Genomic DNA, 55,095 nt, shown 5'->3' on the forward strand with positions numbered 1-55,095 from the left:
CTGCTGGATGGCAACCATACGCATTTCCATGCCCAGCATGCATCGACCGGCAGCGGCGCACCGGCCCCCGACAACATCGACCAGCGTGTCCAGGAATCCATCAAGGACATGACCGGGGGCGCCATCGGGCTCGCCATGGGCGTACTGGCCGTCGCCACCTCGCTCTTCTTCGTCGGCCAGAAGCTGCTCGAAAACTCCGTCGAGGTGAAGGGGCTGGAGTTCCTCGGCAGCTATGGCAGCGCCATCCTGGCCTTCCTGGCCGTCGCCACCTATGTGCCGCTGAACACATGGATCGCCGTCAAGCTCGGCGGCCTGCTCGAGCGCCTCAACGTCAGGATGCAGAAGGCCGAAGGCAGCTATCGCGGCGAACTGACGACGTTCCTGCGCCGCTCCTTCCATGTCGCGGCGTCTCAGGGCGAAGGCGTGCAAAGGACCATGCATGGCCGGCTCTATGTCGATATCGACGGCACCTGGACGCGGCTGAACATCGTCAACACCGTCTATATGTCGTTCGAGCTGATCTACAATTTCATCGGCGCCCGCATTGTCGCCTATGGACCGGGCCTCGTGCCGTTCATCCACAACCGCCTCGATCTGAAGGGCTATATAACCGGCTCCGAGCTGGTCAATTCTCTGATCGGCCAGTGTTCGTGGTTCATCCACGTCATGCCCGCCATCGCCACGCTGCGCGCCAACAGCCAGCGTGTCACCGAGTTGGCCAACGCGATCGAGAATGTCCAGCATCCGCAGGAATTCTACAGCCAGACCGGCCGCTCCGATTTCCACTACACCAGCCAGAACCCGGTTTTCGGCCTGACCATCCAGAAGCTCGAACTGGCGCATCAAGGCGAGGATGCGACGCCCTTCCTCAGCGCCGCCAATTTGCGCTTCCGGCGCGGCGAATGGACTTTCCTGAAGGGCGAGTCCGGCTGCGGCAAGACCTCGCTGATCAAGGCGATCAACGGCCTGTGGCCCTATGGCCGCGGCACCATCGTCTTCCCCGAAGGCGTGAAGAGTTTCTATGCCGCCCAGGAGGTCAAGCTGCAGCCTGTGTCGCTGAAGCAACTGGTCTGCCTGCCGGGCTCCGAGCACGACCATGGCGACGCGCAGGTGGCGTCGGCGCTGCACAAGGCCGGGCTTGGCGACTTCATCGAGCACATGGCCGACGAAAGCCGCGAAGGCAAAAGCTGGGACCAGGTGCTGTCGGGCGGCCAGAAGCAGAAGCTGGTGGTGGCTCGCATCGTGCTGCAGCAGCCGGGGCTGCTGTTCCTTGACGAGGCGACCGGCGCGCTCGACCCCGACGGCAAGGTCGCCTTCCACCAGGCCATCAAGGACAACTGCCCCGATGTCACGGTGATCAGCGTCATGCACGAAGCGGTTGCGCCGAGATCGATCAGCGGCAGCGAATTCTATCACAGCATCGTCGCGATCGCCGACGGCGTCGCCACCAAGAAGCCGCTGGTTCCGACCCTGCCCGCCGAACTCACCACCATTCTGGTGCAGCCCAGGCCGGTCCCAAGGCCGGTCGAAGACAAGTGGCTGCGTTTCTCGCGCCGGCTGAAGCAGAAATAACGGTTATTCCACCCCGGTCTGCCGAGGCGAACGGCGGCCGGCGATCACAGTCTCGCGATCTTGGCCGCTCGTCGGCATTTTCCCTCCTCACCGCGATTGACACGGCAAGGCGCGCTCCTATGTTGCGCCCGCTTGCAGATAGTAAAAACGCGAACCCGCAAGCGGAAAGGTCACCGCGCCATGCCTGGCGACAGTCACAGTCGAACGCAACAGCCGTCCGCCCTGACGTGACCTCACATGGTTCATGTCCTGCCGGACGGCAAGGAGTGAGCCATGAACGAATTTACCACAGTGGCAAGCGACGAAGCCGTCGCGATTGCCCGTATCCTAGCCAACGATCACGTCGCCGACATTGTCGAAGCCCTCAACAGGGAGCCTCGAGAGAACGCGACGGAACTGCTCTGTGAAGTGACGTTCGAACGTCTGGTCGAGATCTTCGACCAGCCGGAACTCGACGGCGCGTCCGAACTCATGGAGGCGCTGCCACGCGCCAAGGCGGGCAAGCTGCTCACCGCCATGTCGGTCGACCGTGCCGCCGACATCCTGCGCGAGCTGGAAGAGCCGGCCCGTTCCGAGCTGCTTGGCGGGCTTGCGCCGCCGCTGCGCGCAACGCTGCTGTCCATCCTCGGCTATCCCGAAGGCAGTGCCGCATCGATCATGACGACGGAGTTCGTCAGCGTGCCCTCGGACTGGACCGTCGGGCAGACGCTCGACTACATCCGCAAGGTCGAGCGGACGCGCGAGACCGTCTACGCGATCTATATCGTCGATCCGACGACGCACCTGCTTGTGCGCTCGACGCGCCTGCGCCGGCTGATCACCGGTGAGCCTGACGATCCGATCATGACGGTGGCGCCGGATCACCTTCCGGTGACGGTCGGCCCGCTGACCGATCGCGAAACCCTGGCGCAGACGATTTCCAAATACGATCTGCTCGCCCTTCCGGTCGTCGACCATGGCAAGATCCTCGGCATCGTCACCATCGACGACATCATCGACACGATGGTCGCGGAGACGACCGAGGACGCGCACCGTTTCGGCGGCATGGAGGCGCTGGACGAGCCGTACATGAAGATGAGCTTCCTCGCCATGATCAGGAAACGCGGCGGCTGGCTGTGCGCGCTGTTCATCTCGGAGATGCTGACGGCCAACGCCATGCAGAGCTATGAGGGCGAGCTGGAGAAGGCGATCGTGCTGACGCTGTTCATCCCGCTGATCATGAGCTCCGGCGGCAATTCCGGCTCGCAGGCGACCTCGCTGGTCATCCGCGCGCTGGCGCTGCGCGAGATCGGTCTTGGCAACTGGTGGCGGGTGGCGCTGCGTGAGCTGCCCACCGGCTTGGTGCTGGGCGCCATGCTCGGCGTGGTCGGCGTCTGCCGCATTGCGCTGTGGCAATATATGGGCTTCTACGATTATGGCCCGCACTGGCCGCTGATTGCCACCACGGTGGGTGCTGCACTGGTCGGCATCGTCACCTTCGGTTCGCTATCGGGGTCGATGCTGCCGTTCGCCTTGAAACGTATCGGCTTCGACCCTGCCAGCGCATCGGCGCCGTTGGTCGCCACGCTGGTCGATGTCACCGGGCTGGTGATCTACTTTTCGGTGGCGCTGGTGATCCTGCGCGGCACGCTGCTGTAGCGACTATCTCCGCCGTGGCATGACCTTGCCGCGGCGGAGTTCCTCAACCCGGATTTGCCGTCAATCGACGCGCGCGCCGTCCTTCACGCGATAGGTCGGCTTGTACATGGTGACCAGTTCTTCCGCCGCTGTCGGATGCACGGCCATCGTACGGTCGAAATCGTCCTTGGTGAGGCCGGCCTTCAGCGGGATGCCGAGCAGCTGCGCCATCTCGCCGGCGTCCGGCCCCAATATGTGGGCGCCAAGCACTTTCTTCGACGCGCCATCGACCACCAGCTTTATCAGCATCTTCTCGTCGCGCCCGGACAGCGTGTGCCGCATCGGCCGGAATGTCGCGCGGTAAATCTCGATGTCGGGGAAGCGCTTGACGGCGTCGTCCTCCGACAATCCGACAGTGCCGATCTCCGGCTGTGAAAAGACAGCGGTCGCGATCGTCTCGTGATCGGGCGCGGTCGGATTTCCCTTGAAGGCGGTTTCGATGAAGCACATCGCCTCATGGATCGCCACCGGCGTCAGCTGCACGCGGTTGGTGACGTCGCCGATCGCCCAGACGTTGTCGATGTTGGTGCGGGAATATTGGTCGACGGCGATGGCGCCGGTCTTGGTCATCTCCAGTCCGATGCCTTCCAGGCCCATATTCTCGGTGTTGGGAATGCGGCCGATGGCCAGCATCACCTGGTCGACGGTCAGCACCTCGCCGCCGCTGACGAGCGCGTCGAGCCGGCCGTCCGGCCGCTTGCGGATCCATTCGGACACGGAATGGCAGAGGATCCTTATCCCCTTTTTTTCCATCGTCTCGTGCAGCATGCGCCGCAGGTCCATGTCGAACCGGCTGAGGATCTCCTTGCCGCGATAGACCAGCGTGGTGTCGACGCCAAGACCGTGAAAGATGTTGGCGAACTCGACGGCGATATAACCGCCGCCCTCGATCATGATCGCCTTGGGCAATTCCTTGAGGTCGAAAGCCTCGTTGGAAAAGATGCAATGTTCATGGCCGGGCAGCGCCGGATGCGCCGCGGGTCGGCCGCCGGTGGCGATCAGGATCTGGTCTGCCGTGACGGTGCGATCCTCGCCCAGAAGATGCACGACATGCGGATCGACGATCATGGCGCGCGAGTGGAAGGTCTCGCCGCCGGCGCCCTCGACGTTCCTGACGTAGATGGCCTCCAGCCGGCTGATCTCGCGATCCTTGTTGGCGACCAGCGTCTGCCAGTCGAAACTGGCTTCCGGCACCGTCCAGCCATAGCCGGCGGCGTCGGCAAAATGCTCGGGAAATTGCGAGGCATAGACATAGAGCTTTTTCGGCACGCAGCCGCGGATGACGCAGGTGCCGCCATAGCGATATTCCTCGGCGATGCCGACACGCTTGCCGAGAGCCGCGGCGACACGCGCCGCCCTCACCCCGCCCGAACCGCCGCCGATGACGAAAAGATCGTAGTCGTAACCAGCCATGACGCGGCTCCCAGGCTTCAGAAATGTGTCAGACAGGTAGGCCGCAAACCGTCAAAAGAAAAGCCCGGACAGGCCGGGCTTTCGCGGGAGGCCGCAAGGCCATTTGAAAATGCGGGGTCAGTTGTTGTCCGCAGGGGCCGCGCCATCGGCGGGCGCTGCGCCATCGGCCGGAGCGGCGGCTCCGGCGGCGGGCGCGGCAGGTGCAGCCTGCGCCTTTGCCTTGGCGGCTGCGGCCAGCGTTTCGCCGACCTGCTGGGCGAGATCGCGGCCGAGGCCGTTCTGCCAGATGTCGGCTGCCTTGACCAGTTCGCGGGTCACCGTCGGGCCGCTATCGAGCAGCTTCTTGCCCGAATCGGAATTGTAGAAGGCGGCGATGTCGGTCAGTTCCTTTTCGGAGAACACTTTTGCGTAGGCGAGTGCGGCTTCCTTCTCGAGATCGGCGCGGCGCGAGGCCAGCGCCAGCGCCTTCTCGCTGATCGTCTTGCCGATCAGTTCCTGCATGTCCGGGTTCTTCTGGATCAGCTGCGATTCGAGCGCCGCGGCCGCCTGCGGCAGGATGTTGTCGAACGGGTCGGTCGCGTGGATCGCAGCGACCGCCGCGCGGGCGGCCTTCAGGTGCGATTCCGTGACATCCTGCGAAAACGCCGGCGAAGAAAAGGCGAAAACGGCCGAGGCCGCCAGAAGGATGGAAAGGCTGCGAACCCGGTTATGCAACATCATGATCGGTAGAACTCCCTGGTTTTCGGGCGGCATGGACGGTTTGGATACCGTCGCCGCCGGCGATGATGGCCGCTGAAGCCAGCCCGATGAAAAGACCATGCTCGACCACGCCCGGAATGGCGTGCAGAGCATTCGAAAGCGCTCTTGTATCCGGAATGCGGCCAAAAGATGCATCGAGGATAAAATGGCCGCCGTCTGTAACAAAAGCCTGGCCGCCCGTCATCCTCAATGTGACCGGCCCGGAAAGACCGAGCTTTTCAGCCGCCGCGGCAACCGCGATTTCAGTGGCGCGCAGGCCGAATGGATTGACCTCGATCGGCAGCGGAAAACGGCCGAGCGTCTCGACCATCTTGGAGCGGTCGGCGATGACGATCATGCGCTGGGACGCCGCGGCGACGATCTTCTCGCGCAGCAGCGCGCCGCCGCCGCCCTTGACCAGGGTCAGTTCCGGGTCGACTTCGTCGGCGCCGTCGACGGTGAGATCGAGCTCTGGCGTTTCCTCCAGCGTCGACAGCGGCACGCCAAGCTCGCGGCACAGCAACGCGGTGCGCTCCGAAGTCGGCACGCCGATGACGGTCATGCCGGTGGCGACCTTTTCGGCAAGCAGCCGCACGAACTCTTCGGCCGTGGTGCCGGTGCCGATGCCGAGCCGCATGCCGTCGCTCACATGGGCAAGTGCGGCCCGCGCGGCTTCGACCTTCAATTGCCTTGCATCCATGTGGGTTCTGCCCCGGAAATTCGCTGCCGGGCTCGTAGCATTTTTGCCGGTCCGGTCAAAGCCCCAGGCGGCGGGTCCCCAGGTGATCCTGCGTAGGAATTATTTCCTTGACCGGTGAGGGCAGCTATGCTACATTTTTGGTTATGGTGCTGATTTGCGCCAACGACCCGCCGCTGTGGCGGGTTTTTCATTTCTGGAAGCTCGCCGCGAAATGTCCGGTCCGAGGGGGCCTGCTTGCCCGGCGCGCTCGCCCAGGACAATCGGTTCAGGTTTTGGAATTCGCCCCGTCACCCTTTTCCTGACGCTGGCGCCGCCCCTCACCTGCCTACCGGCATCCTCTCCCCGTATAGTGACGGGGAGAGGGACACTCTCATCGGTGGTTTCACCAATCACCAGCGTTGCAAGAAGGGCGCCGTCATTGCGGCCAGCCACTTCTCCCCGTCACTATACGGGGAGAAGTGCCCGGCAGGGCGATGAGGGGCAGCGCCGGCTTCCACAATTGGTGGTCCCGCCACACGTTGAAACTGTCACCGGTCTGAAGCGATTGCCAAGCCGGCTTGCCCCCAGTCAGCTTGCCATGACGCGCCGCAGCCGCTATCGCCTGCCCATTGCACACCTGCCCAGGACAGACCATGACCCGACCGATCATCGTGTTCGACCTCGACGGTACGCTGATCGACACAGCGCCGGACCTGCTCGACAGCCTGAACCACAGCTTGGCCGCCAGCGAGATCGCGGCGGTCGACGAAGCCGGCTTCAGGCGTTTCGTCGGCCACGGCGGCCGGGTGATGATCGAGCGGGCGCACGCCGCCCATCAGCGATCGCTTGCCGTCGAGGAGCACGACCGGCTGCTGAAACTTTTCCTCGACCACTACACACTCAACATCCCCGGCAAGTCGCGCCCCTACCCCGGTGTCGTCGAGGCGATCGCGCGCTTCGAGGATGCCGGCTATATCCTGGCCATCTGCACCAACAAATACGAAGCCAACTCGCTGGCGCTGATCGAGGCGCTCGGCCTGACCAAACATTTCGCGGCCATCGCCGGCCAGGACACGTTCGCCTTCCGCAAGCCCGACCCGCGCCATCTGATCGAGACCATCAAGCTGGCCGGCGGCGACCCGCACCGCGCGCTGATGGTCGGCGATTCGCAAACCGACATCGACACGGCAAAAGCCGCCGGCATTCCCGTGGTGGCGGTCGATTTCGGCTACACCGACCGCCATGTCCGCGAATTCGAACCCTCGGCGGTGATTTCGCATTTCGATGCGCTGACGCTCGATCTTGCGCAAAGGCTGATCGCCGCTGCGGGAAACTGACCGGAAGGCGGCCAGCGTCGGTCCGAGACAGGGCGCAAAGCACAGCAAAACCGATCCGTGTCAGAACGCCGGACAGCGCCTTGACTTACCGCACCCGCCTCCCTTATATCGCGGCTCGCTTGGCCTTCGGGCAACGAGCGGGCGATTAGCTCAGCGGGAGAGCACACCCTTCACACGGGTGGGGTCGCAGGTTCAATCCCTGCATCGCCCACCAAAATCCTTACGGAAGTCGGCGATGTCTGGAGATGCACGAGCCGCGATCAGCGCTTCATCGAGTGCAGGATGGCCTGCATGTGCTCTTCCAGGTCGAGTTCACCCCGAGCCTCGGCGGTCAGCAGGTAATCGGCCTTGGCCCGGCGGTCGCCTCGGCTGATCGCCGGGTAGGAGCAGATGGCCAGCAAGGCTTCCTGTTCAATCCGGTCTGCCGTCTTGCGTTCGTGGCTGCTGCTGCCCACTCGATGAACAGCCCTGTGAAGCCCGACATAGCTGGCTTCATGGGCTCCGATCAGCGCCCGCAATTCGGATGAGGCCCCTTCCGCTTCGGCAAATTTCGGTTCAATGACCGAGGCCATGGCGGTGAACGCAAGAAGTGTACGGCGGGTGATTTCGGGCATGCCTCATATCCCTGCTGTTTGGCGAGTGCAGACACACTTTAGCACCGGCGAAGCGGTTCGCAGAGATGCTCGGGGACGCGACCACACTGTCTGCTGACAAAACGGATTCGCTTCCGAGCCCGCCCTCCCAGCGGCAAGTGTGGCCTTAAGTCGCAACGATTGGCTTGCGAAAGCAGGGTTTCGGGGCTTCATTGACACCGCGACCAACACCATATGGTGACCCACAGCTCTCCAAAACGAGAGAAGCTCGCTTTGACGCGGTCGCATTGCGGCCGTCAGCCGGCAATGGCTATGAACCAGGAACCTGAAAAACCATGCCAGAAAATGTCAGACCGATTTCGAAAGACGTCCCCCTCATTCAGCTAGGCGTCTATCAGTGCCGCTTCCCGGTGAGCGAAGACCGGTCAGTGCCCGGCGGTTATCGCTTCTGTGCCGGGCCAACTTCGGCGGATCGCGTCTATTGCGATCACCACCACAGCATCGTGACCGCCGTCGACCCTCGCCGAACCCGTTCAGGTCTCCACCCCGCTCAACGACGCGCCGCGTAAGTCAAACGGGCGGCGGCTCTCATTCGGGCAGCTGCAAACCGGTGGACTGATTCGGCACGCATTCCGGCTGCGGAACAAACCGGCACGCCAGCGAGTTTCTGTCCGACGAAACTTGAGGGAAAGCCATGTCCAGATTGCTTCTGGCGACCAGCGTCGCCGTTCTTCTCGCCGGCGGGGCAGCCTTGGCCGCGGACGACAAGCCGCTGCCGCCGCCCAATGCCAAGAAGCTGTCGGAGATCATCGCCAAGGTCGAGCAGCGCGACGGCTTTCGCTATGTGGACGAGGTCGACTGGGACAGCGGCGCCTACACCGTCACCTATTACACGGCGGACAAGGCGAAGGTTGAAATCACCTACGATCCTGTGACGGCGGAGCCGAAATAGGGGAACGTTCCGACGCGAATCCACTGGCCTTTCTTGGCTGTGTCATCGGCCTTTCCGCCACCGCCGCCCCTCACCTGCCTGCCGGCATCCTCTCCCCGTATAGTGACGGGGAGAGGGACGCTGGCATCGATGGTTTCGCCAATCACCAGCCTTTGCAAGGCAAGGATGGCGCCGGCGTTGCGGCCAGCCCCCTTCTCCCCGTCACTATACGGGGAGTCGAGGCGTGGTCCGCGCAGCGGACGAAAAGCCAACTGCTTGGCTTTTCGAACAACGAACGCCCGGCAGGGCGATGAGGGGCAGCGCTGACTTCGGCGATTGATGGTTTCCGCCACAAGTCGGGCTTGGTCCGAAGCGATTGCCCTTGCCAACCGTCGCCTCCCCTTGCGTCTGTCCCGCTTTGATGGCTGACTGTCGCGCCAGAGCAGTTCACCGTTTCATGGAACGGTGAACTACTCTAACTCTTTGTTTTGACGCAATTCCGGACGGAAAACCGTTCACACTTTTCCTGGAATTGCTCCAGGCGCCGCATTGGGGGATGGGGATGGCGACGGCGAAGCACGTAATGAAGCGCATATTGATGATGTTGGCCGGCTACTTCGTGTCGGTGCTGGTCGGCCTGATCGCCATCGCGGTGATCTATGGCGTGCTCAGTTCCTTGCCCAACGCGCCCAGCTATTTCGACGTCATGGGCGTTTCGCCGATCGCGGTGCTGCTGGTGCCGCCGCTCGGCATGTTCGTCTATTTCCTGACCATCGTGGTGACCGCGCTGCAGACGCTGATCTTCGCGCTGATCGCCGAGTTCTTCTCGCTGCGCAATGTCCTGCTGCACATGGTTTTCGGCGCCGGCGCCGCGGTCGGCGGCTTCGCCCTGATCTGGCCGAGCGCACCGGAGGATATGGACCCGGAGCGTTGGGTCGACATCGGCATCATTGCCGCTGCCGGCCTTGTCGCCGGCTTGCTCTACTGGCTGATCGCCGGGCGCGACGCCGGCTTCCGGCGGCCACTGTTCGAGCGCTACTAGCTTGCAGACTCACAATCGCGGAGCCACGCCGATCGGCTCATGCGGAGCCTTGAAACAGATTCCGCCGCAATATGAAGGCAGTCATGGCGCTGCTGTTCCGAGCGCAGCGGCCAGTACGTCGGCGAGGCCGCGTCCGGCGCTGCCGTCCTCATCAAGGCGCGGATTGTAGATGGTGATCTCGAGGCCCACTGCCTTGCCGCTCGCCAAGGCAAGCCGGAGCGCGGCCGTTAACTCGTCCCACGACAACCCGCCTGGCACGCGAAAATCGACAGCCGGCATGATGACGTCGTCGAGACAGTCGGCGTCGAGATGGATGAAGAAGCCGTCCAATTCCGCTCTCGTCAGGTGATCGACCGCTTCGCGTGCGGCGGCCTCGATGCCCGTGGCGCGCACAGCGGGAAGGTCAAGCACCTTGAGCTCCTCGGGGAGCGGCTGGCTTGCGTACTCCTCCTGATCCTTGTGATCGCGATACGCGAAGGCGACAGCGTCTTCAGGGCGGACCAGAGGAGCGCGACCTTCGATGTCGGTCAGGAGCGACGGACCGTAGCCGGTGACGAAGGCGAGGTCCATCGAGGCACCCTCACCATTGGGTTCCGCCTCTGGCTGGAAGAAATCGGCGTTGCCGTCAATGAAGAGCAAGCCGTAGCGGCCGCGCCGTCGAAACGCGAGCGCCGAGCCCAGCACAATCGTGCAATCGCCGCCCAGCACCACTGGAAACCCGCCTGCGTCAAGCACCGCTTCCACGGCGTCGGCGAGCTTGGGCGACCACTGCGCAATTGCCCTGGCGTTCAGGGTGCCGGTCTCGGGATCGGGCGTCGGGTCCTTCGGAGGCACAGCCAGCCGCCCGGCGCGGCGCGCCTGGATGCGCTCCGCAAGGCCAAGGTCCAGGAGCCGGCCAGGCAAGCGCTCCACACCGTCGGTCGCCAGGCCCAGCGTGGAGGGGGCTTCGAGAATCGCATAGTGGCTCGACACAGGCGCCTCCGCTTCGAGCGCTCAACATCGTTCGTCCCTGCGGAAACAGGATCACAGTTGCGTTTTGAGCTTGTTCGATAACGGTAGCCGCCGCTCCTCGTTCCCTCTCGGCCGCCTTTCCGCTTTCGGTCATGCCGTATTTATGAGTTAACGGCCTACCGAAAGCCCTGGATCAACTCGAAGGCGAGCGAACCGCCTCCGTGGCGTCCAGAGCCTGCTTCAGGCGCGAGTCGCGGTCGTAGACGTCGCCGAAATATTCGACCTTGCCGGACAGATCAGGCCAGGCGGTGAAATAGGCGACATAGACCGGGATCGTGCGTGTCACATTCTCGGTCGAGTGGCCGTGCTTCAGCTTCTCGGCGATATAGTCCACGGAGGTGCCAAGCACCGCCGCCGCCATGCCGCGCGGGTCCTGCAGCCGCACGCAGCCATGGCTGAGCGCGCGCATATCTCGCTGGAAGAATGATTTCTGCGGCGTGTCGTGCATGTAGATCGCGTGCTTGTTGGGGAACAGGATCTTCAACTCGCCCAGCGCGTTGGCCTCGCTCGGCTGCTGGCGCACGCTGTAGGGGATGTTCGCGCCATAGGCGCCCCAGTTGACCGCCGACGAAGGAATGCGCTTGCCGCGCGAATCCGTCACCTCATAGCCGGACCGGTCGAGATAGCCCGGATCGTTGCGCAATCTCGGCAGCATCTCGTTGACGATGATCGATTGCGGCACGCCCCAATAGGGATGGAAATCGACCTGCTTGATCTGGTCGTAGAAGAAGGAGGTCTGGTTGGTGGTCCGGCCAACGACGACACGCGTCTTGAGCTTTTCCTCGCCATTGTCGATGTAGCTCGCGGTGAAGGCCGGCTGGTTGATGAAGACGCGCGGGCTGCCAAGATCGGAGGGCAGCCAGCGCAGTTCCTCCAGCGCCACTTCCACCTTCAGCAGCTTGTCGGCCTTGGATGTTCCGGCCAGCGTCGCGACGGTGCGCGGCCCGATGACGCCGTCGCCCTTCATGCCTGCCTTTTGCTGCACGGCCTTGATGACCGGGACCAGTTCCGGATCATAGACTTCGCTGGTGGCCAGCCTGGACAGGATCTCGCCATAGGCGCCGCCCATCTCGTCATCGAGATTGCGCGCGATCAAGGTCAGCAGCTTCGGCAGTTCGGGGCTGGTTTCGCCCGGCTTCAGCAACAGTTTGGGGTCGACGACGATTTCGTTTTCCGCACTGGCCTGCAGCGCTTCCAGTTCGACGCGCAGCGCCTGGTATTCCGCATTCTGCGGATGCCGCGATTCGAGATAGGTGCGCACTTGCTGGGTATGCGCCAGCGTCCTCAGCACGCCTTGCAAGTCGAGCGGCTTGGCCGGGAAATCATAGTAGCCGGTCATGCGGTTGGGATCGACGCGGCCGTTCTGGGCGTCATGGGCATAGCGCAGCACACGCGCGGAAAGCGCCATCTCGAAACGGACGAGTTCTTTCAGTTGCGCATTGGCGTCAGTCGTCGATGCGCCGGCAGCGGGCACTTCGACCGTATAGTCGGCGGGCGTGAGGCCATAGCTTGAAGCCTCGCCAAGCACCCGAACCGCATCCTGCGCGCGGCTGTTGAGGCTGGTTCCGCTTATCCAGATGAAATCCGGATTGGCCGAGTAATACGCGATCAGCGCCTTGGCGATGTCGGGCTCGGCTAAGAGTTCGTAGTCAGCCAAGCTGGCAACCGCTTCACGAAACGCAGCGCCCGTTGCCGCCGGCACGAAAGCCGCATCCTGTGGCGCCGCCGGCTCTGGCGTCGGGGCCAGCGCCGAGAAGTCGACGCGAACCAGCCGGTCCGCCTTGTAGGTGTAATAGGATGGGCTGCTGATTCTCGCGCCGCCACCGCCACCGCTGGCCGGAGCCTTCGGCTTTGGTTTGTGCTTCGGTGGCGGGGGCGGAAACTCGCCTTTCGGCGCATGCTTTACGCCGCCGCCGAAAAGCATGTCGAACAGCCCCTGCGCGCCTGCCTGGGGTACACCGAAAGCCAGCGTTGCCGCGATCGCCACCAGCGGCATCACGGTTGCTTTGTTTCCGAGGAATTTCATGAATCACCCGCTCCGGCCGCAACCGGTTCCCGTTCCGCACGCTAGATCGTCCCGCTCACCGCATGGCGGATGTAAGGCGCGACTATACTGATTCATACCGATTTCGTTAAGCTTTCATAAATTTTGGAAAGCATGTTGCAGAACGGTTTCACAAGATCGTGACGGCTGGAGCGGAGGGTTGTTCCGCCCCAGCCGGAAATCTCTCGGGATCAGGCGTTGGCGCCGCCATCGATGGTCAGGGCAGCGCCGGTGACGAAGCGGCCTTCAGGGCCTGCAAGCCAGGCGACCATACCGGCAATGTCATCGGCCTTGCCGAAACGCGGTGTTGCCATTTTCCGGCGCTGATGCTCGGCATGCGGGCCGTCGGCCGGGTTCATGTCGGTGTCGGTCGAACCGGGATGGACGACGTTGGCGGTGATGCCGCGCGGGCCGAGGTCACGCGCCAGCGCCTTGGTCAGGCCGACCAGCGCCGCCTTGCTGGCCGAATAGGCCGTGAGGCTGCCGTCGGTCGCCCTCTCGGCAAGGTTGCTGCCGATCGAGATGATGCTGCCGCCCTCACCCATATGCACGGCCGCCGCCTTCGAGGCGATGAATGGAGCCCGGAGGTTGACCTCCATAGTCTCGTCGAAATCTGCGAGCGACAGCGTGTCGATGGGGGCGGCCCGCCAGATGCCGGCGCTGTTGACCAGGATGTCGAGCCGGCCGAAGGCGGTCACTGCGTCATCGACGGCCTTGTCTATGGCCACCGCATCGCGGTTGTCGGCCTTGATCGCGATGGCGCGGCCGCCCTTGGCCTCGATTTCGGCGACAACCGAGCGGGCCTGCTCCTCGCCATGCACATAAGTCAGCGCGACACTGGCGCCGTTGGCCGCGAGCCGTCGCGCAATCGCCGCACCGATGCCGCGACTGCCGCCGGTGACGAGCGCGGCCTTGCCGCCCAGTTGGTTGGATGACATCGATTTCTCCTTTTGTAACGATCGATACATAAATACCTGTCAGCCTTGCCCGTCGGCGTCAACTTAATTATGTATCGATCAACACAGAAAAGAGCATCATGTCGGAACGAGGCCGCCCCCGCACTTTCGATCGAACCGCAGCCCTGCGCCGCGCGATGGAGGTGTTCTGGGCCCGTGGTTACGAAGGCGCATCGATGAGCGAGCTGACCGCCGCCATGGGCATCAACTCGCCCAGCCTCTACGCTGCCTTCGGCAGCAAGGAGGCGCTGTTCCTGGAGGCGACGGATTTTTACTCGCACACCGAGGGTGCCGACATCTGGCTGGCGCTGGAGGAAGCTCCGACCGCGCGGCAGGCGATCGAACAATTTCTGTGCCTGACGGCGAGGGCCTATGCGCAGAGCGATCGTCCGCAGGGCTGCCTGATCACGCTGGGCGCGCTGCATCAGGATTCGAGCCGCGGCGCCATCTGCGACGACCTGCGCCGCCGTCGCGCCGAAAACCACACTGCCCTGCAGAAGCGTCTGGAGCGCGGCGTTGCCGAAGGCGAATTGCCGGCGGATTTCGACTCTAGTGCTGCCGCGACTTTCTTCGCCACGGTCCAGCACGGCATGTCGATCCAGGCGCGCGACGGCGCCTCGCATAATGCCCTGCTGGCGACGGTAGCCGGGGCCATGGCGGCCTGGAGGACGCTGGCCGGCGGCAGCGCGGCGTGACAAACGCCGGCTGGTGTGCTCGAAATCCGCCAGCAAGGCCGGGAGGGATGAGAGCGTGAAAAAGGGTTATCGCGAGCTGCTGGACGAGGCGAACGCCGTGATCGAGGTGGTTTCGCCGGAGGAGGCGGCCGGGCTGATCGACGATGAAGACACCATCTTCGTCGATCTGCGCGATCCACGCGAAGTGGAACGCGACGGCAAGATTCCCGGCGCCAAGCATGTCACGCGCGGCATGCTGGAGTTCTGGATCGACCCCGAAAGCCCTTACCACAAGCCGTTCTTCGCCTCGGGCAAGAACTTCGTGTTCTTCTGCGCCGGCGGCTGGCGCTCGGCGCTGGCCACAAAGACGGCGCAGGACATGGGGCTTTCGCCGGTCAAGCACATCCTTGGCGGCTACACCGCCTGGAAGGCCGCCGGACTGCCGGTCGAAGCCGGCGAGAAGAAGAAATAATCTCGACCGCCGCTCAGTGCAGCAGCAATGGCTCGCGATTCGCCACGAAGCCAACCGCGCGTTCGACCACGCCCTTGTCGGCGAGAATGCGGCGGTGGCCGAGCCCGTCGGCCCAGTAGAGCCGCACATGGCCGCCGGCGCCGGCATAGCGCCTTGCATGATCGGCCGAGACTTCGCGGTCGTCCTGCGCATGGATGACCAGGGTCGGCACCGGCGCCTGGGCAAGTTGGCGGTCGCCGGTGAATTCGTGCAGGGGCCGGCCGGAAAGATGCTCGACCCGGTCCGCCATGGCGGCTTGCGAGCGCGGGCCGACATTGAGCATGCGGCTGAAGTCGGCAAAGATCGCCGGCAGGGAACTTGGCGCCGCGATCAGCACCAGGCGTCCGGCCGCCAGCGGCGGGATGTTCTTGACCGAACCGGCGATGGCGTTGGCGGCGACGGCGCCGCCGAAGGAATGGCCGACCGCCGCCACGAAGGGGCCGAACCATTCGCCGGCAACCCGCACCGCATCCACCGCATTGACCATGTTCAGGCGCCGGCCCTGCGACTGGCCGTGGCCGGGCAGGTCAAGCGAAACGACCCGGTGGCCGGCGGCGCGATAACCTTCGATCAAGGCGCGCATATATTCGGTGCGCGAGCGCCAGCCATGGACGACGAGCACCGTGCCGGCGGCCGCCCTGCCCGGCTCCGGGCGGAACTCGTGCACCATGACGCAGCCGGTCGCGGTCTTCAGCCGGTGATGACGTGCCTCGGTCATGAACCCGGCCGCACGGTCGACAGCACGGCGCTCGCCATCGCTGAGCGCCTTGACATTCGGGGTGCGGCAGAACAATTCGAACGCCGCGCGTCCGCTAAGCCGCGGCGCGACACGCTCTGCCGCACCGAACACGCCCCGGATGACCTTCAGCCCGAATGATGCCATAGTGAAAATCCATCCATACGTTCAAGCATGAACATAATAGTTCAAAGATGAACAATAAACAAGAGCTGCCTTGGGATAACCCGCGTTTCCGCAACTGGGTCGCGGTGGCGCGCGCCTGCCATGTGCTGGAGCGCACGCTGGCGGTGAAGCTTGCGCCGCTCGATTTGAAACCGGCGCAGCTCGACGTGCTGATGAACCTCTATCGCCACCCCGGCATGTCGCAGCACGATCTTGCCCGCAAGCTGCTCGTCGGCCGTTCCAACATCACCATGCTTTTGCCGCAGCTGGAAGCGCGTGGCCTGCTGCGCCGCGAAGGCGACGAGAAGGACAAGCGCATCCTGCGGCTTGCCCTCACCGAGGCTGGCGAGGCGCTGTTGATGCAGGCGCTGAAAGTGCATATGGCGCTGATCGAGAAGGCGATGAGCCAGTCGACGCCGGAGCAATGCGACATGATCGGCGAGCAGATGCGCAAGATCTATGATGTGCTGAAAGAGGCGTGACGGCCTTTCAGCCCGGACCTACCACATCGTCTTCTTCGCCCGTTCCGGCCATTCCTTGTCGTAGGTCTCGCCGTCGATGTTCCTGCGGCTGGTGATTTCCAGGATCTGTCCGGGCGTCGGCAGCGACTTCGGGTCGACGTGCCTTGCTGCGTTCCAGAGCTCGGAGCGGACGATGGCCCGGGCGCATTGGAAATAGACCGAGTCGATATCGATAACGGTCACCGATCGAGCCGCCTTGCCTTCCACCGTGAATGACGCGCACAGCGCTGTATCCGTTGTAACATGAGCGCGGCCATTGATGCGCAGCGTCGTGCCCGAACCAGGTACCAGGAACAGCAGCCCAACACGTGGGTCGCGGATAATGTTTTTCAGCGAATCGGCGCGGTTGTTGCCGCGACGGTCCGGCATCATCAGGGTTTTCGGATCATGGATGCGCACAAAGCCGGCGAGATCGCCGCGCGGCGAGCAATCAAGCCCCTCCGGCCCGCTGGTCGCCAGCGCGACAAAGGGCGAGGCTTCGATAAAGGCGGCATATTCGGGAATGATTTGGTCGAGTTCCTTGACCAGCGAGGCCTCGCCTGGAACCCCATAGAGCGCCTCGAGCTGCTCGACCGTGGTGATGACGGACATGTTTTCGCCTCCGAACCTTTGCCGGCGCTACGCCATCTCGATGACGTTTTGACGACAGCGAGGGGAATCAATTTTAGCGGTCCCGGCTCAGGCCCTTTTCCGCAAGCTCCGCGAGATAGGCTTCCCAGCGCGCATCCTTCTCGTGGCCGAGCGCATGCAGGTAATTCCAGGTGAAGATGCCGGTGTCGTGGAAATCGTCGAAGGTGATGCGCACGGCGTAGTTGCCGACCGGCTCGATCTTGAGGATTGCCACATTGCGCTTGCCGGGGACCGTCACCCGCTGATCCGGCGAATGGCCCTGCACTTCGGCCGATGGCGAGGCGACGCGCAGCAGTTCCGCCGGTAATTCGAATGGATGGTGGTCGGGAAAGGTGACGGACAGAAGTTTGCGGTCCTTGGAGACCCTGAGCTCTTTCGGTGCGGTCATGCTGTTCGATCCCGTCTCATCCGCCCTTCCCTACGCCGCTTCGCCAAACGGGAAAAGGCCTGATGAGACCGACCGACATGCGATGTCGGCTGAGAGATGTTACCAAAGATCGAGAGGCGCTATCTTGAATGGCAGGCCGGATCGTATCACATAGCGGTATATAACGAAGCCGTTCACGGCCACAGGAAGCGCTTGAAGCATGGACATGATTGATCCTTTCGGCCGCACGATCAGCTATCTCCGCGTGTCGGTCACCGACCGCTGCGATTTCCGCTGCACCTATTGCATGGCCGAGGACATGGCCTTCCTGCCGAAGAAGGACCTGCTGTCGCTGGAAGAGCTCGACCGGCTGTGCACGGTTTTCATCGAAAAGGGCGTCAGGCGATTGCGCCTGACCGGCGGTGAGCCGCTGGTGCGCAAGAACATCATGCATCTGGTGCGCCAGCTCTCGCGGCATCTCGCCAGCGGCGCGCTGGAAGAGCTGACGCTGACCACCAACGGCTCGCAGCTGTCGCGCTTTGCCGCCGAACTCGCCGATTGCGGCGTCAAGCGCATCAACGTGTCGCTCGATACGCTCGATGCCGACAAGTTCCACAAGATCACCCGCTGGGGCCATCTCGACAAGGTCATGCAAGGCATCGATGCCGCGCAGGCCGCGGGGCTGAAGGTCAAGCTCAACGCGGTGGCATTGAAGGATTTCAACGACGCCGAGCTGCCCGAGATGATGCGCTGGGCGCATGGCCGCGGCATGGACCTGACGGTCATCGAAACCATGCCGATGGGCGAGATCGATGCAGACCGCACCGACCAGTATCTGCCGCTGTCGCTGCTGCGCGCGTCGCTGGAACGCCAGTTCACGCTGACCGACATTCCCTTCAAGACCGGCGGCCCGGCCCGCTATGTCCAGGTCGCAGAGACTGCCGGACGGCTCGGCTTCATCACGCCGATGACGCATAATTTCTGCGAAAGCTGCAACCGCGTCCGGCTGACCTGCACCGGCACCCTCTATATGTGCCTGGGCCAGGAAGATGCCGCCGACCTGCGCGCGCCCTTGCGCGCCTCCGAAGGCAACGAGCTGGTCGCCGATGCAATAGACGAAGCCATCGGCCGCAAGCCCAAGGGCCACGACTTCATCATCGACCGCCGCACCAGCCGCCCATCGGTGTCACGCCATATGAGCGTCACCGGCGGCTGATCTTTTCGTGAAATTCATGCAAGATCGCTTCGGATCATGACTCGAGGCGAGCATGCGGCTGCACTCTTCATTCCTGGCGATTGCGACAATGGCAGCAAGCAGTGCGGTCGCCGCGCCGTTCACTTATGTGAACGAGCGCTTCGGCACCGTCTGCACCTTTCCCGACGAGATCTTCACCGCCAGCCGGAGCCCGATAATGGCGACGGACAGCAATGGCTGAGCGCCGATGGCGCCAGCCTGATCTGCTCCGGCATCCTCAACATAGACAACGATACGCCGAAGGGCTTTGTGGCGGCCGAGAAGGCCAGCGATGAAGCCGGCTACAAGGTGACCTATGGCAAGGCCGGCAGCGATTGGGCGGTGCTGTCGGGCGTTAAGGATGGAAAGATGTTTTACGAGCGACGTCTGTTTGGGAGAGACGGTATCATCCGCACGGTCTGGGTCGACTACCCTCCGGCCCTGAAGTCGAAATACGACCCGCTGGTCGGCGCCATTGCCGGCAGTCTCAAGGGCCATGAAAGTTTCGGACCACGCCCCAGAAAAAGTCTTGTTCGCGAACCGCAGCCGGATTTACGGCTAGCTTGTTCCAGCCTAGCCTTCCCTGGAAGCGGATCTTCGCTCACAGGGGGAATACACCATGCGCAAACTCGTTCTTTCTCTAGCCTTGCTTGGTCTCGCGGCCGTGCCCGCTGCGGCACAGTCGATCGGCGGCACTTATGCGGTCGCCGGCACCAACTTCGACGGCTCTGCCTATGGCGGCGAGGCAACCATCACGCTGACCAGCGGGACGACCTGCGCGATCCATTGGGAAACCGGTGGCTCATCTTCCGACGGCATCTGCATGCGCAACGATGATGCCTTCTCGGCCGGCTATGTCATGGGCAAGGATATCGGCCTCGTCGTCTACAAGATGACGGACGACGGCTCGTTGCATGGTCTGTGGACCATCGCCGGCAAGGAAGGCAATGGCACCGAGGTGCTGACGCCGAAGAAGTAAGTTCTGCCGCCATTGCAGGTGATCTTCTGAGCCACAAACAAGGCTGTGGCCCAGCCCTTTGCTGTTGCTGTTTCACGCCCGGCTGTTACAGGCTTGCTGCCTAAAGCGCGTCGCGTTTGAACGGATTCAGGCGACGCGCTTTAGGTCTTTGTTTCTTATGCGTGTCGTTTCCCCAAAACCGAGGTCACTTTTGGGCGACATGCATTAGCAGAACCGGTAGCCGTCTTGCCCCTGTCACCAAATATTCGCGGCGCGTTGTTCATGATGGTGGCGATGGCCGGCTTCTGCCTCAACGATGCCATCACCAAATACTCGTCACAATCGATGAACATGGCGCAGGTCATGTTGATCCGTGGGGCTTTCGCTTCGCTTTTCGTCGGCTTGCTCGCCTGGCAGCGCGGCGCTCTCGCCCGCCCGGGCTCGATGCTGCAGCCTCTGGTCGCCTTGCGCGTGATCAGCGAGGCCGGCGCAACGGTGAGTTTCCTCGTCGCCCTCGCCCATTTGCCGATCGCCGATGTTTCGGCGGTGCTGCAGGCGCTGCCACTGGCGGTGACGATGGGGGCCGCACTCGTCTTTAGCGAGGCTGTCGGCTGGCGGCGCTGGCTGGCCATCGCCATCGGATTTGCCGGTGTGCTGATTATCGTGCGGCCCGGCTTTGAAGGGTTCAGCATCTACTCGCTGGCGGCGCTGGCCAGCGTCGCCTGTTGTGCGGTGCGCGATCTCGCCACCAAGCAGATTCCCAAGGCCATTCCGACATTGCTGGTGTCGACGGCGACCGCGCTTGCCATGACAATCGTCGGTGCGGCGCTGTTGCCGGCAATGGGCGGCTGGACGCCGATGACGGGGGACAGCACAGCCCTGCTGGCTCTGGCCGCGGTGCTGGTGGTGATCGGCTACCAGTTCATCATCATGGCGATGCGGGCGGGCGACATCTCCTTCATCGCGCCGTTCCGCTATACCGCCCTGATCTGGTCAATCCTGCTTGGCCTTTTCATCTTTGCCGATATCCCCGATCCGCCGATGATCGTCGGCGCCACCATCATCATCGGCTCCGGCCTTTATGCGCTCTACCGCGAGCGTGTGGTCGGCCGGCGAAAGATCGTCGCCGAAAGCACGGGGCCGACAATGGTGCCTGACGGAATCTAGCCAGATCATTGAAGGTTCTTGTGATTTCCGACGGCTGGCGTACAGGCTTCGTGGCATGAAGCGAGACATTGCGGGGATCATCCTGGCCGGTGGCCAGTCGAGACGGATGGGCGGTGGCGACAAGAGCCTGTTGCCGCTTGGCGATGGCTGCCTGCTTGACCAGGTCGTGTCGCGCTTCACCCCGCAAATAGAATCGTTGGCGCTCAGCGCCAATGGCGCCCCTGCGCGATTCCTGCGCTTTGGACTGCCGGTGCTTGCCGACAGCGTGCCCGGCTTTGCCGGGCCGCTCGCCGGAATCCTGACCGGCCTCGAATGGGCCGCGGCCAATACGTCTTGCAAAGCGATCGTCAGTGCTGCCGGCGACACGCCTTTCCTGCCGTTGAACCTTGTCGAGCGCCTGGCAGCGGCCGCCGATCGAAGTCCCAGTTCGATTGCCGTAGCCTGCTCGGCCGGCAAGCGGCACCCGACCTTCGCGCTCTGGCCGCTCGGCTGCCGCGATGCCTTGCGGCACTTTCTGGTCGACGAGGATATCAGGCGGGTTTCGGCTTTCATCGACCGGCACGGTTTTGTCGAGGTGGAATTCCCGGTTCTGCAATCGGCGGGGATCGACCCTTTCTTCAACATCAACGAACCGGACGATCTTGTGTCTGCCGAGCGTCTGTTGCAGAGCATCAAGCCATGAACAGACGCGTCTTCGGCATCACCGGCTGGAAGAATTCCGGCAAGACGACTTTGACCGAAAGGCTGGTCACCGAACTTGTCCGGCGCGGCTGGAAGGTGTCGACGGTGAAACACGCCCATCATGATTTCGACATCGACAAACCGGGTGCCGACAGTTTTCGCCACCGGCAGGCCGGCGCCACCGAAGTCGCGATCGTCTCCGGCGTTCGCTGGGCACTGATGCACGAGCTGCGCGGCGAGGATGAGCCGACATTGGAGACTGTCCTGTCGCGGCTTGCCCCTTGCGACCTGGTGCTGGTCGAGGGCTACAAGCGCGAAGCCCACGACAAGATCGAAACCCGCCGGCTGGATGCGAAGGACCGCACGCCGCTTTCGGCGGAGGATCCCAACATCGTCGCTGTCGCAGCCGATTTTGCGATTGAAGGCGAGCAGCTGCCGGTATTCGATCTCGACGATGCAAAATCGATAGCCGACTTCATCGAGCGCACCACCGGGCTCGTTGCTTGAGCGCTGACGCAACGGCAGAATAGCCTTGCCCATTTTTACGGTTTTGCAGTTGCTTTTTTCTTGGAAAGAGTGGGAGTATCGCGCCAGCGGGCGGTCAAAAGCACCGCCCCACAGAGCCGTTCGGAACGACGGCCGGGACCATAAAGAGAGGACCATCATGCGTATTTCACTGCGTATCGCGCTTGCCGCATCGGCCGCGCTGCTGACGCTCGGCGTCGCCCAGGCCCAGGAAAAGACCCTGAGGATCGGCACCGAAGGCGCCTACCCGCCATTTAACAATTTGACCGCCGACGGACAGCTCGTTGGCTTCGACATCGACATCGCCAAGGCGCTTTGTGACGAGATGAAGGTCAAGTGCACCTTCGTCGCCCAGGATTGGGACGGCATCATTCCAGCCCTCCAGGCCGGCAAGTTCGATGCCATCGTCGCCTCGATGTCGATCACGCCCGAGCGCAAGGAAAAGGTCGACTTCTCGAACAAATACTACAACACGCCGTCGGCGCTCGCGGTGCCGAAAGACTCGACGCTGAAAGGCGTGACCAAGGAAGATCTCGCCGGCAAGACCATCGGCGTCGCCACCACCACCACGCATTTCAACTATGCCTCGAAGACCTACACCGACAGCACCGTCAAGGGTTATCCGAGCAGCCCCGAGGAGCAGGCCGATCTTGCCAATGGGCGTCTCGACGCCATCCAGGACGATATCGTCGTGCTGCAGCAGTTTCTGGATTCGCCTGATGGCGCCTGCTGCAAGATCCTTGGCCAGCCGTCGCCGCAGCCGGTCGAGATATTCGGGCCGGGCGCCGGCATTGCCGTGCGCAAGGGCGAGACCGACCTGGTCAACAAGCTCAATTCGGCAATCGACGCCATCCGCGCCAATGGAAAATACAAGGAAATCAACGACAAGTACTTCAAGTTCGACGTCTACGGCGCCGAGTCCTGATAAAGGTCAAGACGGCGGGAATTTCCCCGCCGTCTTTCTATTCATCTCAGGAATGCCGTGGAGATAAGACCGGTCGATGCCAGCCCAGAGCATATGGACACTTCTCAGTTGGGGACCCGAAGGCTGGCTTGACGATATTGCCTATGGCGCACTGATCACCATTGCGCTTGCGCTTGCCACGCTGCCCATCGGATTGACGATCGGCTTTTTCATCGCCCTCGCCAAGCAGTCCGAAGAACCCTCGCTGCGCCTTGCCGCCAACATCTACACCACGGTCTTTCGCGGCCTGCCGGAACTGGTGACGCTTTTCCTGTTCTTCTTCGGCATGCCGATCCTGCTGCAGCATCTCGTCAGGTATTTCCGGCCGGACACCACCATCGACGTCAACAGCTTCGTCGCCGGCATGATCGTGCTTGCGCTGATCTTCTCGTCCTATGCCAGCGAGGTTTTTCTTTCCGCCTTCCGCGCCATTCCCAAAGGCCAGTATGAAGGCGGCTATGCCATTGGTCTTTCGAACTGGCTGACCATGCGCAAGGTGATCGTGCCGCAGCTGCTGCGCATCGCGTTCCCCGGCCTGGAGAACTGCTGGCTCAGCCTGCTCAAGGACACATCGCTGGTGTCGGTCGTCGGCCTGGCCGAGACGCTGCGTAACGCCAGCATTGCCGCCCGCGTCACCAAGCATGCTTTCCTGTTCTTCGGTGTCGCCTCGCTGGTGTTTCTTGGCCTGGCCGTCCTGTCGTCCTTCGCCACCAGCGCTATTCTGCGCTCGCTTGGCCGGCAGGAGGCGCAGCGATGAGCGCCACGGCCACAATGGTCGAACGTCCGCCGCCACGGGCGCGCGGCTGGCCGCGCAGGCGTATCGCCGGTTACGCGCTGGTCTGCCTATGGATTTTGTTCGGCATTGGCATCGTCAGCTATCTCTTCCTTGCCTGGAATCCCGCTTTCTTCGCCAAATATGCGCCCGCCTATTTGAGCGGGCTTGGGGTTACGCTCGCGCTGGTTTCCATATCGATGGTGCTCGGCGCGATTCTGTCGGTGCCCGTCGCTTATGGGCGCATGTCCAAGAACCGGATCCTGTCCGGCCTCGCCTATTGCTACGTCTATTTCTTCCGCGGCACGCCGCTGCTGGTGCAGACTTATCTCGTCTATTACGGATTGGGCTCGTTCAGGGTCGAGCTCCAGTCGATCGGCCTCTGGGACTTTTTCAAGGACGCGTTCAATTGCGGCGTCTTTGCCTTTGCGCTCAACACCGCCGCCTATCAGGCCGAGATTCTGCGCGGCGCCATCGAGAGCGTGCCAAGAGGGCAATGGGAAGGGGCGGCATCGCTTGGCCTGCACAAACTGCAAACCTTGCGCAAGATCATCCTGCCGCAAGCCTTGATCGTCGCCTTGCGGCCCTATGGCAACGAACTGATCCTGATGGTCAAGGCTTCCGCCATCGTCGCCATCATCACGGTCTATGATCTGATGGGCAATGCCAAGCTCGCCTTCGCCAACTCGTTCGACATCCAGGCCTATATCTGGGTCGCGCTCGTCTATCTGGTGATGGTCGAGATATTGCGTCATGGAGTCGAATGGATCGAGCGCCGGATCACCGTTCACCTGAAACGCTGACTATTTTCAAATTCAGCTGCACCAGTCGATCCTGCCCTGCGCATCTTGACGAATTGCGCGCAGAGCCTAGACGTCTCGCAGCAAATTCCGTTTCTGAAGGGCAAGCTCATGGCATCTGTTGCATTTCTCGGTCTTGGCGTGATGGGCTATCCGATGGCCGGGCACTTGAAGAACAAGGGCGGCCATGACGTCACCGTCTACAACCGCACCAAGGCCAAGGCCGAGCAATGGGTTGGCCGGCATGGCGGTAGCCTTGCGGCGACGCCAGCACAGGCCGCCGAAGGCAAGGATTTTGTCTTCTCCTGTGTCGGCAATGACGACGATTTGCGTTCGGTGACGACCGGTCCGGAAGGCGCCTTCAAATCGATGAAGAAGGGTTCGGTCTTCATCGACAACACCACGGCCTCGGCCGAGGTCGCTCGCGAGCTGGCGGCGGCGGCGCAAGTCGGTGGTTTTTCGTTTCTCGACGCGCCGGTCTCGGGCGGCCAGGCCGGCGCCGAGAACGGCGTGCTGACCGTCATGGTCGGCGGCGAGCAGGACGCTTTCGACAGAGCGAAGCCTGTCATCGACGCTTTTGCCCGCATGGTCGGCTTGATGGGGTCGGCCGGTGCCGGCCAGCTCACCAAGATGATCAACCAGATCACCATCGCCGGTCTCGTCCAGGGCCTGGCCGAAGGCATCCATTTTGGCAAGAAGGCCGGGCTCGACATCGAGAAGGTGATCGAGGTGATTTCCAAGGGCGCCGCGGGCTCCTGGCAGATGGAGAACCGCCACAAGACGATGAACGCCGGCAAATATGATTTCGGCTTCGCCGTCGACTGGATGCGCAAGGATCTCGGCATCTGCCTGGCCGAGGCCGATCGCAATGGCGCCAGACTGCCGGTCACCGCACTCGTCGACCAGTTCTACAAGGATGTGCAGGCGATGGGTGGCAAGCGCTGGGACACGTCCTCGCTGCTCGCCCGTCTCGAGAAATAGGTTTCTGCGGTGGCAGAGCTTTCGCCTCAGTCAAGTGTCGCGGAAATCGTCGCCCATCTGCGCGCTATCGGATCGGAGGAGAACCGCCTCGGCATGTTGCGCTACGGCATCAAGATCGACCGTGCACTTGGTATCACGCACGGCATGCAGCGGCAGATCGCCAGGAAGATCAAACGCAACCACGAGCGCGCCTTCGAGCTATGGGACACCGGCATCATGGAGGCGCAGTTCATCGCCTCCGTCACGGCTGACCCGAAACGGTTTTCTGCTGAAGATGCAAGACGATGGGCGGCTAGTTTCGACTCCTGGGACATCGTCGACGGCGTCTCCGATCTCTTTGTCGATACGGACGCCTGGAAAGAACTGATCGCCGAGTTTGCGGCCGATGAGCGGGAGTTCGTTCGGCGCACGGCCTTCGCCATGATGGCCTGGTCCGTCGTCCACCGGAAGAAGGAGCCAGGGGCGACCTTCCTCTCCTTCCTGCCGATCATCGAAACGCATGCGAACGACAGCCGCAATTTCGTGAAGAAGGCCGTGAACTGGGCGCTTCGGTCGATCGGCAAACGATCGATGGACATGCACGGCGCTGCCCTGGCTGTCGCCGAACGGCTGGCGCAGTCGACCGACAGGACGGCGCGCTGGATCGGCAAGGACGCGGTAAGGGAGCTGTCCAATGCCAAGACGCTGGCGCGGATCGCCGCAAGGAAAGGCTGACGGCGCGGAAACCCGCTTTCCGCATGTCTGGATCTCGCCGACATGTGATGCGGCCGCCGACATGTGATGCGGCGGGAGCGTTGACGTCGCTGACAGCGGCGTCTTTACTGAGCTTCAAAGGTATGCGGCCAATGAGCAATCCTCCCATATCAATCCTGGCGTTCGCAGCGGCATTGTTTGTGTCCGCGGCCACCGATGCCTCGGCCGAGACCGCGCACATATTCTGGAAGGATCTGCGTCCGGCTACGCAATCCGCCGCCGAAAACGTCGGGCTGCCGATGATCGCGGAAAAATTGCCCGACCATGGCGAGACGCTGTCCCTCAACCTGCAGGACAAAAGCATTCAGCTAGCCGGCTACGCATTGCCGGTCGATCGCGATGGCGATCTCGTCTATCAGTTCCTGCTGGTGCCCTGGACGGGTGCGTGCAGCCACATGCCGACGCCCCCGCCCAACCAGATTGTCTTGGTCACGCCGGCCCGTCCCTACAAAATGTCCGAGGCGTATCAGCCTGTCGCGGTCACCGGCGCGCTGAAGCCGGACATGGAGAAGAGCCAGCTGTTCATCCTCGACGGCGTCAGCGTCATCCAGTCTGGCTACAGCGTCCGCAAGGCAGATGTGGTCGCTGTCGGCAGCGTGCCGGACACCGTCACCCTGCCGGTCAATTCTCCCTGGAGTTTCCTCAACAAAAAGAAGAACTAAGCAGGACAACCTGCTGCAGTTCAGGCGGCGTTGGCACCCGATTCCTTGTCCAGCACCATGTAGTCGAGCGGGATTTCGGTCGTGTACTTGATCTGCTCCATGGCGAAGGATGATGAAACGTCACGGATTTCGATCTTGGCGATCAGCCGCTTGTAGAAGGCGTCATAGGCCGCGATGTCGGGCACCACGACGCGCAGGAGATAGTCGACGTCGCCGCTCATGCGGTAGAACTCGACCACCTCGGGAAACTCCTGGATGACTTCCGAGAAACGCCGCAGCCATTCATGGCTATGCGAATTGGTGCGGATCGACACGAAGACGGTGACGCGCACATTGACCTTTTCATGGTCGAGAATGGCAACGCGCCGCTTGATGACGCCCTCCTCCTCGAGCTTCTGGATGCGCCTCCAGCAAGGCGTCGTCGACAGCCCGACTTTCTTGGCGACGTCGGCGACCGCGAGTGTCGCGTCCTCCTGCAAGAGGCGGAGGATTTTTCTATCGAGGCGATCCATATTTTGCTCCCCAGGGGAATAGATTGGCTATACTCCCCCTTATTTCGACCTTTCACAAGAAAGAAATTCTGCCAATTGATGGAAAAGCGAGTGATTTCTTGCTGAAAGATCATCTGAGGCGATAGCGGATTTCCGAACGCAGAAAAGGCAGCAAATCCATTTCAAACCATGGATTCTTCTTCAGCCAGCCGGTGTTGCGCCACGAGGGATGCGGCAGCGGCAGCACTTTGGGACCGACGGAATTCTCCCAGATGGAGCGCCAGTCCATGACCGTTTCCGTCAGTGAGGGCCGGCGCGCCGCACCCATGTGCCAGGACTGCGCATAGATGCCGATCGTCAGCACGAGATCGATCCGTGGCATCGAGGCCATCAATGGCGCGCGCCAGGCCGGCGCGCATTCGCGCCTCGGCGGCAGGTCTCCCCCCTTGGCATCCTGGCCGGGAAAGCAGAAACCCATCGGCACGATGGCGAATTTTTCGATGTCGTAGAATTCGTCGCTCGTCACGCCAAGCCAACTGCGCAAGCGATCGCCGGAGGCGTCGGTGAACGGCATGCCCGACAGATGCACCTTGGTCCCCGGCGCCTGGCTGGCGATCAGGATACGGGCGCTGGACGATGGGCGCAGCACAGGTCGCGGCTCATGCGGCAACGGCTTACCGGCCGGATTTTCCACGCAGATGCGACAGGCGCGGACCTTGGCGACGAGGTTTTCGAGTTCGGCAGTCATTCTCAGGCTGATGCGCTCGGCCGGCTGGAGACGGCCTGATGCCAGCGCAACACATTCGCGCAATCATCCGGCACCTTGATGCGTGCCGGCTTCATGAAGTCCACAGCGATCAGGCCGGTGATGTCGGCGATCGAATAGCTGTCACCGGCGATGAACTCCCGGCTGCCCAGTTCTCCATCCAGCAGCCTAAGGAACGCCACGGCCTTCGGCTTGTTGGCCTCGCCCCATTCCGAGACCTGCGGGATTTCCCATTCCTTCATGGCCGGATGGGTGTGCCGGAAGGCCTGCGTGACGCAGCTGAGCAAATTGAATTCCATCCGCCTCTGCCACATCTCGACCCGCGCCCTGCCGAGTGCGCCACGCCCGAACAGGGCCGGTTCGGGATGCAGTTCCTCGAAATAACGGCAGATGGCGACGGATTCCGTGATGACGGTGCCGTCGTCGAGTTCCAGCACCGGCAGGCGCTGCAAGGGATTGCGCGAGCTGACCGCCTGTTGCCTGTGTTCCAGCGCCCCCATGTCGATGGGCACCTGTGGAACTTCGATGCCTTTCTCGGCCAGGAAAACGCGGACCCGCCTTGGGTTGGGCGCCCGGCCACCGTCGAAGAGTTTCATTCCATCCTCCTGTTCGTTCTCGGTTCGGCTTTCAGGACGCGCATCACCAGAAGCGAAAAATCTCGCGCACGGCATCGCCGATCGACGCCAGTGTGCCGTGCTTCTTCTCGACGACTTCGCCGTGATGGCTGTCTCGCCAATCCTGCGGCTGATCGAACGTTCCCGCCCAGATGCCGGCCTTTCCCGCCCGGGCGACGGCCTCCTCGCTCTCGAAGTCGCCATAGGCAACCGCCCAGCCCGCCTCGACCTGCGCGCGGTTGAGATCCTTGCCGCCGGCGGTGCAGTCGCCGAGCAGCCGGCCATAACGATCACGCTGCCAGCCGGTACAGGAGACGGGCTTGCCGGCGATCAGGCGAACCAGCGACTGGCGCGCAAGCGTGCCGCAGGAATAGTCAGTACCGTTCTTGCGGCAGGTCTGCGTATATTCCGGAGCATCGATGCCGCGCATGCGGATACGCTCAGTGCCTAGCGTGATCGAATCGCCGTCGTTGATGATTGCCAGGCCCTGTGTCTTGCGTGTCTCCACCCGGTCGAGGCGGGCCGCCAGCAGGATCAGCAGTCCGAGGATGATGACGGCAAGCCCGTAATCCACCAGCCGGCGCCACAGGCTTCTGGGGCGCGCAACGTATCTCCGGCGCGGTCTTGGCGACCATGAGCGGCTCATATGGCAAACGGTTGGTTAATCATTCGAACGTAGCTTAACACTTGGAAACCGCTGCTCGCATAAATTGAAGTTTTGATGCCCTTGCAACGCTCGAACACAGCGGACAAGTTCATTGTGGACCGCAGGAAACCTCATCGCAACAGCGATGTGGCGCGCGCGGTGCGCAAGACGCGTGACCGTCTTGCGCAGCAGGCCGGCAATCCCGATTTCGATCGTGAACTGCTGAAGCTCCATGCCCGCGCGATAACCAGCGGCGCCATCGCCATCCCGCTTCTTGTTCTGGCGATCGCGGCGGCCGGCCGGCTGGCCGGAATCGGCAACGAGATCGGGCTCTGGGCGCTGTTCACCCTGACCTGCTACACTATCGTTGCCTTCATGGCGCGGCGCATCGAGCGCACCGAAGCTTCGGAGCTCAACCCTTCGCAAGCAGGACGGGAATTCCTGATCGGCCATTTCCTGTGCGGTCTCGGCTGGGCATGGTTCGTGTGGCTTGGCTGCAGCGTCTGCGAGGTCGATCCGTTCCACATCGTCAAGGCCGTGGTGCTGTTGTTCGCCATGGCGGCGACCGCGGTGATGACCTCGTCTCTGCGCGGGGCGCTGTTGGCGACCTTTGCCGTTCCCGTGGCGCTCTACGCTTATGCCGGCGCCAAGCTATGGATGCCGGTCGAGGCGATCATGGCCGCGCTGCTGGTCGTTTCGCTGCCGTTCTTCGCCTATGTGGCCCGTCATCTCAACCACTCGTCCCTGATGATGCTGTCGTTCCGCTCCGAAAAGGATGCGCTGATCGCTGAGCTGGAGACGGCGAAATCGATGTCGGACGAGGCGCGGCGGCGGGCCGAGGACGCCAATCTGGCAAAATCGCGGTTCCTCGCTTCGATGAGCCACGAATTGCGCACGCCGCTCAACGCCATTCTCGGTTTTTCCGAGGTGATGTCGAACGAGGTGCTGGGACCGATGAGCAATCCCACCTATCGCGACTACGCCCATGACGTGCACGAATCCGGTCAGCATCTGCTCGATCTGATCAACGAGATCCTCGACCTGTCGCGCATCGAGGCCGGCCGGTACCAGCTCAACGAAGAACCGGTGATGCTGCTTGGTATCGTTGAGGACTGCTGTCACATGATGGAGTTGAGGGCGCGCAACAAGGATATCCGGGTCGTCCAGGATTTCGAGCACGAACTGCCGCGCCTTTTCGCTGATGAGCGTGCGGTGCGACAGATCACGCTCAACCTTCTGTCGAATGCGATAAAATTCACCGCTACCGGCGGTGAAATCCGTGTCCGCGTTGGTTGGACGGCGGGCGGCGGACAATACATTTCAATCAAGGACAACGGACCGGGCATACCGGAAGACGAGATCCCGATCGTGCTTTCCGCCTTCGGCCAGGGCTCCATTGCCATCAAGAGCGCCGAGCAAGGCACCGGGCTTGGCCTGCCGATCGTGCAAGGGCTGCTCGCCATGCATGGCGGCGAGTTCGAACTTCATTCCAAGCTGCGCGAAGGGACCGAGGCGATCGCGATCTTCCCGCTCAGCCGGGTGATGGAGGAACTGCCGGCACTGCCGACTGCGGCGGTGGCGGCTCGACGACGGTAATTCGGCAAGACTCTAGCCACGTACCGCAGCTGCCATGCCCGAACTGGTCAGCGCGGCGGCCTTGACCAGCCCCGCAGCAAGGGCGGCCCCTGCCCCTTCGCCATGGCTGATACCCAAATCAAGCAACGGGCGCAGCCCTAGCCGTTGGGCGGCGCGTGCATGCGCGGGTTCCGGCGACAGGCTGGCCAGAAGGCAATGCTCGAGCGCTGTGGGATTGACGCCATGCAGTACCGCTGCGGCTGCCGTCGCCGCCAATCCGTCGAGCAGCACCGGGATCTTCTGCATCCGCGCGGCAAGGATGGCGCCGGCGATCGCCGCGAATTCACGGCCACCGACCCGGCGCAGCGCCTCGAGCGGGTCGCCGAGATGGCCGCCATGAAAAGCCAGCGCCGCATCGACCACGTCGGCTTTGCGTGCCTGCATCGCCGCATCGGCGCCCGACCCCGGGCCGACCCAATCGGCGCCCCTGCCCCCGAACAGTGCCGCAAACAGGGCGGCGGCGACGGTCGAGTTGCCGACGCCGAGATCGCCGAGACACAAAAGGTCAGTGCCGCCGGCGATCGCTTCCATGCCGAAGGCCATGGTGGCGGCACAGCCACGCTCGTCCAGCGCGGCCTCTTCGGTGATGTCGGCGGTCGGGATGTGCAGGGCAAGATCGAAAACCTTCAGCCCGAGATCGTAGGCAATGCAGATCTGGTTGATCGCGGCACCTCCCGCGGCGCAAAGTTCGACCGCGTTGGCGGTCGCCGCGACCGGCCGTGGCGAAATGCCATGGCGCGTGACGCCGTGATTGCCGGCAAAGACCGCCATCAGCGGTCTTGTCACCGCGGGCGGAGCCCGTCCGCTCCAGCCGGCCAACCAGGCGGCGATGTCCTCGATGCGGCCAAGCGAATTGCCTGGTTTATCGGCCTTGGCAAACAGCGTGCGCACGCGGGTCTCGGCTGCCGTGTCGGCCGCCGGCAGGTTGGCCAACAGGTTGCGAAAATCGTCGAAAGGCAGTGCGCTGGTCATCTTGTTATCGATCATTCCCTGGAGTTGGTGAGCGGCATAGCCGCCTTGCGGGGTTGGCACAACCTCCGGGATGATGGGCCTGCATTTGCCGCAAAGCCGGCCCCGAAGGGCGCAATCGCGAGGGCTTGCATTGGCTTTGCCATTGCACCATGTGGAGGTGGAACAAGGGATTCCGGATGGAAGCCCAAGAGAAAGTCATGACGGCCATCGAATCCCCGTGCATCCTGGTCTGTTCGATCGACATGAAAACCGGCTTCTGTTTCGGTTGCGGTCGCACGCGCGAGGAAATCGGCGCCTGGATCGGGATGACGACGGAAACGCGCCGCAGCGTCATGGCGCAATTGCCGGCCCGGCTGGAGACGGTCGAACGCCGGCCGCGCCGGGAAACTCGCCGCACCCGTATGGCGCGCGAACGCGACGCGCTATCGTGAGGTGCGGATGAGCCGGTTGTTCTGGATTTTGATGGCCGCGATCGGGGTGGGAGCAGTCCTGCTCATGCTCAATGATTCCGCCGGCAGCACGCTCGGCGTCGAGAACAACGATTTCAGCCGGCTGATCTGGCTCGGTGCCTTTGGCGCCCTTATCGGCGCCGGCCTGCTTCGCTCGGGCCGACCCCTGGGCGCCATGGCCCGCAATCTCGGCGCCTGGGCGGCGATCGCACTCGCGCTGATCGCCGGCTACCAGTATCGCTATGAGTTGCAGGATGTCGCCAGCCGGGTGACCGCGGGCCTTGTTCCCGGCAGCCCGCTTGCGCTTGGCGTCGAGGACGGCCACGCCACGGTGACGCTCGACAAGGCGGACAACGGCCATTTCGAAGCGCGCATCCTGATCAATGGGAACCCGGTCCGGGCCGTGGTGGATACCGGCGCAACCAGCACCGTGCTGACGTCGCAGGATGCGCAGGCCGCCGGATTCAATCCAGCGGCGCTCAACTACACCATACCGGTTTCGACCGCCAACGGCATGGCACGCGCCGCGGCCGTGAAAACCGATCAGATTGCGATCGGCGGCATCATGCGCAGGGATATGTCGGTGATGATCGCCGCACCCGGCATGCTCAGCCAGAGCCTGCTCGGCATGAACTTCATCGGTTCATTGTCGGGTTTTGACGTGCGCGGCGACCGCATGATCCTCAGGGATTGATCCCCGAAGCTCAAGCCGCTTCGGCTGCTGCGCCACCGAACTCGACGGCCGCGTAAGCCGTCTTCAGCACGTCCGGGCCGGCCCCGGGTTTTGTCGCGTCCGTGGACAGGATCTGCCGGTAGCGGCGCGCACCGGGCAGGCCATGGAACAGTCCGACCATATGGCGGGTGACATGGCCAAGCCGCCCACCCTGCTCGATATGGCGTGCCGCATAGTCCGCCATCGCATCGATCAGCGCGGCGAAATCGAACGGCTCGGACTGGACGCCGTAGAAAGCGGCATCGACGCCGGCCAGAATGCCGGGCGTGTGGTAGGCGGCGCGGCCAAGCATCGCGCCATCGACATGACCGAGATGCTTCTGCGCCTCTTCAATCGACTGAATTCCACCATTTAGACCTATGAATTTGTTATTCTTTTTTGCCTTCAGTCGATAGACTCTGCTGTAATCGAGCGGCGGGATGTCTCGGTTTTCCTTGGGACTCAGCCCTTCCAGCCACGCCTTGCGTGCATGCACCCACAACGCGTCGGCGCCGGCATCGAAAACCCCATCCGCCAGCGCATCCAGGGCCGGCTCCGGATCCTGCTCGTCGACGCCGATACGGCATTTAACGGTCACGGGGATCTTCACCGCCGCTTTCATCGCCGCGATGCAGCCGGCGACGAGGTCCGGCACTTTCATCAGGCAGGCACCGAACGTGCCCGACTGGACGCGGTCTGACGGACAGCCGACATTGAGGTTGATCTCGTCATAGCCAAAGGCCTCGCCAATGCGGGCAGCCTCGGCGAGCTTTTCACGATCCGAGCCGCCGAGCTGCAGCGCGACCGGATGTTCCACCGCATCGAAGCCGATCAGCCGCTCGCGCGCGCCATGGATGACCGCGTCGGCCACCACCATCTCGGTGTAAAGCAGCGCATGGCTTGTCAGCTGGCGGTGGAAGAACCGGCAATGCCGGTCCGTCCAGTCCATCATCGGGGCCACGGCCACTTTATGATCTTGATTTTTCAGCATTTTTTCTTTAACATCAAATCGTTCGAACCTGCCGAGTGCACACGATTTTACGCCAGAATACGACCCTTTTTCGCCACGCTCTCAGTGCACACGGAGCGCACACGAAAAAAAGGCCACCTACACAAAGCTCTCGTCCGGGTCCTGGCGTGTCCAGGTCCGTCGCAAAGGTCGCTACGTCAGCGAGACTTTTCTGCGCCGAGACGACGCCAGGCGCTGGGCAACCGAAACCTAGCGCCAAGTCGATCGCGGTGAGACACCGGCAAAGTCTCGAACAGCGCGCCTGAAAACCTTCGGCGAACTCATCGACCTTCATATCGACGACATGTGCGATGTAGGCAAGTCCCCTCGCCGCTCCAAGGCCGCGGCCCTCGCTTTGCTCCAAAGACATCTCGGCAAGTGCAACATCGCGGCTCTCGATCGCGAGCGGCTCATTCGTTTCGGCCGTGACCGGGCTGCCCAAGGTGCTGGACCGATGACGCTAGGCATCGATATCGGTTTTGTAAAACTCATTCTGGCTCATGCCGCTGCGGTGCACGGCCTGCCCGTCAAGGTCGAACCGGTTGATCTCGCGCGGATGGCCTGAAGAGGCTTGGCCTCGTTGGCAAAGGCAACCAGCGGGATAGGCGGCCGACAAATTGCAGAGCGCTGAAGGCGAGCATGCACGAGATCTATGGGCCGCGAAGGCTCGGCAGGCGTTCGATGCTGAACGGCGTGAAGAGTGGATGGGACGGCGAACTTAGCCACGGTTGGCGCGAGCAACGGCCAGCACGAAGCCCGAACAGCAGACTTCCGCCGGTGCGCCAGCGCCGCAGTCAAGCTTGCGCAATAAGTTTTCGCGCTCTTCGTCACTACCGGCGACAATCTTCTCTCGGAAGGCCGCAAGACTTGCGTTGGCGAAGCTCGTCAAAGCAGGCGCTGCCCTAGGAGCAAACTTCAAATGCCAGATCGTGTTCTCCTCGAAACCTCCCGCGCCCCACAGATGCGATCATGCACACTGCGCGTTGATAGAAGCTCTATAGCCAAGGTGCGAGCCAGCGGCACTGCTCTGCACAGCAGGAACGGGCGTAAAAGCGAGGGAAGCTCCTCGCCTTGGATGAGGTCGGCGAGCTGACAGTCGCCAGTGTCTCGCGCTGAAGCCAATCGACCAGCACTGCCACGTCCCATTCGTCAGGCTGGATCCTGCGGCTCAATCGACATCTGGTCGCCCGGCGAGGCCATGATCCTGCCGGCGTCCGAATTGATGTAGGCATCGGGGGCGACGTAGTCGACGGCAGGCATTTAGCACACGCTCGGATCGCAGCCGCGCAGCAAACGTCCAGGCCGCCCGCCTCGCTCGGTTTTCTTCCTAAAAACGGGAGGCACAGGCGGAGCGGCCATTCATACCAGCGGCTTACTCGATGACGCGGGCGTCACCGACATCTGCGGCTGACGGATCCAGCCCGTAAGCCTTGAGCGCTTCCGCGATCGCGCCATCCTTGCGGTAAGCTTCTAGGGACGTGTCAACGGCCTTCGCAAGATCCTCGTTGCTCTTGTCCAGCAGGAAGGCGGTCTGCGACGGGTTCATGGTCGCATCGATGCGCGGATCTTGTTTCAGCGCATTTACCTTATAATTCTGTCCTTCGTTCTGAATGACAGCGGAGCCGAAGCCGTCGAGCGCCGCCTCAATACGACCGGCATGAAGGTCCTGCGCGAGGTTCAGCGACGACGGATAGGTCTTGGAGCCTTCGTAAAGCTTCTCCATGTCCTGGACCCATAAATATCCTTCAACGGTGCCGACCTTCTTGCCCAGCAGACCATCGACAGTATCAATGCCGTTGGTCGAGGTGACGGACAGTTGGTCGAGATAGACCGGCGTAGACAGAGCGACGACCTTGGCGCGGGCGGCGGTACGATAGAAGCCGCCAAGCGCGATGTCCGCGCGCCGCGACTGAACTGCGGAAACCGCGCCTGGATATGTGAAGATCTCATAAGCGATCTCCAGGCAGTTCTCCTTGGCAAAACGCTTCACGAGATCGCCGTCGATACCCGCGATGCCGCTGTCTTTTTCGAGCGAATACGGAGCGGTGTTGGTAAGCGCGACTGTGAGTTTGCCCGCTGACACGGTTTCGAAAACGTGCTGCGGCTTGCAATCCTGTGCGGACGCGACGCTGGCACCCAAGGCCGTAGCAATGGCCGCGGCCGAGATAATCTTACTCCAATTTTTCACTGTGCTCTCCTCTGACATTGATGGTTTTTGATTGCAGGTCAGCCGAGATGGCTGCCCAGCCTACGTTCGGTGTACGAGACCAGCCACCCGAACGGGACGGTGATGGCGAGATAGAACAGGCCCGCCAAGATCAGGACATCGAGGTAGAGGTAGGTGGCCGCACCCACGCGATAGGCGCGCGCCAGAAGTTCGGGGATGGCGATCGTGTATGTAAGGGCCGTCGCCTGGAAGATGAGAATGGCAAAGCCCATCAGTGCGGGTATTGCGAACAGGATTCCTTGGGGGATCACTACGAAGCGCAGGATGTCCCGGCGGGTCATGCCGAGCGCCCAGCCCGCCTCGATCTCACAATGCGGAACCGCGTTCAGACCGGCGCGAAGGATCTCGCTGGTGTAGGCGCCTGTCGTTAGCGCCAACGCAATCACGCCAGAGGTGAAGGCACTTACGGTCATCCCGGAAGCAGGCAATCCATAGTAGACCATCTGCAGGACGACGAGTGCAGGCGCACCACGCCCGATCTCGACCAATACCACCGCGAAATAGCGGACGAGCCTGTTTCCAGAGGAAGAGGCAAGCGCAAGAACGAGGCCGGTAGGCAATCCGAACAGCAGCGCCAGGCCCGCCAACTGAAGACTGACAATAGCTCCTTGGAAAAGCTGGGGCGACCAGTCCAGCCAGTTAGCCAGCATCTCGCTCATTTCGCTTGCCCCCTTGAGCGCAGCCGCCCGTCCACGGCGCGTGCCAACACGACAACGGGTATGGACAGCACGATGTAGAGAAGCGCCGCGAAAATGAACGGCGCGAAGCCGCCGCCGCCGCCTTGAGCCTGCTGCGATGCGTACATCATCACGTCGCGGACACCGATCGTGGAGGCCACGGTCGTGTCTTTGAGCAGGCTAACAAGGAAGGTCGCCATGGGTGGAACCGAGACGCGCAGGACCTGCGGCGCCAGGATATAGCGCAGCGTATCCAGGCGCGACATACCGAGCGCCGTGGACGCCTCCCGCTGGCCCTTCGAGAGGGCCAGGAAGCCACCCCTATAGATTTCGGCGAGATAGGCCGTTGATACCAACCCCATGCCCAGGATGGCAGCCTGATATGAACTGAGAACGATCACTCCGCTGCCCAATCCGAAGAAAATAATAAACAGCCAGACGATCGGCGGGATTCCTCGGACAACGTCGATGTATAGGCGCGCCGGCGCGCTTAGCAGAAGCAACCGGGAACGTCGCATCAGCACCAGCGGCATGGCTGCGATGGCCCCGACTCCGAAAGCGCCGAAGGTCACCAGCAGCGTGGCCGGAACGCCTCTGAGCAGTGAAACCAGCAGGTCGATCATCTGCGATCGACCACGGCACGGAAGAACTGCCGCGTGCGGGGCGACGACGGATTGCGGATCACGGCATCAGGCGGACCCTGCTCGATGATCTCTCCATTAGCCATGACGATTACGCGGTCGGCGACGTCTGCGGCAAAGGCGATCTCGTGCGTGACGATGATCATTGTCATGCCTTCCTGGGCGAGCTCGCGCATCACGGCCAACACCTCAAGCCCGAGTTCGGGATCCAGGGCGCTCGTGGGTTCGTCGAAGAGCATCACCTTGGGGTCAAGAGCCAGGGCGCGTGCGATCGCGATACGCTGCTGCTGGCCACCCGACAGGCGCGCCGGATAGGCTTGCGCCTTGTCCGTAAGGTGTACGCGTTCGAGCAATTGGGCGGTGCGCGCGTCCGCCTGCTCCTTGGTGCGCCCCAGAACCCGCATCTGCGGCAGCGAAATGTTGCGCTGCACGGTCATGTGCGGAAACAGGTTGAAGGACTGGAAAACCATCCCGGTGGAACGTCGGAGACTCAGCAGCTCTCCGGCGGACAGATTGCGGTCGACCGAAAACCGGATGGCACCCACTTCAAGGGTGCCGGATGACGGCTGTTCGAGCATGTTGATCGCACGCAGCAGCGTGCTCTTTCCCGCGCCGCTGGGTCCGACGATCGCCACGACCTCGCCGCGCGTGATGTCGAGCGAGACGTTCTTCACGGCGTGATGGCCGCCATAGATCACGTTGATGTTCTTGATGCGTACGATATTTTCTGCCTCGGGCATGGCTTCTTTGTCCTTGCGCTAACGCCGGTGTCCCACTGGTCAAGCCGCCGCAGTATGTGTGCCCGGAACGTTTCTTTCCGGAGTTGGAGCGAGACTTTCGGTGCCTGGGATCGATGCGGGTGAGCCCTTGAGCACCCAGTCTGCGACGATCAGCCCAATCACCGGCGCAAGCTGAATCCCGTAGCCGCCCGCACCGGCCGCGGTGATCAGACCGGGCTCCGACTGATCGACTGGTCCGACATAGGGACGGTGGTCGGCGGTGACAGGGTAGAGGCCTGCCCAACCCCGGCCGAGCCGGGCGCCCGGCAGATCAGGCAGGCGTTCGATCAGCATCTCGGCCAGCATGACCTTGGACCCTTCCTCGCACTGCTCGTTGTAGTTGTCCGGATCTTCGGGCGACGGCGAACTTACCTTGTGTATCTCGGCGATGAGCTCGCTCGCTTTCTCGTGCCGAAAGTTGAGTCCGGTGCCCTGCCCGTTCACCAGATCCATGACCATCGGCATTGTGTACGGGAGCGGCGCGTCCAAGTGGATTGTCAGCGCCTCGTGGCGCTCGGGGTGGATGTGTAGCGTCTGTCCGAGCATCTCGGCAACGCGTGGCGCCCAGGCGCCTGCCGCATTCACGACGAAGTCGCAGCCGATCGGCCCTTTGCTGGTGTCCAACCGATAGCCACCGGATGTCCGCGCGGCACCAAGCAGCTTGCGGAACTGGAAAACCTCGGAGCCGAGCTTCTTCACCTGTTGCGCCAGCAGCGTGCACATTTCGTGGGGATCGAGGAAGCCGTCGTCCGGCCCGAAGATGCCGCCTTCGAGCCCATCTGAACTCAAGTGCGGCACGAGTTGCTGAAGCTCGTTCGCCTGGTAGACCCTGGATCTGAAGCCGGCATCGCGCTGGATCTCCACCGAGCGCGCGAACAGTTCCATCTGCTCGGAGGTGCGCGCCAGACGCAGGTAGCCGATAGGGCTGAAGCCGAGACCGAGGCGCTCTTGCCACCGGCGGACGCGCTGCACCGATTGCATGCGCAGCTGTATCTCGAACGGATCCGTGAGCTGTGTCCCAACGACCCCGACCGAGCGGCCGCTGGATCCTGACGCAATGGATCGTGCGTCGATGACGGTGACGCGAGCGCCCTGTTCCGCGAGCGCGTGCGCAGAACACATACCGAGGGTACCCGCACCGATGACGACGACGTGAGGAGAAGCTGTCATGTGACTTCCATCTGTTGCTGCTCGTCCCGTGCCGGATGGATCCGGCGCTGGACGCGCTACGTCATTGCTTCGGAGCGATTGCTGCGAGGGCGCCGTCGATTGCGGAAAGGATCTCGCGTGCGTCTTCCTCGGTCATGGAGGTGGAAAGCGCGAAGAGTCCGTAACTCGCCGAAAGCACGCCGCGGTCGAGCAGACCCTTGTGGAACAGGTCGAGCTTCATGCGTTCGGACGCACCCGGATAGACTGACCGGTAGTCCGTGATCGGCAACGCCGTGAAATGAACTTTGAAGAGCGAGCCGAGACCGACGCACTGCCCGTTGAGACCATGGCGAGCAAGCGAGGCCGTGATGCCCTCGCGAAGCAGGCTGCCGATAGCGTCCAGATGCGCGAAGCTAGCCGGGGTCAACGCGCGCATCGCCGCCAGACCGGCTCGCATCGTCACCGGGTTCGCGGTGAAGGTGCCGCCATGCGGCAATGCAGGCTTGCCTCGTGTTGGATCGAACACCGCCATCACGTCGGCGCGGCCGCCGACGGCGCCGACCGGGAATCCTCCGCCGATGATCTTGCCGAGAGCCGTCAGATCGGGCGTGATGCTCCACAGGCCCTGCGCCCCCGAATAGCCAAGGCGGAGCGAGATCACCTCGTCGAGGATCACCAGCGAGCCGGCGGCATGAGCGATCTCGACCATCGCGTCGAGATAATCCTTTCGCGCGGGAATAAGTCCGGCGCGGTTCGGCATCGGGTCGATCAGAACACCCGCTATCGTGTCGCCATGCGCGTCGAAGACGGCACGCAGCGCCTCCGTATCGTTGAACGGCACCGCGATGACATCATCGAGAACTCCCTTCGGCGTGCCTTTCGCGTATGCAGTTGAGGCAGGCATGTCGCCCCAGTTGGCGGGCGAACTGTCCAGGCTGACTTCCGCGAAGTCGTAGGAGCCATGGTAGGCACCTTCGATCTTGACGATCTTCGACCGCTCGGTGAACGCCCGAGCCGCCTTGATCGCCATCATGACGCCTTCCGTGCCGGAGTTGGCGAAGCGAACCTGCTCGACTGACGGAAGGCGCTCCACCAACAGTTCAGCAAGATCAAGTTCGCTCTCGGTGGGCGCTCCGAAAGCCGATCCGCGGGGCATCTGGTCCACCACCGCGGCCGTGACGGCGGGATGGCCGTAGCCATGGATCATGGCCGTGAAATTGTTGATGCAGTCGTAGTAGACGTTTCCATCGACGTCCCAGACGCGGCAGCCCTCGCCGCGCTGGGCATAGATCGGAAACGGGTCGATGAAGACCGTTGTCCGGGTGTTTCCTCCCGGCATGACCTTGCGGGCCCGTTCGAACATCTCGCGGGACTTCGGCATTGAATCTGGATAGTGGCGCATAATCTTGTAAACCGATGAAGGAGACAGCCTTGGATGGCCGCGACGAAGGGCGCGACCTCTTTCGATCACTTGGTCATGATCGTGTGGCTCTGCTCGCGCAGGTACTGTGGCAGGAACCAGGAGCCGAGACCGCCCTTGCCGCTGACCCCGGTGCCCTTCCAGCCGCAGAATGGCTGCGCGCCTGGCCATGCACCCGTCGTTGCGCCGCTCGCACGGTTGGCATAGAGAACCCCCGCTTCGGCGGTGTCGAGGAAGTGACGCAACTCTTTTTGGTCGTTGGTAAAGATGCCGGCCGACAATCCGTAGGCGATGTCGTTGCCCTCTTCGATCGCGGCATCGAGACTATCAAAACCGCGGACGACCACGAAAGGCATGAAGAGTTCGTCGCGGGTCAGCCGGCCCGGACCATCAAGTTCGACGACCGTCGGCAGGACGTAGTTGTTCGCAAATCCCTGGCCCAGGGCGGCGCCCCCAAAATGCACCTTGCCTTTGCCCTCGACTTCCGACAGCGCTGCCTGGAAACGGCCGACTGTGGCGTCGCCATAGACAGGGCCCATAAAGGTCTCGGCCTTACGAGGATCTCCGACCACCAGCTTTCCAGCGAACGCTACCAGTTTCTCGATGAATTCCGCCTTGACCTTCTCGTCGACATACACGACCGAGCATGCGGAGCACTTCTGGCCTTGCAGGCCAAAAGCGGAGCGCGCCACCCCCTGCGCCGCGCGGTCGAGGTCGGCCTTGCTCGTCACGTAGGCGGGGTTCTTGCCACCCATTTCGGCGATGACGGGCTTCATGTGGGGCAGCGTTGCCATATGACGGAAGATGCTCATGCCGGTCTTATGGGAGCCGGTGAATGCAACGCCGTCGATGCCGTTGTCGGTGGCAAGAAGGCGCCCCACCTCTCCATCGCCAAGCACGATGTTGAAAACACCTTCGGGCAAGCCCGCTTTGCGAAGCGTTTCGGCAATCAGCAGTCCGGTCAGCGCGCAACCCGGCGACGGCTTGTAGACCACCGCATTGCCTGTCAACAGCGCACCCGTGACCATGCCGATCGACAAGGCGAGCGGAAAGTTGAAAGGAGCGATGACCGCGAAGACGCCATAGGGCTTCATGACGCTCGTAGCAGTCTCGTTTTCGACCAACACGTTCATGGGCCGGACGAACCCGTTGTTCGCCTTCATCTCCGATGCGTAGTACTCGACCATGTCGAGGCATTCCTCGGCTTCGCCGACTGCCTCGATGCGGGACTTTCCGATCTCGTAGAGCGCCGCCAAACCGAGGTCATATTTCCGCTCCGCCAGTGCCTCTCGCCAGCGGGCGCCGAATGCAAGGCGATCGTCCAGCGTCGAACGGTTCCAGGTCTTCGCGCCGGCCCGGGCTGCCTGGATCGCGGACTTGACGTCTGACGGGGTTGAAACCGGGAACTTGCCGAGAGAGATCTTCTTGTCGATAGGGCTCAGGATCTCTTTCCGAGCGCCAGTCGCAAACGGCGTCGACCACTCGCGACCCAGTGTGTTCTTCTCGAAATCCGGGATCATTGCATCGAGGTGAGCGTGAACAGGGGAAAAATCCACCCCGATGTTCGAGTAGGTCACACGCGGGAGTTCAGCCATTTCAAGTTCCTCCGAAAATCGGTATTTATCCCGATAATCAGGATTTGGCTTGCGAGTCAATCGAGGGGACCATAAAATGGAAATAATACCGAATTTCGGTATTATTCGTGAGGAGATTTCGGGTTCGGGTTACCTGGCGGAGCCCGACAGTCGAGGGCGTGCGGCCTTCGGCTATTCTACGGAGCCCCTCGGACTCGACGCGCGGCGGGATAACGAGAGACCGACCTTGCCCCTCATGTCTGTTTTGAACGATAACCTTCTTGCAGTCGCAATTGTCAGATCGGCGTAGGTGCCCTTGAATACGAAATCGAAGAAGCCGAGCGCCAAGGACAGTCCCCTCGAGCGCTACATCTCGATCATGGAAACGGTCGCGCCGTTCGAGCATGGCTTGACGGCGATCGAGCTCGAAACGACGCTTGGACTGCCCAAAACCACGATCAACAGGCTGCTGCATGCCTTGATCGAAAGCGGAATGATCACCGCCGAGAGCGTTCGCAATCGGACATACCGCCTCGGCGATCGCTTGCTGCAGCTGCTACAGATGTCTCCGGATAGCGGCTGGCTGACGACGCTCGCGCAGCGACCGCTTCAGGATTTGGCCGACCGCACCGGCCAGTCGGCGTTCCTGTCGAAGTTCGACGGTACCGAGGTGCGCTCGGTCACCTGCGTCGCGCCCGACACTCCGGTCCGGACCTATGTCATGCCGGGTATGGCCATGCCTGTAAATGCGACCGCTTCGGCCAAGGCGATCCTTGCGTTTCATCCGCAGGAGACCGTGAACAGGATCCTGGCGACCGAGCTGCGCAGCTATACCGATCGGACTAAAACGAAGATCGCGGAGTTGACCAGGGAATTGGCGGAGGTTCGGCAGCAGGGCTATGCCATGGACCTGGCCGAGCATGTTCCGGGCTTAGGCTCGATCGCATTTCCGATAAGGCCGACGAGCGGTGAGGTGATGTACGCGGTGGGACTTACGGGACCCTACGGTCAGATCATAGAGCAAAACTTCAAGCAGCATTGCTCGGCGCTCGCGGAAGCCGCCCAGCGCATGGCGAAGCTGGCGCAGATGCACGCCTACAACGGATCGGCTATGGCCGCAAAGAGTGCTGCAGCGGATCAGCGATAGGTCGGTGCTTGAGAGGCCGGTCACTCGCGCGAAGAGATGTTGCGTGTTGAACCGAGAATGTAGTTCGCGAATGGTCTCGACGGAGGTGCGAGTGCTTATGGGACAAATTGTCACTTAGATTCGGTATTGGGGAAAATTTGAGGAGGCATCGACTTCCTGACGGGGCTGAGGCGCGACGCAAAGTTCGAAAAGCTTCCAGGAAGCCCAGTCCGTCCCTGATTGTAGAACTGTACAAGGACCTCTTCGGGCCGAAAGCGATCAATCAGCCAATGCGGATCGACATGCAGAACCTGATGGGAACGATCGCCGACACTCTCCATTCGGTGTGAAGGCGATCGGGGCATTGGTACTGACGTTCACAACAAGGGCGGCACGCGCGCCAAAAATTCGATGCCTCGTCAAATTTTTCTAAGCCGAGCGGGCAGCCAAGGCAGCAATATATAGCTCGTGTCGCATTTTCCGAGACGCCAGCCCCGAAGATCGGGACGGCACTGATTTCAGGCAAACTTGCTGCGGGGTTGTCGTGGTTTTATGGCTCGGCGAAAAACTTACCCTCGGCAAGCATGGTTTCGATGCCGGCCAGCAATTCGCGATTTATGCCGGTGGAAATCCCTTTCAACGCAAGGTGCGCCACCAGCGCGCCGCTGCGAAGATTGCCGGCCGCACCGGGCGCGTAGGGACAGCCGCCTAGCCCGCCGGCAGCGGCATCGAACACCCTGAGCCCGAGGTCCCAGGCGGTATCGACGTTGGCGAGCGCCAGGCCGCCGGTGTCGTGGAAATGCCCGGCCAGCCGCGCAGCCTCTGCTTCTTCGAGGGTTGCCAGCACCATGGCATGCACGCGCTCGGGTGTCGCCCTGCCGATCGTGTCGGCAACGGCGATTTCGGCGCAGCCGAGATCGCGCAGGCGCGCGACAACTCTCGCGGCCGCGCCGGGTTCGATCGGGCCTTCATAGGGACAATCGACGGCACAGGAGACATAGCCCCGCACCGGCAAGGAATGCTCGGCGGCCAGCGCGATCACTGGCACAAAACGAGCCAGCCCTTCCTCGATGGTGCAATTGGTGTTTCGTTTCGAAAACGTCTCGGAGGCGCTGGTGAAGACCGCGAGTTCCTGCGCGCCGGCCGAGATCGCGGCCCGCGCACCTTGCTCGTTGGGCACCAGCGCGGACAGCATAAGCCCCGGACGCCGCACAGCGCGCCGCATGACCTCATCATGATCGGCCATCTGCGGCACCCATTTCGGCGAGACGAAAGCCGTCGCCTCGATGCGGGCGAAGCCGCAATCGGCCAGCATGCCGATCAGGCGCAGCTTCTGCCCGGTCGAGACCAGCCGCTTTTCGTTCTGCAGGCCGTCGCGCGGACCGACTTCGACGATCGTGGCCTGCCGATCCCCACCGGGCGATTCAATGGACGGCGGCATACATGATCTTTTCTTCGGAGGCCTCGTCGATGGTCATCTCCTCGACGATACGGCCCTGGCGCGCCACCAGGATGCGGTCCGACAGATTGAGGATTTCAGGCAGATAGGACGAAATAACGACGACGGCCGCGCCCGCATCGGCAAGCCGCTCGATAATCTGATGGATCTCGGCGATGGCGCCGACATCGACGCCGCGCGTCGGCTCGTCGAAGATGATCAGCGACGGCGCCTGGATTAGCGATTTGGCGATGACCACTTTCTGCTGATTGCCGCCGGAAAGCTCGACCACCCGAGCATTGGCGCCGATCGTGCGGACCTTCATCGTCTCGATCCATTCGGCCGATTGCCGGCGCGCTTCGCCAAGGCCGATTACCGAGACCGGGTTGGAGCCTTTGGCCAGCTTGCCGAGGAATACGTTCTGGGCGATGTCCATCGTGTCGAATAGGCCGTCGAGCTTGCGGTCCTCGGTGATATAGGCGACGCCGCGCCGCACGGCCTGCCGTGGCACGCGGAAGTGCACCACCTCGCCGCGCAGCGTGATGCGGCCACCATGGAAGAAGTCACGCTTCAAAACGCCCGCCGCGATCTTCATCATTTCGGTGCGGCCGGCACCGACCAGGCCGAACAGCCCGGTCACCTGGCCGGCAAAGACCGACAGCGTGGCGCTGCGCACCGCCTTACCCATCGAGACGTTCTCGAGCGCCAGCACCTTTTCGCCCGGGCGGCGCGCGACGCGTTTGGCGGCATCGTCGCCATAGAGCGCATCGGTCAGTTGCCGGCCAACCATCGCCTGGACGATTTTCTCGCGGGTGAGATCGCGCGCATCGTCGGTGACGATCAGCGCGCCGTCGCGCAGCACGCTGATGCGGTCGGCGATCGACAGCGCCTCTTCCAGCGCGTGTGAAATGAAGATGATGGAAGCGCCCTCGCCTTTCAGCCGCTCGACCAGGGCGAAGAAGTGCTGCTTTTCCTCCGGCGTCAGCGTCGCCGTCGGCTCGTCGAAGATGAAGATGCGGGCCTTGTGGTGAACCGCGCGGGCGATCTCGACCATCTGCTTCTTGGCGGCGCCGAGCGTCGACACCAGCGCGGTCGGCTCGACATGGAAGTTCAGCCGCTGCAGATGCTGCTGCGCCTTGATGTTGATGCCGCGCAACCGGTTGAAGAAGCTCTCCTCGCCGAGGAAGATGTTCTGGGCGACATTCATCGACGGGATGAGATTGGTTTCCTGGAACACCATGGCGATGCCGTGCTTCATGGCATCGGCGGGCGAGGAAAAGCCAACCGGTTTGCCGTCAATCAGCATCTCGCCCGACGTCAGCGGGTAGAGGCCGGCCAGCACCTTGGTCAACGTCGACTTCCCCGCACCGTTCTCGCCGAGCAGCGCATGGACCTCGCCTTGCCGCAGCGTGAAATCGACGTCGCGCACCGCCGCGTTGCCGGCGAACGCCTTGGTGGCCTTGCGGAACCGGACGATCTCGGCCGCGTGGGGATCAGCCATGCCGGGCTCCACCGGATGTCGCGCCGGGCAGGCGCAGCAGCGTGCCGGAGCCGCGCGAGGCGGCGTAGACGCTGCCGCCATGCTCACAGACGGAGGTGACGCCATGCATGCTGCCGTCGGCGCGGCTGTGCCAGCTTTCGCTGGGCCGGCCGCTGTCGTCGCAGCGCGCGACGAGGCCGTAGGAGCGCGATGGCGCCCACGGCTTCAGCACGCCCATCTGCCGGACCGAGCCCTGGCTCAGCGGCTGGTCCGGCCGCGCCGATCCGGCGAGTTCCGGCCCGATCCATTCGCCGGGATCGATCGTCGCCATCATCTCGCGGCGATAATCGTCCTCGCGCAGCACCAGTTCGAGAAGCTGGCGGCGCGGCGCGAACAGCGCCATCCAGAAGCCGCCATCGGAAGCGGGTGACAGGCGCGACGGATAGGCCGGCAGATTTTCCAGGATCGCCACCGGATGGGGGGATTTCGGATCAAGGGCGACGATACGATGGCGCCAGCTTTCGCTGATCGCCAGACGGCCGTTGCCGAGCATGACCGCGCCGTTGGGAAATGCCAATCCGGCTGCAAGCTCACGCTGGGAGCCGCTGTCCGGATCGATGGCGAGCACGACGCCGCTGCTGCCGCCCTCCATCAGATCGCGCTTCCAGTCGCGCGCCGGATGCTTGCGCGAGCCGACACACAGGTAGAGCGAGCCATCCACGGTAAAGAGCCCGGCGGTGAGGCAGGACGCCACGCCGCCTGGCAAGCCGATGCGCCTCCAGGTGCCCGGCTGCCCGATTTGCAGGCCCTCACCCTCGATGCCGACGGCAAGGCGGCCATCGGGCGCGGATGCGACAAAGCTGATCGGCGCCGCGAACTCCGCTATTGCTACCGCCGAAGCGCCCGCTCTCCCAAGGTCGATCCGGAAGAGCGTGTTGCCGCTGCTGCACAGCAGTCTCGCTGGCGACGCAACGAGATTGTCGATGGCGGGAAGCGACAGCAGCCGCTCCGCCTCTTCCAGACGGTTGTCCGGTTTGAAGACGCCGTCCATGGCCGGCACGCTGATGCCGGCATCATCAGCCGAAAACAGCCGGCGGACGAACGTGCCTAACCCCGCCATCAGCGCTTCCCCCAGTAATCGTCATGCGCCGTCCATTGCGGATCGGCGCCTTCGATGCGAACGCGGCCGATGCGGTTGTTGGAGACGCCGCCCAGATAGAGCCAGCCCTTGTGCTCGCAGGTCGAGGTGATCGAGGGATGGTTTTCGCCGGCCTCGTCCCACAACGCGTCGATGATCTCGCCGGTTTCCGACACGCGCAGCACGCAGCCGCGATTGATGTTGGGGAACAGCCATTCGTCGGCGGCGATCCGCTTGGCCATGCGGCGGCGAAAACCCGGCTTGCGCATGGCGAGATCGAAGGTTCTGGTGCGTATGCCGAGCAGCGCGATCCAGTAGGTTCCGTCGGAGCCGCGGTTGAGATTGTCGGGATAGCCTGGCAAATTGTCGAGGAAGATTTCACGCTTGCCCTTGTCCGGTCCGTCGAACCAGTAGCGGCTGATGCGGCACGCCCATGTCTCGGCAAAGAGCAGCGACTGGCCGTCGCGGCAAATGGTGACGCCGTTGGGAAAGATCAGGCCGCGCAATATGGTGCGGGTCGAGCCGGTCCTCGGATCGTGGCAGATCAGCCGGCCGTTGCCCCTGCCCTCCAGCGCATCGACCGCCCATTCAGACATTTCGTAGCGGATCGTCGCTTCGCTGAAGAAGATGCGCCCGTCCGGCGCGATGTCGAGATCGTCGGGAAGCCTCAGCCGCGAATCGTCGATCACCGACAGCAGGCTGCGATTGGTTTCGTCGGTGACCTTCGCCACCGTCCCGTCCGGCGAGACGCGGTAGACGCCCATGCCGCCGACGCAGGTGAGCAGGTCGCCATTCGGCGCGAAGGCCAGCCCCAGCGGATGACCGCCGATACGGGCGAAGACCTCGCTGCGCGCATAGTCGGGCGCGAGGAAACGGACGATCGTACCGTGCCGCGTACCGGTATAGAGATTGTCGTCGCGGTCGAGGACGACGTCCTCGGGACCTTCGACCGCGCCAAGCCCTATGAGCTCCGCCGCGCCAAGCCTGTCATTGACGGCAAGCACGTCGGTTCCGGTCGGCGGCGTCAAATTCGGCAGCTTCAGATAGGTCGGCGAGACATAGACTTTGCTCAACAGCTTGCCGCGGTTCTTCACCCATTTGGCGTCGAACAGCACGGCGGCGATCAGCACCAGACCGAGGATCAGCTGGTTGACCGAGCCGGGCATCGACAGGCGGATGAGGCCGCTGGTCAGGATCAGCACCAGGATGGAGCCGATCACCGCATTGCCGACCGAACCGCGGCCGCCACCCAGCGAAACGCCGCCAAGCACCACGGCGGTCAATACGGAAATCTCCAGCCCTATGCCGGTGTCGGCGCCGGTGCTGCCGAGCCGGGCGGAAAACAGAAAGGCAGCGATCGCGGTCAGCAGGCCCGATGCGACATAGGCGAGGCAAACCGTCAGCTTGACGTTGATGCCGGCATTGTAGGCGGAGCGGCGCGCACCGCCGACGGCGCGCAACCGCCATCCTGGCCTTAGCCTTGACAGGACGATATGCGCGCCAAGGGCGATGACGGCGAAAATGGCGAAGGAGACGGGCAGGCCGTAGAAGGTGCCGAAGCCGATCAGGTCCCAGGTCGGGGAGACCGGCATCGAGCCGACGATCGCGCTGGCAAGCCGGGGAAAGATGATGTCGTAGAGCGCCCGGTAGATGACCAGTGTCACCAGAGTGGTTATGAAGGCGCGCAGCCTGAGATAGCCGATCAGCACCCCGTTGAGCAGCCCGCAGACGAGGCCCGTGGCTAGCGTCGCGATCAATGCCACGCCGACCGGCAGGCCGGCAACGTTCATCGATACCAGGGCGGCAAGCACGCATAGCGCGAACATCGAGCCGACCGAGAGGTCGATGCCGCCCGAGAGGATGACGATGGTGAGCGCCAGTGCGATCAGGCCGAATTCCGACACCTGGCGGGCGAGATCGGTAAGGTTGCCGACCGAGAAATAGCCAGGGATGATCCACGTCATGACGAGGATCGTGACCACCAGCGCCAATGCCGGAATGACGTTGTCGATCCAGCTCTTGGTCAGCAATTCGCCGAACAGGCGGTCCGGCAAAAGCCGGTACCGCAGCCGTGAAAGCGCATCGCTGGTGGCCATAAGTCAGGATTCCCTACTTCAGATCGTCCAGCGTCCAGCAATTGCGCTGGTTGACGTTGGCCTTGGTGATCTGCGTCAGAGGATTGAAATAGAGCGTCTTGGTCTCGCCGGCGGTACCGTCGGAGAGCAGCAGCCTTGCGATCTCCGCATTCAGGATTTCGCCCTGCAGCGGCACGTTGTAGCTGATGTAGAGATTGAACAGGCCCTTCTCGACATTCTCGCAGCCGACCCTGTTGCCGCCGCCGCTTGTGACGAGGAAGACCTGGTCGCCCTTGCCGGCCTGCCGGATCGCAGACGCCGTGCCGGTGTCCTGATTGTCCCAGATGCCGATGGCGCCGCAAAGATCCGGATGCTGTTGCAGCACGGTCTCCATGATCGAGCGCGCCTTTTCCGGATTGTATTCGGTGGCCTGCTGCGAAACGACCTGGATGTCGGGATGCTGGTTCAAGACACGGTAGATGCCGTCGAGTTGGAACACGTCGGATGCCGCCGTCGGCACGCCGGTGTCGATAGCGACCTTGGTCGAAGCACCCTTGCCGGGGCTGCATTTGTCGACCACGGCCTGCGCCGCCTGTTCGCCGATCTCGGTCCAGTCGGCGCCGACATACGAATCGGTCTGGGTGTTCGATTCCAGGTTGATCTGCACAACTTTGATGCCGGCGGCCTGCGCCTGAGCCAGCAACCGGGCGTAGGACTGGATGTCGGGATTGTGCGCGACGATCAGGTCCGGCTTCTCGCTGATCAGCGACTGCAGCGCGCGGGTTCCCGCGTCGGTGCTCCAGGCGGGGTCGCGGATCTCGAAATCATACTTGAGGCGCTTGGCCTGCTGGCGCATCACCGCCGCCCAGCCTTCGGTCAGGTCGAAACCCATCGACAGCGGCAGGAAGACGACCTTCTTGCCTTCCAGCGTCTTGTGGAACGTCGTCGAGCGCGGATTTTCCAGGCCCTTGTCCTGGGCGCTGGCGGTGACGATACCGGCAAGCGCGATGCAGGCCGCGGCCAGCCACTTTGTCGTTTTCAGAAGTCGCATGGTTTCCTCCCATTGCATTTTGGCGTTGAAATTGGTGTCAGAGATCCCCTTGCTGGGACGTCTGCTCGTCGCGTGGGTTGACGAGCGAGTCGATGACGATGGCCAGAAGCAGGACCACGCCCTTGACCAGGTTCTGGATCGTGTAGGCGATGTTCATGATCGTCATGCCGTTGAGCAGGATGCCGACGAAGATCGTGCCCAGAATGACGTTGCGAACCTTGCCGTGGCCGCCATTCAGGCCGATGCCGCCCAACACGACGACCAGAAGGATGTCGTAGATCATCGTCGAATTGAAAAGCCGGGCGTTGATCGCCGACGCCGACGAGGCAAGCACCAGCCCGGCGCCGTAGGCGATCAGCGCGCTGATCGCATATTGCGCGACGATCATCGGCCGGTTGGAAATGCCGGTGATCCTGGCGGCGCCCGGATTGTTGCCCATGGCATAGGTCTGCCAGCCGAACCGCGTGCGGCTGAGCACCAGATGCAGCGCCAGGCAAAGCATGGCAAAGACCACCACCGTCACCGGGACGCCGAGGATGCGGCCCTGCCCGATCAGCGAGAACCATTCGGCGCCTGGCGGCACATTCTGCATCTCCAGCGTGAAGAAGAAGGTTCGGCCAAGGCCGTAGATGACGGAGCCGGCGGCAAGCGTCGCGAAGATCGGCGCGACCTCGCCGAAAGCGATCAGCATCCCGATCAGCACGCCGGCGACCACCGCGAACAGCGCGCCGATCAGCAGCGCGAATTCCAGCGAATAGCCCGAGCGGGCGATCACGAAGGCCCAGGACACCGACACCACCATCGTTGCGATCATCGAGACATCGATGCCCCTGGCGATGACGACCAGCGCCATTCCCAGCGCCAGGATGCCGAGAATCGAGACGCTTCTGATCAGGGCTAGGATGTTGCCGGGGCTGAAGAAGGACGGCAGCAGCAACGAGAACAGCACGAAGGCCAGCACCGCCAGCACCAGCACGATGCCTTCCTGGCTTTTGAGCAGGCTGGAAAGCCGAGCCTGATTTCCGCGTGCGGCTGCCTCGCTCACCGCTCAGGCCTCCTCTTTGCCCAGTCTGAGCAGGATTTCCCTGGCGCGATCGACGCGCACATCGTGATCCGCCGCAAGTTCCTTTGCCACCGCATCGATATTCGCGCCGCTCGCGCCCGCCACGATGGCTATGTTGCGGGCATGCAGCGCCATGTGTCCACGCTGGATGCCTTCGGTTGCCAGCGCCCTGAGCGCCGCCATGTTCTGCGCCAGCCCGACCGCGACGGTGACCTCGGCAAGCTCTTGCGCCGTGGTCACGCCGAGGAGTTTCAGCGCTGCGCGCGCGGCCGGGTGCGTCTTGGTGGCGCCGCCGACCATGCCCAGCGCCATCGGCATTTCCAGCGTCCCCACGAGGTTTCCGGCGGCGTCGATCTCCCAGCGGCTCAACGACGTATAACGGCCGCCGCGCGCCGCCCAGGCGTGGGCGCCGGCCTCGATCGCCCGCCAGTCGTTGCCGGTCGCGACGACGATTGGATCGATGCCGTTCATGATGCCCTTATTGTGCGTGGCCGCGCGGTAAGGATCGACGATCGCCAGCGAACAGGCCTCGACGATGCCGGCAACGATACGCTCGCCGGTGAACTCCTTCGTCGCCAGTGCCTTCGGCGTCAGCCGCACCCGCGCCCGCGCCAGCCTGAGGTCGGCCAGGTTGGAGAGGATGCGCAGCCGGACGGTGCCACCCGAAATGCGCTCGATCATCGGTGCGACTGCCTCGGCCATGGTATTGACCGTGTTGGCGCCCATCGCGTCGCGCACGTCGACGAGCAGATGCAGCACCACCATCGGTCCGACTTGCGTCTCCTCGAACACCTGCACTTCAATCTCGCGGCAGCCGCCGCCGAGGCCGATCAGCACCCGGTCCTTCTCGTTGGCGGCGGCGATGATCTGGTCGCGGGCGGACAGCAGCCTGGCGCGTGCGCCGTGCGGATCGGACAGACCGAGTATCTGCACCTGTGCCCGCATGATCGGTGCGGTGCTCGATGTCTCGAAGCCGCCGCAACCGCGGGCGATGCGCGCCATGTAGGAGGCGGCGGCGACCACCGACGGCTCTTCCACCGCCATCGGGATGAGGTAATCGCGACCGTTAATTGTGAAATTGGTGGCGACGCCGAGCGGAATCTCGAAAGTGCCGACCACATTCTCGATCATGCCGTTGGCGAGATCGAGCGGCAGGACGCCGCCGCGCAAGGCATCGCGATCCGCCTGCCCAAGACGAGCGGCGTCGCCGACCGTCGCCAGGCGATCGGCCGGCGACAGGTCGCGGAATTTCTCGATGCGGGAATTCAGCCGCGGCTCGACACCGCTGTCCTGGACAGCCACCATCACGATCGCCTCCCTGCGAATGCTTGTCGTTGAGGCAGCTATCGTTTAACTGATACCATCTATCAAGGTACAGCTACAGGAAACAGCGACAAACTGTACCAGTCCATATCAGGGCACGCAGCCCATCGGAGGATGTTCTGGGATGACGCGCGCCGAGGCCGTGGCGGCAGAGATCAGAAGGCGCATCGAGACCGGCTCGATTGCCGTCGGCGCCAAGCTTCCGTCGATACGCAAGGCCGCCGAGCAATTCGACGTTTCCAAGAACACCATCGTCGATGCCTATGACCGGCTGGTATCCGCGGGCATCGCGTTTTCGCGGCCCGGCGCCGGCTTCATGGTTGCCGAGCGTCGCCGGCAGACGCCGAGCGAGCGTCCCCGCCATGTCGCGGAAGCGGTCGACATCGCCTCGCTGCTCAATGCGCAGTTGGAGGAGAGCTTTTCGATCCGCGTCGGCGACGGGCGGCCGCCCGCCTCATGGATGGAGGAATCGGAAGTGCGGCGCCATCTCGGGCTGCTCGGCCGGCACCAGAGGTCCAGCAGCGACGGCTATGGTTCGGCGATGGGCCTGCCGGCGCTGCGCGAGCGCCTCGCCTTCGACCTCATGGAGCGCGAGGTGCAGGCGAGCCCGGACCAAATCCTGCTGACATTCGGCGCCAACCACGCACTGGACCTGATCATACGCCGCTTCCTCGTCGCCGGCGATACCGTGCTGGTCGACGACCCCGGCTATTACCCGCTTTTCGCCAAGCTGAAGCTGGCGCAGATCCGCATGATCGGCGTGAAGCGGACGCCGACCGGTCCGGACCTCGACGATCTCGCCGGCAAGGCCGAGCGCGAGCGTCCGAAGCTGTTCTTCACACAATCGCTTGCGCACAATCCAACCGGCAGCTCGACCAACCTGCCGACGGCTCACTCGATCCTGACGATCGCCGCGCGCTGCGACATGCTGGTGGTCGAGGACGACCCGTTCGTCGACCTGCCGACGGTCCGTGGCGTTGGCCTTGCGCCTCTCGACCAGTTGCGGAACGTCATCTGCGTGCGCACCTTTGCCAAGACGTTGTCGGCCAGCCTGCGCTGCGGCTATATCGCCGCGCGCCCCGACCTTATCGCTTCCCTTGCCGAGTTGAAGATGCTGACGACAGTCAACAGCTCAGGACACATTGAGCGGTTGATCCATGGATTGATCAGTGAAGGTCACTATCGGCGCCACCTCAAGCGTTTGGCGCAGCGTGTGCAGCAGGCCACCGAGACGGTCGTTCCCCGCCTTCAGAAGATGGGTCTTAAGCTCTTTGCCGAGCCGACAGGTGGATACTACGTCTATCTGGAACTTCCCGACTATGTCGATGACATCGCCCTCGCCCGGGAAGGCGCTCGCCAGGGGATTTTTATCGCACCTGGTACCGTGTTTTCGCCGGAGCGCCAACCTGCCAAGGCAGGCATCCGCGTCAACATCACCTGGGCCTCGGATCCTCATTTTTTTGACTTCATGCTGGCAGAGCTTAGGCATCGGCGGACTTGAACATGACAAAGCCCCGCCTTGGCGGGGCTTAGTGCTTGACGGACC

Annotated in this window: 56 protein-coding genes and 1 tRNA gene (2 of these 57 only partly in view); 26 read left to right on the forward strand and 31 right to left on the reverse strand. The window is 62.9% G+C overall.

The window, feature by feature from the left end; all coding sequences use genetic code 11:
* On the forward strand, positions 1 to 1,572 hold the 3' portion of the coding sequence (locus AC0L24_RS08925) for an ABC transporter ATP-binding protein/permease (protein WP_164873848.1). Its footprint begins 333 nt before the window's first position; only the last 1,572 of its 1,905 coding nucleotides appear in the window; its start codon lies beyond the left edge, outside the window; it ends in the stop codon at positions 1,570 to 1,572.
* A gap of 273 nt (positions 1,573 to 1,845) precedes the next feature.
* On the forward strand, positions 1,846 to 3,210 hold the full coding sequence (mgtE, locus tag AC0L24_RS08930) for a magnesium transporter (protein WP_473563653.1): 1,365 nt from the start codon (positions 1,846 to 1,848) through the stop codon (positions 3,208 to 3,210).
* Between the two features lie 60 nt (positions 3,211 to 3,270).
* Here the strand turns inward: mgtE and gor are convergent, their stop codons facing one another.
* The 3 genes from gor to rpiA all read right to left on the reverse strand — a co-directional run bounded on the left by gor (position 3,271) and on the right by rpiA (position 6,100).
* The gene (gene gor, locus AC0L24_RS08935; protein WP_128364399.1) at positions 3,271 to 4,662 is read right to left on the reverse strand and encodes a glutathione-disulfide reductase; all 1,392 of its coding nucleotides are present in this window, start codon (positions 4,660 to 4,662) and stop codon (positions 3,271 to 3,273) included.
* A gap of 117 nt (positions 4,663 to 4,779) precedes the next feature.
* Positions 4,780 to 5,382 carry a DUF2059 domain-containing protein gene (locus AC0L24_RS08940; RefSeq protein WP_292562684.1) on the reverse strand — a complete coding sequence of 201 codons (603 nt, stop codon included), beginning with the start codon at positions 5,380 to 5,382 and terminating at the stop codon, positions 4,780 to 4,782.
* On the reverse strand, positions 5,369 to 6,100 hold the full coding sequence (rpiA, locus tag AC0L24_RS08945) for a ribose-5-phosphate isomerase RpiA (protein WP_027036598.1): 732 nt from the start codon (positions 6,098 to 6,100) through the stop codon (positions 5,369 to 5,371). Before rpiA ends, AC0L24_RS08940 begins: the two co-directional genes overlap by 14 nt.
* 632 nt (positions 6,101 to 6,732) lie before the next feature.
* On the opposite strand from rpiA, the gene AC0L24_RS08950 reads away from it, so the two are divergent.
* On the forward strand, positions 6,733 to 7,416 hold the full coding sequence (locus AC0L24_RS08950; protein WP_128310019.1) for a phosphoglycolate phosphatase: 684 nt from the start codon (positions 6,733 to 6,735) through the stop codon (positions 7,414 to 7,416).
* Between the two features lie 139 nt (positions 7,417 to 7,555).
* A tRNA-Val gene (locus AC0L24_RS08955) sits at positions 7,556 to 7,630 on the forward strand.
* Between the two features lie 46 nt (positions 7,631 to 7,676).
* Here AC0L24_RS08955 and AC0L24_RS08960 read toward each other — a convergent pair.
* Complete coding sequence (locus tag AC0L24_RS08960; RefSeq protein ID WP_473563654.1) at positions 7,677 to 8,030, reverse strand: hypothetical protein; 354 nt, start codon at positions 8,028 to 8,030, stop codon at positions 7,677 to 7,679.
* Between the two features lie 673 nt (positions 8,031 to 8,703).
* On the opposite strand from AC0L24_RS08960, the gene AC0L24_RS08965 reads away from it, so the two are divergent.
* Together AC0L24_RS08965 and AC0L24_RS08970 are read left to right on the forward strand one after the other, a co-directional pair.
* Positions 8,704 to 8,961: a PepSY domain-containing protein gene (locus AC0L24_RS08965; protein ID WP_127269438.1), complete on the forward strand. Its 258-nt coding sequence runs from the start codon at positions 8,704 to 8,706 to the stop codon at positions 8,959 to 8,961.
* Positions 8,962 to 9,496: 535 nt separating this feature from the next.
* The gene (locus AC0L24_RS08970) at positions 9,497 to 9,982 is read left to right on the forward strand and encodes a hypothetical protein (protein ID WP_164749075.1); all 486 of its coding nucleotides are present in this window, start codon (positions 9,497 to 9,499) and stop codon (positions 9,980 to 9,982) included.
* A gap of 81 nt (positions 9,983 to 10,063) precedes the next feature.
* Here AC0L24_RS08970 and AC0L24_RS08975 read toward each other — a convergent pair whose 3' ends face one another.
* From AC0L24_RS08975 to AC0L24_RS08985, 3 genes are all read right to left on the reverse strand, one after another.
* Complete coding sequence (locus AC0L24_RS08975; RefSeq protein WP_473563655.1) at positions 10,064 to 10,954, reverse strand: arginase family protein; 891 nt, start codon at positions 10,952 to 10,954, stop codon at positions 10,064 to 10,066.
* Between the two features lie 172 nt (positions 10,955 to 11,126).
* The gene (locus tag AC0L24_RS08980) at positions 11,127 to 13,019 is read right to left on the reverse strand and encodes a L,D-transpeptidase family protein (RefSeq protein ID WP_473563656.1); all 1,893 of its coding nucleotides are present in this window, start codon (positions 13,017 to 13,019) and stop codon (positions 11,127 to 11,129) included.
* A 209-nt stretch (positions 13,020 to 13,228) separates the two neighbouring features.
* Positions 13,229 to 13,975 (reverse strand): 3-oxoacyl-ACP reductase family protein, encoded by a 747-nt coding sequence (locus AC0L24_RS08985; protein ID WP_473563657.1) that lies wholly within the window; start codon positions 13,973 to 13,975, stop codon positions 13,229 to 13,231.
* Positions 13,976 to 14,073: 98 nt separating this feature from the next.
* On the opposite strand from AC0L24_RS08985, the gene AC0L24_RS08990 reads away from it, so the two are divergent.
* Together AC0L24_RS08990 and AC0L24_RS08995 are read left to right on the forward strand one after the other, a co-directional pair.
* Positions 14,074 to 14,688: a TetR/AcrR family transcriptional regulator gene (locus AC0L24_RS08990; RefSeq protein WP_292654473.1), complete on the forward strand. Its 615-nt coding sequence runs from the start codon at positions 14,074 to 14,076 to the stop codon at positions 14,686 to 14,688.
* Positions 14,689 to 14,743: 55 nt separating this feature from the next.
* Positions 14,744 to 15,139, forward strand: a complete 396-nt coding sequence (locus AC0L24_RS08995) for a rhodanese-like domain-containing protein (RefSeq protein WP_292635023.1) — start codon at positions 14,744 to 14,746, stop codon at positions 15,137 to 15,139.
* Between the two features lie 13 nt (positions 15,140 to 15,152).
* On the opposite strand, the gene AC0L24_RS09000 is transcribed toward AC0L24_RS08995, so the two are convergent.
* Positions 15,153 to 16,061: an alpha/beta hydrolase gene (locus AC0L24_RS09000; RefSeq protein WP_127270854.1), complete on the reverse strand. Its 909-nt coding sequence runs from the start codon at positions 16,059 to 16,061 to the stop codon at positions 15,153 to 15,155.
* A 47-nt stretch (positions 16,062 to 16,108) separates the two neighbouring features.
* Here AC0L24_RS09000 and AC0L24_RS09005 point away from each other — a divergent pair, with 47 nt between their 5' ends.
* Positions 16,109 to 16,561 carry a MarR family winged helix-turn-helix transcriptional regulator gene (locus AC0L24_RS09005; protein ID WP_023813960.1) on the forward strand — a complete coding sequence of 151 codons (453 nt, stop codon included), beginning with the start codon at positions 16,109 to 16,111 and terminating at the stop codon, positions 16,559 to 16,561.
* A gap of 18 nt (positions 16,562 to 16,579) precedes the next feature.
* Here AC0L24_RS09005 and AC0L24_RS09010 read toward each other — a convergent pair whose 3' ends face one another.
* Positions 16,580 to 17,191, reverse strand: coding sequence for a pyridoxamine 5'-phosphate oxidase family protein (locus AC0L24_RS09010; protein WP_128289165.1), 612 nt, complete (start codon positions 17,189 to 17,191; stop codon positions 16,580 to 16,582).
* A 73-nt stretch (positions 17,192 to 17,264) separates the two neighbouring features.
* Positions 17,265 to 17,618 carry a gamma-butyrobetaine hydroxylase family protein gene (locus AC0L24_RS09015; protein ID WP_127810416.1) on the reverse strand — a complete coding sequence of 118 codons (354 nt, stop codon included), beginning with the start codon at positions 17,616 to 17,618 and terminating at the stop codon, positions 17,265 to 17,267.
* 199 nt (positions 17,619 to 17,817) lie between these two features.
* Here AC0L24_RS09015 and moaA point away from each other — a divergent pair, with 199 nt between their 5' ends.
* From moaA to AC0L24_RS09075, 12 genes are all read left to right on the forward strand, one after another.
* On the forward strand, positions 17,818 to 18,813 hold the full coding sequence (gene moaA, locus AC0L24_RS09020) for a GTP 3',8-cyclase MoaA (protein WP_473563658.1): 996 nt from the start codon (positions 17,818 to 17,820) through the stop codon (positions 18,811 to 18,813).
* Between the two features lie 88 nt (positions 18,814 to 18,901).
* Positions 18,902 to 19,033, forward strand: coding sequence for a hypothetical protein (locus AC0L24_RS09025; RefSeq protein WP_473563659.1), 132 nt, complete (start codon positions 18,902 to 18,904; stop codon positions 19,031 to 19,033).
* Positions 19,034 to 19,450: 417 nt separating this feature from the next.
* The gene (locus tag AC0L24_RS09030) at positions 19,451 to 19,810 is read left to right on the forward strand and encodes a hypothetical protein (RefSeq protein ID WP_128289163.1); all 360 of its coding nucleotides are present in this window, start codon (positions 19,451 to 19,453) and stop codon (positions 19,808 to 19,810) included.
* Positions 19,811 to 20,035: 225 nt separating this feature from the next.
* Positions 20,036 to 20,956 carry a DMT family transporter gene (locus AC0L24_RS09035; protein WP_128289162.1) on the forward strand — a complete coding sequence of 307 codons (921 nt, stop codon included), beginning with the start codon at positions 20,036 to 20,038 and terminating at the stop codon, positions 20,954 to 20,956.
* A gap of 55 nt (positions 20,957 to 21,011) precedes the next feature.
* A complete protein-coding gene (mobA, locus tag AC0L24_RS09040; RefSeq protein ID WP_127408648.1) occupies positions 21,012 to 21,638 on the forward strand; it encodes a molybdenum cofactor guanylyltransferase MobA in 627 nt (208 codons plus the stop codon).
* Positions 21,635 to 22,144: a molybdopterin-guanine dinucleotide biosynthesis protein B gene (mobB, locus tag AC0L24_RS09045; protein ID WP_127269775.1), complete on the forward strand. Its 510-nt coding sequence runs from the start codon at positions 21,635 to 21,637 to the stop codon at positions 22,142 to 22,144. The genes mobA and mobB overlap by 4 nt, the downstream gene beginning before the upstream one ends.
* Positions 22,145 to 22,301: 157 nt before the next feature.
* Positions 22,302 to 23,087, forward strand: coding sequence for an ABC transporter substrate-binding protein (locus AC0L24_RS09050; RefSeq protein WP_128289160.1), 786 nt, complete (start codon positions 22,302 to 22,304; stop codon positions 23,085 to 23,087).
* 76 nt (positions 23,088 to 23,163) lie between these two features.
* Positions 23,164 to 23,883, forward strand: coding sequence for an ABC transporter permease (locus AC0L24_RS09055; RefSeq protein ID WP_127270845.1), 720 nt, complete (start codon positions 23,164 to 23,166; stop codon positions 23,881 to 23,883).
* Positions 23,880 to 24,701 carry an ABC transporter permease gene (locus tag AC0L24_RS09060; RefSeq protein WP_127810422.1) on the forward strand — a complete coding sequence of 274 codons (822 nt, stop codon included), beginning with the start codon at positions 23,880 to 23,882 and terminating at the stop codon, positions 24,699 to 24,701. The genes AC0L24_RS09055 and AC0L24_RS09060 overlap by 4 nt, the downstream gene beginning before the upstream one ends.
* Before the next feature lie 108 nt (positions 24,702 to 24,809).
* Positions 24,810 to 25,679: an NAD(P)-dependent oxidoreductase gene (locus AC0L24_RS09065; RefSeq protein WP_127397788.1), complete on the forward strand. Its 870-nt coding sequence runs from the start codon at positions 24,810 to 24,812 to the stop codon at positions 25,677 to 25,679.
* 9 nt (positions 25,680 to 25,688) lie between these two features.
* A complete protein-coding gene (locus AC0L24_RS09070) occupies positions 25,689 to 26,393 on the forward strand; it encodes a DNA alkylation repair protein (RefSeq protein WP_127397787.1) in 705 nt (234 codons plus the stop codon).
* Positions 26,394 to 26,524: 131 nt separating this feature from the next.
* Positions 26,525 to 27,094 carry a DUF3299 domain-containing protein gene (locus AC0L24_RS09075; protein WP_127397786.1) on the forward strand — a complete coding sequence of 190 codons (570 nt, stop codon included), beginning with the start codon at positions 26,525 to 26,527 and terminating at the stop codon, positions 27,092 to 27,094.
* Positions 27,095 to 27,114: 20 nt separating this feature from the next.
* Here AC0L24_RS09075 and AC0L24_RS09080 read toward each other — a convergent pair whose 3' ends face one another.
* The 4 genes from AC0L24_RS09080 to AC0L24_RS09095 form a co-directional block, all read right to left on the reverse strand.
* The gene (locus AC0L24_RS09080) at positions 27,115 to 27,606 is read right to left on the reverse strand and encodes an Lrp/AsnC family transcriptional regulator (RefSeq protein ID WP_006205209.1); all 492 of its coding nucleotides are present in this window, start codon (positions 27,604 to 27,606) and stop codon (positions 27,115 to 27,117) included.
* Between the two features lie 109 nt (positions 27,607 to 27,715).
* A complete protein-coding gene (locus AC0L24_RS09085; RefSeq protein ID WP_127810425.1) occupies positions 27,716 to 28,396 on the reverse strand; it encodes a uracil-DNA glycosylase family protein in 681 nt (226 codons plus the stop codon).
* A complete protein-coding gene (locus tag AC0L24_RS09090; RefSeq protein ID WP_473563660.1) occupies positions 28,336 to 28,947 on the reverse strand; it encodes a glutathione S-transferase in 612 nt (203 codons plus the stop codon). The genes AC0L24_RS09085 and AC0L24_RS09090 overlap by 61 nt, the downstream gene beginning before the upstream one ends.
* Before the next feature lie 43 nt (positions 28,948 to 28,990).
* On the reverse strand, positions 28,991 to 29,611 hold the full coding sequence (locus tag AC0L24_RS09095; protein ID WP_127810427.1) for a thermonuclease family protein: 621 nt from the start codon (positions 29,609 to 29,611) through the stop codon (positions 28,991 to 28,993).
* A gap of 75 nt (positions 29,612 to 29,686) precedes the next feature.
* Here AC0L24_RS09095 and AC0L24_RS09100 point away from each other — a divergent pair, with 75 nt between their 5' ends.
* Positions 29,687 to 31,207, forward strand: coding sequence for a sensor histidine kinase (locus tag AC0L24_RS09100; RefSeq protein ID WP_127810428.1), 1,521 nt, complete (start codon positions 29,687 to 29,689; stop codon positions 31,205 to 31,207).
* 12 nt (positions 31,208 to 31,219) lie between these two features.
* Here the strand turns inward: AC0L24_RS09100 and AC0L24_RS09105 are convergent, their stop codons facing one another.
* Complete coding sequence (locus AC0L24_RS09105) at positions 31,220 to 32,218, reverse strand: nicotinate-nucleotide--dimethylbenzimidazole phosphoribosyltransferase (RefSeq protein WP_127397489.1); 999 nt, start codon at positions 32,216 to 32,218, stop codon at positions 31,220 to 31,222.
* 197 nt (positions 32,219 to 32,415) lie between these two features.
* Here AC0L24_RS09105 and AC0L24_RS09110 point away from each other — a divergent pair, with 197 nt between their 5' ends.
* Together AC0L24_RS09110 and AC0L24_RS09115 are read left to right on the forward strand one after the other, a co-directional pair.
* Entirely contained in the window at positions 32,416 to 32,649 is a 234-nt protein-coding gene (locus AC0L24_RS09110; RefSeq protein WP_027036625.1) for a DUF1289 domain-containing protein, read from the forward strand.
* A gap of 7 nt (positions 32,650 to 32,656) precedes the next feature.
* Positions 32,657 to 33,361: a TIGR02281 family clan AA aspartic protease gene (locus AC0L24_RS09115; protein WP_127270820.1), complete on the forward strand. Its 705-nt coding sequence runs from the start codon at positions 32,657 to 32,659 to the stop codon at positions 33,359 to 33,361.
* Between the two features lie 10 nt (positions 33,362 to 33,371).
* Here the strand turns inward: AC0L24_RS09115 and dusA are convergent, their stop codons facing one another.
* The 8 genes from dusA to AC0L24_RS09155 all read right to left on the reverse strand — a co-directional run bounded on the left by dusA (position 33,372) and on the right by AC0L24_RS09155 (position 42,876).
* On the reverse strand, positions 33,372 to 34,370 hold the full coding sequence (dusA, locus tag AC0L24_RS09120; protein ID WP_127810429.1) for a tRNA dihydrouridine(20/20a) synthase DusA: 999 nt from the start codon (positions 34,368 to 34,370) through the stop codon (positions 33,372 to 33,374).
* Between the two features lie 1,390 nt (positions 34,371 to 35,760).
* Entirely contained in the window at positions 35,761 to 36,576 is an 816-nt protein-coding gene (locus AC0L24_RS09125; RefSeq protein WP_164895707.1) for a substrate-binding periplasmic protein, read from the reverse strand.
* Positions 36,577 to 36,614: 38 nt separating this feature from the next.
* Complete coding sequence (locus tag AC0L24_RS09130; protein WP_127327393.1) at positions 36,615 to 37,274, reverse strand: amino acid ABC transporter permease; 660 nt, start codon at positions 37,272 to 37,274, stop codon at positions 36,615 to 36,617.
* Positions 37,271 to 37,915, reverse strand: coding sequence for an amino acid ABC transporter permease (locus AC0L24_RS09135; RefSeq protein ID WP_128289154.1), 645 nt, complete (start codon positions 37,913 to 37,915; stop codon positions 37,271 to 37,273). The genes AC0L24_RS09130 and AC0L24_RS09135 overlap by 4 nt, the downstream gene beginning before the upstream one ends.
* A complete protein-coding gene (locus AC0L24_RS09140) occupies positions 37,912 to 38,673 on the reverse strand; it encodes an amino acid ABC transporter ATP-binding protein (RefSeq protein WP_128289153.1) in 762 nt (253 codons plus the stop codon). The genes AC0L24_RS09135 and AC0L24_RS09140 overlap by 4 nt, the downstream gene beginning before the upstream one ends.
* Positions 38,674 to 38,712: 39 nt before the next feature.
* Positions 38,713 to 39,882 carry an NAD(P)/FAD-dependent oxidoreductase gene (locus AC0L24_RS09145; protein ID WP_127810432.1) on the reverse strand — a complete coding sequence of 390 codons (1,170 nt, stop codon included), beginning with the start codon at positions 39,880 to 39,882 and terminating at the stop codon, positions 38,713 to 38,715.
* A 61-nt stretch (positions 39,883 to 39,943) separates the two neighbouring features.
* Positions 39,944 to 41,224: an aspartate aminotransferase family protein gene (locus AC0L24_RS09150; RefSeq protein WP_245481729.1), complete on the reverse strand. Its 1,281-nt coding sequence runs from the start codon at positions 41,222 to 41,224 to the stop codon at positions 39,944 to 39,946.
* A 104-nt stretch (positions 41,225 to 41,328) separates the two neighbouring features.
* Complete coding sequence (locus AC0L24_RS09155; RefSeq protein ID WP_128289168.1) at positions 41,329 to 42,876, reverse strand: aldehyde dehydrogenase family protein; 1,548 nt, start codon at positions 42,874 to 42,876, stop codon at positions 41,329 to 41,331.
* A gap of 289 nt (positions 42,877 to 43,165) precedes the next feature.
* Between AC0L24_RS09155 and AC0L24_RS09160 the strand changes: the two genes are divergently transcribed.
* Positions 43,166 to 44,002 (forward strand): IclR family transcriptional regulator, encoded by an 837-nt coding sequence (locus AC0L24_RS09160; protein WP_256746366.1) that lies wholly within the window; start codon positions 43,166 to 43,168, stop codon positions 44,000 to 44,002.
* A gap of 529 nt (positions 44,003 to 44,531) precedes the next feature.
* On the opposite strand, the gene AC0L24_RS09165 is transcribed toward AC0L24_RS09160, so the two are convergent.
* From AC0L24_RS09165 to AC0L24_RS09195, 7 genes are read right to left on the reverse strand one after another with little or no spacing between them, the layout of a single operon-like run.
* Complete coding sequence (locus AC0L24_RS09165; RefSeq protein ID WP_473563661.1) at positions 44,532 to 45,422, reverse strand: hydroxymethylglutaryl-CoA lyase; 891 nt, start codon at positions 45,420 to 45,422, stop codon at positions 44,532 to 44,534.
* Complete coding sequence (locus AC0L24_RS09170) at positions 45,406 to 46,920, reverse strand: sugar ABC transporter ATP-binding protein (protein ID WP_127810435.1); 1,515 nt, start codon at positions 46,918 to 46,920, stop codon at positions 45,406 to 45,408. Before AC0L24_RS09170 ends, AC0L24_RS09165 begins: the two co-directional genes overlap by 17 nt.
* Complete coding sequence (locus AC0L24_RS09175; RefSeq protein WP_127810436.1) at positions 46,913 to 48,019, reverse strand: NHL repeat-containing protein; 1,107 nt, start codon at positions 48,017 to 48,019, stop codon at positions 46,913 to 46,915. Before AC0L24_RS09175 ends, AC0L24_RS09170 begins: the two co-directional genes overlap by 8 nt.
* On the reverse strand, positions 48,019 to 50,133 hold the full coding sequence (locus AC0L24_RS09180) for an ABC transporter permease (protein WP_127810437.1): 2,115 nt from the start codon (positions 50,131 to 50,133) through the stop codon (positions 48,019 to 48,021). The genes AC0L24_RS09175 and AC0L24_RS09180 overlap by 1 nt, the downstream gene beginning before the upstream one ends.
* A 13-nt stretch (positions 50,134 to 50,146) precedes the next feature.
* Positions 50,147 to 51,163, reverse strand: a complete 1,017-nt coding sequence (locus tag AC0L24_RS09185; protein ID WP_164873851.1) for a sugar ABC transporter substrate-binding protein — start codon at positions 51,161 to 51,163, stop codon at positions 50,147 to 50,149.
* Positions 51,164 to 51,200: 37 nt separating this feature from the next.
* Positions 51,201 to 52,208, reverse strand: coding sequence for an ABC transporter permease (locus AC0L24_RS09190; RefSeq protein ID WP_127270346.1), 1,008 nt, complete (start codon positions 52,206 to 52,208; stop codon positions 51,201 to 51,203).
* 3 nt (positions 52,209 to 52,211) lie between these two features.
* Positions 52,212 to 53,531, reverse strand: coding sequence for a hydroxymethylglutaryl-CoA reductase, degradative (locus AC0L24_RS09195; protein WP_127811398.1), 1,320 nt, complete (start codon positions 53,529 to 53,531; stop codon positions 52,212 to 52,214).
* 142 nt (positions 53,532 to 53,673) lie between these two features.
* Here AC0L24_RS09195 and AC0L24_RS09200 point away from each other — a divergent pair, with 142 nt between their 5' ends.
* Entirely contained in the window at positions 53,674 to 55,050 is a 1,377-nt protein-coding gene (locus tag AC0L24_RS09200) for an aminotransferase-like domain-containing protein (RefSeq protein ID WP_473563662.1), read from the forward strand.
* 28 nt (positions 55,051 to 55,078) lie between these two features.
* Here the strand turns inward: AC0L24_RS09200 and AC0L24_RS09205 are convergent, their stop codons facing one another.
* On the reverse strand, positions 55,079 to 55,095 hold the end of the coding sequence (locus AC0L24_RS09205) for a DUF736 family protein (RefSeq protein WP_206622034.1). It continues 157 nt past the right edge of the window; the window shows 17 of its 174 coding nt (coding positions 158–174); its start codon lies off the right edge, out of view — the gene reads right to left on this strand; the stop codon is at positions 55,079 to 55,081.

It is taken from the genome of Mesorhizobium sp. WSM4809, from assembly GCF_055811655.1.

What these genes read in the sequence shown, in the direction of transcription:
- AC0L24_RS09100 (WP_127810428.1), top strand. Translation starts at nt 29,687, where the DNA reads ATGCCCTTGCAACGCTCGAACACAGCGGACAAGTTCATTGTGGACCGC.
- AC0L24_RS09175 (WP_127810436.1), bottom strand. Translation starts at nt 48,019, where the DNA reads ATGGCGGGGTTAGGCACGTTCGTCCGCCGGCTGTTTTCGGCTGATGAT.
- AC0L24_RS09010 (WP_128289165.1), bottom strand. Translation starts at nt 17,191, where the DNA reads ATGTCCGTCATCACCACGGTCGAGCAGCTCGAGGCGCTCTATGGGGTT.
- AC0L24_RS09090 (WP_473563660.1), bottom strand. Translation starts at nt 28,947, where the DNA reads ATGAAACTCTTCGACGGTGGCCGGGCGCCCAACCCAAGGCGGGTCCGC.
- AC0L24_RS09060 (WP_127810422.1), top strand. Translation starts at nt 23,880, where the DNA reads ATGAGCGCCACGGCCACAATGGTCGAACGTCCGCCGCCACGGGCGCGC.
- AC0L24_RS08980 (WP_473563656.1), bottom strand. Translation starts at nt 13,019, where the DNA reads ATGAAATTCCTCGGAAACAAAGCAACCGTGATGCCGCTGGTGGCGATC.
- AC0L24_RS08970 (WP_164749075.1), top strand. Translation starts at nt 9,497, where the DNA reads ATGGGGATGGCGACGGCGAAGCACGTAATGAAGCGCATATTGATGATG.
- AC0L24_RS09015 (WP_127810416.1), bottom strand. Translation starts at nt 17,618, where the DNA reads ATGACCGCACCGAAAGAGCTCAGGGTCTCCAAGGACCGCAAACTTCTG.
- AC0L24_RS09150 (WP_245481729.1), bottom strand. Translation starts at nt 41,224, where the DNA reads ATGTTCGAACGGGCCCGCAAGGTCATGCCGGGAGGAAACACCCGGACA.
- AC0L24_RS08960 (WP_473563654.1), bottom strand. Translation starts at nt 8,030, where the DNA reads ATGCCCGAAATCACCCGCCGTACACTTCTTGCGTTCACCGCCATGGCC.
- mobB (WP_127269775.1), top strand. Translation starts at nt 21,635, where the DNA reads ATGAACAGACGCGTCTTCGGCATCACCGGCTGGAAGAATTCCGGCAAG.
- AC0L24_RS08985 (WP_473563657.1), bottom strand. Translation starts at nt 13,975, where the DNA reads ATGTCATCCAACCAACTGGGCGGCAAGGCCGCGCTCGTCACCGGCGGC.
- AC0L24_RS08990 (WP_292654473.1), top strand. Translation starts at nt 14,074, where the DNA reads ATGTCGGAACGAGGCCGCCCCCGCACTTTCGATCGAACCGCAGCCCTG.
- dusA (WP_127810429.1), bottom strand. Translation starts at nt 34,370, where the DNA reads ATGCTGAAAAATCAAGATCATAAAGTGGCCGTGGCCCCGATGATGGAC.
- AC0L24_RS09110 (WP_027036625.1), top strand. Translation starts at nt 32,416, where the DNA reads ATGACGGCCATCGAATCCCCGTGCATCCTGGTCTGTTCGATCGACATG.
- AC0L24_RS09200 (WP_473563662.1), top strand. Translation starts at nt 53,674, where the DNA reads ATGACGCGCGCCGAGGCCGTGGCGGCAGAGATCAGAAGGCGCATCGAG.
- AC0L24_RS09130 (WP_127327393.1), bottom strand. Translation starts at nt 37,274, where the DNA reads ATGAGCGAGATGCTGGCTAACTGGCTGGACTGGTCGCCCCAGCTTTTC.
- AC0L24_RS08950 (WP_128310019.1), top strand. Translation starts at nt 6,733, where the DNA reads ATGACCCGACCGATCATCGTGTTCGACCTCGACGGTACGCTGATCGAC.
- moaA (WP_473563658.1), top strand. Translation starts at nt 17,818, where the DNA reads ATGGACATGATTGATCCTTTCGGCCGCACGATCAGCTATCTCCGCGTG.
- mobA (WP_127408648.1), top strand. Translation starts at nt 21,012, where the DNA reads ATGAAGCGAGACATTGCGGGGATCATCCTGGCCGGTGGCCAGTCGAGA.
- AC0L24_RS09170 (WP_127810435.1), bottom strand. Translation starts at nt 46,920, where the DNA reads ATGGCTGATCCCCACGCGGCCGAGATCGTCCGGTTCCGCAAGGCCACC.
- AC0L24_RS09000 (WP_127270854.1), bottom strand. Translation starts at nt 16,061, where the DNA reads ATGGCATCATTCGGGCTGAAGGTCATCCGGGGCGTGTTCGGTGCGGCA.
- AC0L24_RS09050 (WP_128289160.1), top strand. Translation starts at nt 22,302, where the DNA reads ATGCGTATTTCACTGCGTATCGCGCTTGCCGCATCGGCCGCGCTGCTG.
- AC0L24_RS08940 (WP_292562684.1), bottom strand. Translation starts at nt 5,382, where the DNA reads ATGATGTTGCATAACCGGGTTCGCAGCCTTTCCATCCTTCTGGCGGCC.
- mgtE (WP_473563653.1), top strand. Translation starts at nt 1,846, where the DNA reads ATGAACGAATTTACCACAGTGGCAAGCGACGAAGCCGTCGCGATTGCC.
- AC0L24_RS09105 (WP_127397489.1), bottom strand. Translation starts at nt 32,218, where the DNA reads ATGACCAGCGCACTGCCTTTCGACGATTTTCGCAACCTGTTGGCCAAC.
- AC0L24_RS09005 (WP_023813960.1), top strand. Translation starts at nt 16,109, where the DNA reads ATGAACAATAAACAAGAGCTGCCTTGGGATAACCCGCGTTTCCGCAAC.
- AC0L24_RS09145 (WP_127810432.1), bottom strand. Translation starts at nt 39,882, where the DNA reads ATGACAGCTTCTCCTCACGTCGTCGTCATCGGTGCGGGTACCCTCGGT.
- AC0L24_RS09165 (WP_473563661.1), bottom strand. Translation starts at nt 45,422, where the DNA reads ATGCCGCCGTCCATTGAATCGCCCGGTGGGGATCGGCAGGCCACGATC.
- AC0L24_RS09195 (WP_127811398.1), bottom strand. Translation starts at nt 53,531, where the DNA reads ATGGTGGCTGTCCAGGACAGCGGTGTCGAGCCGCGGCTGAATTCCCGC.
- AC0L24_RS08965 (WP_127269438.1), top strand. Translation starts at nt 8,704, where the DNA reads ATGTCCAGATTGCTTCTGGCGACCAGCGTCGCCGTTCTTCTCGCCGGC.
- AC0L24_RS09080 (WP_006205209.1), bottom strand. Translation starts at nt 27,606, where the DNA reads ATGGATCGCCTCGATAGAAAAATCCTCCGCCTCTTGCAGGAGGACGCG.
- AC0L24_RS09135 (WP_128289154.1), bottom strand. Translation starts at nt 37,915, where the DNA reads ATGATCGACCTGCTGGTTTCACTGCTCAGAGGCGTTCCGGCCACGCTG.
- AC0L24_RS09065 (WP_127397788.1), top strand. Translation starts at nt 24,810, where the DNA reads ATGGCATCTGTTGCATTTCTCGGTCTTGGCGTGATGGGCTATCCGATG.
- gor (WP_128364399.1), bottom strand. Translation starts at nt 4,662, where the DNA reads ATGGCTGGTTACGACTACGATCTTTTCGTCATCGGCGGCGGTTCGGGC.
- AC0L24_RS09185 (WP_164873851.1), bottom strand. Translation starts at nt 51,163, where the DNA reads ATGCGACTTCTGAAAACGACAAAGTGGCTGGCCGCGGCCTGCATCGCG.
- AC0L24_RS09095 (WP_127810427.1), bottom strand. Translation starts at nt 29,611, where the DNA reads ATGAGCCGCTCATGGTCGCCAAGACCGCGCCGGAGATACGTTGCGCGC.
- AC0L24_RS09180 (WP_127810437.1), bottom strand. Translation starts at nt 50,133, where the DNA reads ATGGCCACCAGCGATGCGCTTTCACGGCTGCGGTACCGGCTTTTGCCG.
- AC0L24_RS09140 (WP_128289153.1), bottom strand. Translation starts at nt 38,673, where the DNA reads ATGCCCGAGGCAGAAAATATCGTACGCATCAAGAACATCAACGTGATC.
- rpiA (WP_027036598.1), bottom strand. Translation starts at nt 6,100, where the DNA reads ATGGATGCAAGGCAATTGAAGGTCGAAGCCGCGCGGGCCGCACTTGCC.
- AC0L24_RS09030 (WP_128289163.1), top strand. Translation starts at nt 19,451, where the DNA reads ATGCGCAAACTCGTTCTTTCTCTAGCCTTGCTTGGTCTCGCGGCCGTG.
- AC0L24_RS09155 (WP_128289168.1), bottom strand. Translation starts at nt 42,876, where the DNA reads ATGGCTGAACTCCCGCGTGTGACCTACTCGAACATCGGGGTGGATTTT.
- AC0L24_RS09115 (WP_127270820.1), top strand. Translation starts at nt 32,657, where the DNA reads ATGAGCCGGTTGTTCTGGATTTTGATGGCCGCGATCGGGGTGGGAGCA.
- AC0L24_RS09025 (WP_473563659.1), top strand. Translation starts at nt 18,902, where the DNA reads ATGGCAGCAAGCAGTGCGGTCGCCGCGCCGTTCACTTATGTGAACGAG.
- AC0L24_RS09055 (WP_127270845.1), top strand. Translation starts at nt 23,164, where the DNA reads ATGCCAGCCCAGAGCATATGGACACTTCTCAGTTGGGGACCCGAAGGC.
- AC0L24_RS09075 (WP_127397786.1), top strand. Translation starts at nt 26,525, where the DNA reads ATGAGCAATCCTCCCATATCAATCCTGGCGTTCGCAGCGGCATTGTTT.